Here is a 56,007-nt window from a genome sequence, read left to right as displayed (position 1 = left end):
AGATGCCGTCATAGGCCTTGCCGCTGCCGATCATGGGATAGGCTTCCGCGGACACGTTTGCGGGCAGCCGGGCCACCAATTGGGCGGCTATGGCATCCTCGCCGTGTCCGTTGGAGATGATCAGGAAGCGCTGACGCGACGCCGCCTCGATCACCCTTATTTGCCCCGGCCGAAGCGTTCGAGCGCCTCATTGGCGGCGACCGCGTCGACATAGGGCTCCTGCCGGTCGACGCTCCAGTAGAACAGTTCATCGAGCGGGATCGGCTTGCCGGTGATGGCGCAGCGCACAAACGTCCCCTGCTTGATCACGACATAGTCGCCATCAAGATAGCGCAGGGTGGCCTCTGCGGGGGCAAAACCCTTGTCGAAGATATTCATCGTCTCAACTCTCGCTTGTGCGCAGCCCTGCGACCCTATTGTGCCTTAAAACAGGCTTTCCTGTGAACCGTCATCCGGCCCGGTTCGACCCGGTTTGCGACGGGCTGGCGGGGCGCCGGCAACGACCACGCCGACCTCGCCATCGGCGAAGCTGAGCCTGAGTGCCTCGCCCGGCCGCGTGGCCGCCTGACTGGTGACGATCTGTCCGGCCTCGTCCTGCACCAGAGCATAGCCGCGTGCCAAGACGTTCCGGTAACTCAGGGTTTCCAGAAGCTTGCTCAATTGCTCCCATTGCAGGCGGCGCTGGCGCGTTGCCTGCAGCCCAGCCACGGTCAGCCGGGCATCAAGCGGTTCGAGCCTGCCCTTGGCGTGCCGCAGCTCTGCCCGCAGGGGCTTGTCGGAAAGACGCGGCACGACGCGGCCGAGGACTGTCTGCTTGCGTTCGAGGGCCGTTGCGACCGCCGCCGGCAGCTGGCGCGCAACCGGGGCCAGGCGCAGTCGGGACCGCTCGACGCTCGTCGTCAGCCCGGATTCTCCGCGACGCTGCAGCGTGTTCAATCGCTCGGCCAGTTCGGCATGGCGTTGCCGCACAAGGCGCGGCTGCACGGACGCGGCGAGATTGGAAAAGGCAATGCGCCGCGCCTGCACGAAATGGCGCAATGCACCCGAAAGCTTGCTGCTGAACAGGTCCAGGCTCTGCCTTTGTGTCGAGACCAGATCGGCGGGTCGGGGCAGGCCGGCACCGGCGGCACGGAGGCGGTCTTTCAGGCTCGCCAGACCCCGGCGCATGCTCTGCCGCTGGCGGGCGCCCTGATCCTCGACATAGGCGATGAGTTCGGCCCGCACCGGTACGGCGGCCTCGGCGGCCGCAGTCGGCGTGGGTGCCCGCATGTCGGAGGCGTAGTCGACCAGCGTCGTATCGGTCTCGTGCCCCACGGCGGTGATGACCGGGATATCCGATCCAGCGACGGCCCGCACCACTGCCTCTTCGTTGAACCCCCAGAGGTCCTCGATTGAGCCGCCGCCCCGCGCGACAATCAGCAGGTCCGGGCGGGGAGTGGCACCCCCCGGGAGCAGGGCGTTGAACCCTTCTATGGCGTTGACCACTTCGGGGGCACAGGTCTCGCCCTGGACGCGCACCGGCCAGACCAGCACATGGCTGGGAAAGCGATCGTCCAGGCGATGCAATATATCCCGGATGACCGCGCCCGTGGGCGAGGTGACAACGCCGATGACCCGGGGCAGATAGGGCAAGGGTCGCTTGCGCTCGCGCGCGAATAGCCCCTCGGCCAACAGCTTCTTGCGGCGCTCTTCGAGCAGCGCCATCAGCGCCCCGGCACCGGCCGGCTCGATATTCTCGATGACGATCTGGTATTTGGACGAGCGCGGAAAGGTGGTCAGCCGCCCGGTGGCGATAACTTCCAGGCCCTCTTCGGGCTTGAAGGCCAGGCGGGCATAATTGCCCTTCCAGACCACCGCGTCGATCGAGGCGGCATCGTCCTTGAGGGTGAAATAGCAGTGGCCGGACGAATGCTGCCCGCGAAAGCCCGAAATCTCGCCGCGCACCCGCACATGCCCGAATTCGTCCTCGACCGTGCGCTTGACCGCTTGGGCGATCTCGGAAACGGTGAATTCGGCGGCATTGGTCAGAACCTGAGACATGCGTCTCTGGTGCGCCAAAGCGGGGATCGGGTCAAGCCGCTACTCGGCGGCTTCAACCTGCGCTGCGTGCTCCAGATTGCCCATGGACTGCACGATGTGATTGGCCAGCGCATCATAGATGCCGCCATAGGCATGGCTGGCCCGCATGAGTGCAATCTGCGCATCGGCCAGGCGCGGCAGGCCATATTCGTCTCCCACCACGCGCATGCCCGGCTGCAGCGCGCTTTCCGGCAAAAAGCCGATCGCCAGGTCCGACAGGACGGCCGAGGTGATCGCCGTTGCATTGGACGAGGTGTAGGCCACCCGGTAGTCAAGGCCATTGCGATCGAGCTGCTCCATGGCGTCCTTGCGCCAGATGCAGCAATTGGGGCCGCAGGCGATGGCGAGCGGCTCGCTGGCCAGCGCCCGCCCGCCATGGCTCGCCACCCAGAACATCTTCTCGGTGCGGAACAGCTCGCCGAAATTGTGGTCCGTCCCTTGGGTAAAGACGATGAGATCGTATCGGCCCGCCTTCATCCCGTTCAGCAGTTCTTCCGAGGCCATGCAACTCACATCGACCGCGATCCTGGGATGGGTGCGCTGGAAGCTCGACAGAATCACCGGCAAGAGGCGCACCGCATAATCGTCCGGCACACCGAAGCGAATGGAACCGGCCAGGTCGCCATCATTGAAATGGTCCAGAATCTCAGCATTGGTGCGCAACATCTTGCGCGCCCGCTCATAAAGCACCTCGCCATGGTGGGTGAGGGTGACGCTGCGGCCATCGCGCGCCAAAAGCGTGTGCCCCAGCCGCTCTTCGAGGCGCTTGATCTGCATCGACACGGCCGATTGCGTCTTGTTCACCCGTCGCGCCGCCTCGGTAAAGCTGCCGCAATCGGCGATGGCGCAGAAACTTTGCAACTGATCCAGGTCAAGGGGGGCGGTCATGATCTTCCATCACCCAAATTGATCGACTGGATGAAATCTATTTGTTGGACTGATGGAAGTCCAGAGGGATATGGTTCTGAGTATCGATACACCGCCGTGTCGAACGCCGCCGACCTCCCCGGCGGCTTGCTCTGTCCATTGGAGAATGAAGATGGCTCTCTCGCTTTCCGGCGAGCGGTCAGTTGTGGCCGGCTCGCACGTCAATCCTGCTCGTGCCCTTTTCGCCTGGTTTGCCCAGGCCAAGCGTGACCGCGCCCGCCAGAAGGCTCTGCGTGAGCTGCTGTCACTTGATCCGGCCCTGCTCAAGGACATCGGCGTCAGCCGCTCTGATGTGGTCGATGCACTGACCCCGCAGGACGGCCGCACGGCCGGCATGATCCTCAACGCTGCCAGGGCGCGCAACGCGCAGCGCTGATCGCCTGGTCCAGAGCTGCCGTTCGTGCGGCCGCTTGTCAATCATGGTCGCGTGGCGTGTCCCGCCCCAGGACTGGATACGCTCGCAGCTTACGCTGGTCACGCGCCATCACCCCGTTGGGACGAACACTTTTGCCGGTGCGCGTCCCATCTCCCGGGCCGGTTTTGCCACCGGCTCCGTTTCCTGACGACTTGCCGGGCCATGCTGCGCATGCGCCCGGTCTTTTTATCCCAGGAAACGGACGCCGATCTCGCCTTCGGTGTGCCAGGCCATCTCACATTGGAACTTGCGGCCATCCGCCATGGCCAGTTCGAAACGCTGCGGAATGCCCAGCGTGCTGGTGACGATCAGCTTGGCCCCGGTGTCGGATAGGTTGCGGATAGTGCAATCAAAGGTCGAGCGACCGTCATTGATGACAATCTTGCCGCCCTTGAGGGTGCGGTGCCGCGGCGTCTGGCGTTCGTCCTGGCTCAATTCCTGGTGCTCCGGTCTCAGGGCAGGGCGGCAAAGCCTTCGGCAAATCCATTGAGGGAAACGGGGATGCCCACGCCTTCCTCCGGGGTCTTGAAGACGACGAAAATCGCGTTGGAGCCCTCTGACAGCACCTTGATGATGTCGTCGTCGAGTTCGACTTCGGCGATGCAGCCATTGGGCAGGCAGCGCACGAAGGCGACGCGCCCCATATCCGTGCCATCGACATTCAACCCAAGCCCGTTGGGCAGCAGCACGCCGAGCGGGGCAAGGACGCGCAGGAGACGGGCTTCGCGATCAGCGGTGCGCAGCACGATGACGGAGAGGCCCACATTGGGCTGATCTTCGGCCAGAACATTCTGGATGATGGCACATTGCTCAAAGCTGGCGCCTGGCGGGGTGTCGCAGCTCATTTGCCAGTCGCCATATTCGGCCTTGACCGTGCCTTGCGCTAGAACCGGCGCCGTCAGCAGGGTCATTGCACATGCACCGATCACACCAAGCCGCTTTGCCCAGACCATCACTTCTTTCAACTCTCCCGCCGAATCGGCGCTTCGCGCATGGGTTGGACCTGTTTCCGACACGCGCACCATGCTGTCAACCAAACCCCGGATTTCCGGCCGGTTTTCATCATAAACTGCGGCACGCATGAGGCGAGGTGGGCCATGGCAGGCACCAATTTGCCGCAGCGCGAGAGGCCAAGGGCGCAATAGACTCGGGTCGAGCAATGTGATTTAGGTCAAACACGAGTTTTGCGCTCCGAAGTTGAGTCGGGGCGGCGTTAGCTATGCCGCTATTGAACCCATCCTGCTTCGGTGCACGCCGCCAGAACGTGTCGATAGGGGGTATATGGTGACCGGGCAGTTCTTTAGGAAATTGGGTGCCGTTTCCGCGGCCGCGTTGGCGCTGTTGCCTGCTGTGGCATCGGCCCAGGACGTGGGGCGCGGACATCCCGAGCCGGGCCAGTTCCACCTTCAGGAATCGGTGACGCCGATCATGGACTCCATCGTGGCGTTCCACGACGGCATCCTGATGTGGACCATCAGCCTGATCGTGCTCTTTGTGCTGGCGCTGCTGGTGATCGTGGTGGTGCGGTTCAACGCCAAATCCAATCCGGTGCCGGCGCGGTTCACCCACAATACCCTGATCGAGGTGGTCTGGACGGTCGTGCCGATCCTGATCCTGGTGGTGATCGCCATCCCCTCCTTCGGCGTTCTGGCCGACCAGATGACGGTTCCCGATGGGGAGCGCAAATATCTGGGCTCGAACATCTTCTCGCTGGGCGAGGTCGAGGTTCCCGAGGCCACTGTCACCATCAAGGCCTCCGGTGAGCAGTGGTACTGGAACTACGAATATGTGGATCAGGGTGTCGCCTTCGACTCCAACATCCTGTCCGAAGCCGAGATCGCCGAGCTCAAGCCCGGTCAGCCGCGCCTGCTGGCTGTCAATAATGAGCTGGTCGTGCCGGTCGATACCACCGTTCGCCTTCAGGTAACGGCCAGCCCCACCGGCGTCATCCACGCGTTTGCGGTGCCGTCCTTCGGCATCAAGGTGGACGCTGTTCCGGGTCGTCTCAATGAAACCTGGTTCAATGCCCGCGAGACCGGCATCTATTACGGCCAGTGCTCGGAGCTTTGCGGCAAGGATCACGCCTTCATGCCCATCGCCGTGCGCGTCGTGACTGCCGATGAGTATGAGGCCTTCGTTGCCGCGCTGGCGGAAAGCCGCGACTACAATACCGCAGCTGCCCTGCTGCCGGCTCTGTAAGCAAAGGGTCAGAGGACAAGACAATGGCAAATACCGCTAACCTCGAAGCCCACGCCACCGGGCACGATCAGGCCAGCCACGACCACCACACCCCCACGGGCTGGCGGCGCTGGGTCTATTCGACCAACCACAAGGACATCGGGATCATGTATCTCGTGTTCTCGATCGTCGCTGGCGTGATCGGCGGCCTGCTCTCGGGTGCCATGCGCCTGGAACTGCAGGAACCCGGCATCCAGATCTTCCACGGCCTGGCCGCCATGTCCTATGGCCTGGAAGGTGATGCCGCGCTCGACGCCGGCAAGCACATGTTCAACGTGTTCGTCTCGGCGCACGCGCTGATCATGGTCTTCTTCACCGTCATGCCCGCCACCATGGGCGGCTTTGCCAACTACTTTGCCCCGCTGATGGTGGGCGCGCCGGATACGGCGTTCCCGCGCATCAACAACGTAGCCTTCTGGCTGCTGCCTCCCGCCCTGCTCCTGACCGTGCTCTCGATGTTCTTCGAAGGTCCCTCGGGTGCGCTCGGTTTCGGTGGCGGCTGGACCGCCTATCCGCCGCTGGCGACCAGTGGTCACCCCGGCCCGGCAACCGACTTCGTGATCTTCTCCCTGCACGTTGCCGGCGTGAGCTCCATTCTGGGTGCGATCAATCTGATCACCACTATCCTGAACATGCGCGCCCCGGGCATGACGCTGCACAAGATGCCGCTCTTTGCCTGGTCCGTGCTGGTGACCGCCTTCCTCCTGCTGCTGGCTCTGCCGGTGCTGGCTGGCGCCATCACCATGATGCTGACCGACCGCAATTTCGGCACGACCTTCTTCGCCCCCGATGGCGGTGGTGACCCCATCCTCTATCAGCACCTGTTCTGGTTCTTCGGCCACCCCGAAGTGTACATCATGATCCTGCCGGGCTTCGGCATCATCAGCCACATCGTGGCGACCTTCTCGCGCAAGCCCGTCTTCGGCTACATGGCCATGGCCTACGCCATGGTGGCCATCGGCTTTGTCGGCTTCGTGGTGTGGGCGCACCACATGTACACCACGGGCCTCAGCCTTGATGTGCAGCGCTACTTCGTGGCTGCCACCATGGTGATCGCAGTGCCTACGGGTGTGAAGATCTTCTCCTGGATCGCCACCATGTGGGGCGGTTCGATCACCTTCCGCATCCCCATGCTCTGGGCCATCGGCTTCATCTTCCTGTTCACCGTTGGCGGTGTGACCGGTGTGGTGCTGGCCAATGCCGGTGCGGACCGCGCCCTGCACGACACCTATTATGTGGTGGCGCACTTCCACTATGTGCTCTCGCTGGGCGCCGTGTTCTCGATCTTTGCCGGCTGGTACTACTGGTACCCCAAGATGTTCGGCTACATGTACAACGAGTTCCTGGGCAAGCTGCACTTCTGGGTCATGTTCGTCGGTGTGAACCTGATCTTCTTCCCGCAGCACTTCCTGGGTCTGGCCGGCATGCCGCGCCGCTACATCGACTATCCGGATGCCTTCGCGCTGTGGAACCGCGTCTCCTCGGTGGGTTACTACGTGACCTTCGTGGCCATGATCATCTTCTTCTACGCGACCTGGGAAGCCAGCCGTAAGAAGCGCCCGGCCGGCGACAATCCCTGGGGCGATGGCGCAACGACGCTGGAATGGACCCTTTCCTCGCCGCCGCCGTTCCACCAGTTCTCGACCCTGCCCAAGATCGAGAGCAAGGACGCGCACTAGGCGCTCAGAGCAAGAATAAGCGGATCGCGCTCCGGTGCGGTCCGTTCACCAAGGAAAGACCCGTGGCCTATATCGAGAACAGCAGAGATGTTTCCGCCCTTGCCGGCGGTGCACGCGTGGAGGATTACCTCGCGCTGCTGAAGCCACGCGTCATGTCCCTGGTGGTGTTCACCGCGCTGGTGGGCATGCTGGTGGCGCCGGGCGGCATCAATCCCTTTGTCGGTCTGGTCGCCATTGCCTGCATCGCCATCGGGGCAGGGGCCTCGGGCGCCCTCAATATGTGGTATGACGCCGATATCGATGCGGTCATGAGCCGTACGCAGAACCGGCCCATACCTGCAGGCCGCATGACCCGCGGCGAAGCGCTGGCCTTCGGCTTGATCCTCTCGGTGTTCTCGGTGACCCTTCTAGGCCTTGCTACCAATTGGGTCGCGGGCGGGTTCCTGGCCTTCACCATCTTCTTCTACGTTGTCGTCTATACGATGTGGCTCAAGCGCTCGACGCCGCAGAACATCGTCATTGGCGGCGCCGCCGGGGCCTTTCCGCCCATGGTGGGCTGGGCCGCTGTCACCGGCACGCTGAGTTGGGAGAGCTTTGCGCTCTTCCTGATCATCTTTCTCTGGACGCCGCCGCATTTCTGGGCCCTGGCCCTCTACAAGCAGGGTGACTATGGCGCCGCCGGCATCCCCATGATGCCCAATGTCGTCGGTGAGAAATCCACCCGGCAGCAAATTCTGGGCTATTCGGTCGTTCTGGCCGCCTCCAGTCTCCTGCCGGTCTGGCTGGGTTTTTCCGGCTGGCTCTATGGGGTCGTCGCCATTGTCTCAGGCGTGAGCTTTGTCTGGCTCTGCCTGCGCCTGCTGCGCGCGCCCGACAGTGTCTCCATGCGCCGCACCGCGCGAACCGTGTTCACCTTTTCTCTGAGCTATCTCTTCGTGTTGTTCCTGGCGCTGTTTGTCGACTTCATCGCCATGCATCTGGGAGTGATCTGAGATGGCTGAGCAGACTGGCGCCAAGCTCGCGCCCAATGGAATGACCCCGGAACAGGAAGCCGCCTTCCGCAAGCAGCGGCGACGCCGCTCGCTGGCCCTTGCCGGTGCCCTTGCCCTGTTCGCGCTGACCTTTTACGTGCTGACCATCGTCAAGATGGGCCCGGCACTGTTTGATCGGGCAATGTGATGGCCGATACCACCGCACCATTCCATGAGGTCGACCCGGGCAAGCGCAACAAGCGCCTGGCCGTTGTGCTCGCCGGCGTGGTGGCGGGCATGGTGGGCCTGGCCTTTGCCTCGGTGCCGCTCTACCAGCTCTTCTGCCAGGTGACGGGCTTTGGCGGTACGACCCAGGTCGCCACCGACAATCCCAAGGGCGTCATTGCCCGCGAAATGAAGGTGCGCTTCGACGTCAATATTGACCGCGCGCTGAATTGGACCGTCACGCCGGCGGCCCCGATCACCGACCAGATCGGCCGCGTGGATACGGTCAACTATGTTGCCACCAACAATTCCGACAAGCCGGTCACCGGCCAGGCGATCTTCAATGTGGTGCCGGAAAAAGCCGGCTACTACTTCAACAAGATCGAATGCTTCTGCTTCACCGAACAGACGCTGCAACCCGGTGAGACGGTGGAAATGCCCATCGTGTTTTTCGTCGACCCGGAAATCGACGAGAACCACGAACTCAATACGATCAAAGAGATCACTCTCTCTTATACCTTCTACGCTTCAGACAGTGAGGGAAGCTGAACATGGCCGCCATCGAAAAGAACCATGACTACCACATGGTCGAACCCAGCCCCTGGCCGTTCGTCATCTCGATTGCCGTTTTCGTGATGATGATCGGTGCCATTGCCTGGATGCAGGACTGGACGCCGTGGCTGTTCTTTATCGGTCTGGCCGGCGTGCTCTACACGTTCTACGCCTGGTGGTCCGACGTGGTGAAAGAAGCCAATAACGGCGTCGATCACACCCCGGTCGTGCAGATGCACCACCGCTATGGCATGATGCTGTTCATCGCCTCGGAAGTGATGTTCTTCGTGGCATGGTTCTGGGCCTATTTCGACGGCTTCTTCCGTCTCGATGATATCGAGCAGTACGCCCGTGTTGCCGCCACTGGCGGGCACTGGCCGCCGATGGGCGTCGAACTGTTCGACCCCTTCCACCTGCCGCTGTTCAACACGCTGATCCTGCTCACCTCGGGCACCACCGTTACCTGGGCGCACCATGCGCTGCTGGAGAACGACCGCCAGGGCCTGCGCTGGGGCCTGGTTCTGACCGTGGCGCTGGGCGCGCTCTTCACCTATGTGCAGTATCTCGAATACAGCCACGCGGCCTTCTCGTTCTCGGGCAATTATTACGGCGCCACCTTCTTCATGGCGACCGGCTTCCACGGCTTCCACGTGCTGATCGGCACCATCTTCCTGCTGGTCTGCCTGATCCGCGCCGAGATGGGGCACTTCACGCCGGAACGCCATCTGGGCTTCGAATTTGCCGCCTGGTACTGGCACTTCGTGGACGTGGTCTGGCTGTTCCTGTTTGCCTCGATCTATGTCTGGGGCGCCTGGGGCGTCGAGCTGGCGGCGCACTGACGCTGGCAAAAGCCTGAACAGGGGGCGCGGCAAGGCTGCGCCCTTTTTCTTTGGCCCGGGGAAAGTCAAGATGGACCAGCCCAATCCGATCATTGCCGGCCTGAAATGCCGCTGTCCGCGCTGCGGCAGGGGCAAGCTCTTCGCCGGATACCTGGCCCTGGCGCCGTCCTGCGCGGTCTGTGGCCTCGACTATGCCTTTGCCGATAGTGGTGATGGGCCCGCCGTGTTCGTCATCTTTCTCGTCGCCCCCCTGATCATCATCCTTGCCCTGGTGGTCGGATCGATCTGGACGCTGCAACCCTGGGTGCATCTGCTGCTCTGGCTTCCGGCGACGGTGATCCTGAGCCTCGTGCTGCTCCCGCCTTTCAAGGGCGTGCTCATCGATCTGCAATATTCCAACGACGCCCGCGAGGGCCGCCAATGACCGGGCCGAAGTCGGCAGGCCTGCGCTGGGGCGATTGGGTCTTTGCCGGGCTCATGATCCTGCTGGCGGTCATCTGCGTGCTGCTGGGCAATTGGCAGATGGCGCGACTGGCGGAGAAGGAAGCGCTGATCGTCGCGGTCGATGAGCGGCTGACATCAGAGCCCATTCCGGCGCCCGATCAGGCGCAATGGCCCGGGCTCGACCTCGAGCAGTGGAACTTTCAGCCCGTGACCCTGGCGGGCAGCTATCGCTACACCCAGACGGTGACGGTCTTTACCAGCCTTGCCAATGCCAGGGGACGCTTCTCTGGGCCAGGGTACTGGGTGGTGACACCCTTTGAGCTGGATGCTGGCGGTACCGTCTTCGTCAATCGCGGTTTCGTTCCCCAGGAGTATCAGGAGCAGGCGGCCCTCGGTGATCTGCATGGCGATGATCCGGGCAGCATCACGATTGTGGGGCTGTTCCGTCCTGGCGAGGCTGTCGGCTTCATGGCGCCCGAACCCAATATGTCGGACCGCATCGAATGGGTGCGCAATCCTGAGCGCCTGGCCGCCATGGTCGATCCGGCGCTGGCGCCAATCGCCCCCTTTTACGTGGATTTGCTCGCCGCCGGGGCAGGCGACCTGCCCCAGGGGGGAGAGACGGTGGTTGAGTTCACCAACAACCATCTCGGCTATGCGCTAACCTGGTATGGATTTGCCGTCGTGGCGGTGGTGATGGTCGGCTTCTGGCTCTGGCGGCAGCAACGGCGACCGTCCAGGATAGGTCAATGACGCCCCAAACCTTGCGGCCACGGCGCGCTTTGACTAGGTTGCACCAATTCTAAAAGGGCACTTCCCCCCGATGCAGTTTGTTTCCACGCGCGGCCAGGCGCCCGCGCTCGGCTTCTCCGACGCAGTTCTGGCCGGTCTAGCCTCCGATGGCGGTCTTTACGTTCCGGCCACCTGGCCCCAAATCAGCGCGGACGAAATCGCCAGCTTTGCCGGCAAGCCCTATGCCGATGTGGCCTACGCGATTATCTCGCGCTTTACAGACGGCGAGATTCCGGCACCAAAACTCAAGGCCATCATTGATGAGGCCTATGCCACCTTCCGCCACCCTTCGGTGACACCGCTGGTGGAACTGGAGCCGGGGCATTTCGTGCTGGAATTGTTTCACGGGCCGACCTTGGCGTTCAAGGACGTGGCCATGCAGTTCCTGAGCCGGGTGATGGACCACATCCTGGCAGAGCGCGGGCTGCGCGCGACCATTGTCGGCGCGACATCGGGCGACACCGGCTCGGCCGCCATCGAAGCCTTCCGCGGGCGGGATACCACCGACATATTCATCCTGCATCCCGAGGGCCGCACATCCGAAGTGCAGCGCCGGCAGATGACCACCGTGCTGGATCACAATGTCCACAACATCGCGCTCGAAGGCACGTTCGACGATTGCCAGGATGCGGTGAAGGCCATGTTCAACAATCATGCCTTCCGTGACCGGGTGCGTCTCAGTGGCGTCAACTCCATCAATTGGGGCCGCATAGTCGCGCAGATCGTCTACTACTTCACGGCGGCCGTGGCGCTGGGCGCGCCGCACCGCAAGGTGAGCTTCACCGTGCCGACCGGCAATTTCGGCGATATCTTTGCCGGCTATTGCGCCCGGCAAATGGGCCTGCCGATCGACAAGCTGGTGATTGCCACCAATGCCAATGACATTCTGAAGCGCACGCTCGATACCGGGCGCTACGAGATGGCAGGCGTCGCGCCGACCATCAGCCCCTCCATGGATATCCAGATCTCGTCCAATTTCGAGCGGCTGCTGTTCGAAAGTGCCGGGCGCGATGCCGATGCGGTCAACCGCATGATGGCGGGCCTGAAGCAGTCACGCGGCTTTGATCTGCCGGAAAAATCCATCTCCGCCATTCGCCGTGACTTCGCGGCGGGCACGACTGATGAAGCAGCGACCCGCTCGGTGATCGCCAAAACGCAGAAGGCCTCGGCCTATCTGCTCGATCCGCATACGGCCGTCGGCGTCGGGGTGGCCCGTCAGCAGCCCCATGGCGAAACGCCCATGATCACTCTTGCTACCGCCCATCCGGCCAAATTCCCGGCGGCGGTCGCCGAGGCCTCGGGCATCGAACCGAAATTGCCGGCCTGGCTGGCAGACCTTTATGATCGACCCGAACGGGTCACGGTGCTGGCCAATGACCAGCGCCAGATTGAAAATTTCATCGCGGCCCGCAGCCGCGCCTGAACGACATGTGAGGAGCCGCGGTCGCTCGGCCGCCGGATCAGGAGGATCAGTGTGAGCGTACGATCGACGACCCTGGAAAACGGCATGGTGGTACTCACCGATAATATGCCGCATCTGGAAAGCGCCTCTCTGGGCGTCTGGGTCAAGGCCGGAGCCCGTTCTGAGCGCAAGGCCGAGCACGGCATTTCGCATCTGCTCGAACACATGGCCTTCAAGGGCACGCAGACGCGAACCGCGCTCGAGATTGCCGAGACCATCGAGAATGTCGGCGGCGATCTCAATGCCGCGACCTCGATCGAACACACAGGCTATTTCGCCCGTGTTCTCAAGGATGACGTGGTGCTGGCGGCTGATATTCTGGCCGATATCCTGCAGAACTCGACCTTTGATGAGGGCGAACTGACCCGCGAAAAGCAGGTAATCGTGCAGGAAATTGGCGCGGCGCGCGACAATCCGGACGATCACGTGTTCGATCTGTTCCAGGAAGCCGCCTATCCCACCCAGCCGATTGGCCGCACCATTCTGGGCACGGTGGATTCGGTGCGGGCCTTCTCGCCCGAAACGGTGCGCAAGTATATGCGCCGCAACTATGTGGGTGACCATATGGTCATCGCGGCAGCAGGACATGTGGACCACGATGAGCTGGTCCATGTTGCCGAACAACGATTTGCCGACCTCGCGCCCAACGGTGCTCCCGATCCGCAGCGCGCTGAATATAAGGGCGGGCAGGAGCGCCTGATCTCCGATCACGAACAGGCCCATATCGTGCTCGGCTTTGAGGGACGTGCCTATAATTCGGATGGCTTCTATGCCGCCCAGGTGCTGGCCTCCATTCTTGGCGGCGGCATGAGCTCGCGCCTGTTCCAGGAGATCCGCGAGAGGCGTGGCCTGTGCTACTCGGTTTATTCCTTCCACTGGGCCTTCGCCGATAGCGGCGTCTTTGGCGTGGCGGCGGCGACCGGGGAGGAGGAGGTCGGCGAACTGGTGCCGGTGGTGCTCGATGAACTGCGCCGGGCGACCGAGACCATCACCGACGAAGAGGTGATCCGCGTGCGCAATCAGATCCGAGCGGGCCTGCTGATGTCGCTCGAAAGCCCTTCGGCCCGGGCCGGGCAGCTGGCGCGCCAGCAAATTTTGTGGGGCCGGCCCATCGCCATGCAGGAGACGGTGGAGCGCATCAACCGCATCACCGCCCAGCGCGTGCGCGACGTCGCCGAGCAAATATTCACCTCCGGCACGCCGACGCTGGCCGGAATTGGGCCGATCAGCCGCCTGGCCGATGTCGAAAGCATCGGCGAGACGCTCAAGCGCTGACCCAATGTTCTGGCCCTGGTCCTCGCCAGCACCCATGGTGACCCTGCGCGGGCCGAGAGTGCTGCTGCGCCTGCCGCAGATGCGCGACTATGAGGCCTGGCACCGCCTGCGTCGGGAGAGCCAGGACTTTCTGCGCCCCTATGAGCCGCGATGGACCGAACTGGATCTTGCGCGCCGCGTCTATGCCATGCGCGTCCGCCGCGCCCGGCAGGAGGTAGAAGAGGGGACCGACTACACCTTCTTCATCTTCCTCGGCGAGGATCGCTCAGAACATCTGGTCGGTGGCATCACGCTCTCCAATATCCGGCGCCGCGCGGCCCAGTTCGTCAATCTCGGCTATTGGATGGGGCAGCAATATGCCGGCAAGGGATTGATGACCGAAGCCGTCGGGGTGGTTGTGTCCTTCATCTTCGAATCACTCGACCTGCACCGCATTCACGCGGCCTTCCTGCCCCACAACACGGCGTCGCGCCGGGTCCTGGAGAAGAACGGCTTCGTTGAAGAGGGCTATGCCCAGCACTATCTGCAGATCAACGGACGCTGGGAGGATCACGTGCTCATGGGCCTCACCCGGGAACGCTGGGAAACTGCGCGTCTGGGGCAGCGGCACTGGGTAGCCTAACGGCACAGAGCGGATTATCACTTCCCCCATGTCACGGGCATCCGAAGATACGATCGCGGTCCGGATCAGCAAGGTGCTTGCCGAGCGAATCGTCGCCGGCACGCTGGAGCCGGGCACGCGTCTGCGCCAGGACCATATCGCGGCCGAGTTCGGTGCCAGCCATGTGCCTGTCCGCGAGGCCTTCCGGCGGCTCGAGGCGCAGGGCCTGGCTGTCAGTGAACCGCGCCGGGGTGTGCGGGTCGCGTCCTTCAGCAAGGAGGAGGTCCGTGAGGTCGCCGAAATGCGCGCCGCACTCGAAGAGCTCGCCTTGCGCCACGCGGCGCCCAACCTGACTTCTGCCATCCTTGATGCAGCGGAACGCGCGACGCGCGCAGGCGACAGGTCGGGTGACGTCCGCAGCTGGGAGGCCGCCAACCGCACCTTTCACCGCACTCTGCTGGCCCCCTGCGGCATGCACCGGCTGATGGCTGCCATCGATGATCTGCACGCCGCCAGCGCGCGGTTCCTGTTCGCGGCCTGGCGTTCCGACTGGGAAGCGCGCACTGATCACGATCACCTCGCTATCCTGGCCGCCCTGCGGCAAGGCGATATCGACCAGGCCTGCACCGTGCTGGTGCGCCACGTCCGCGCCGTCAATCAGCGCCCCTTGCCGATTGCAGGTGGCATGACCAGACGCCTGTTCGTCGTCGGCGGCTAATACATTCCTCCACAGTTCAGCCAATTCGCGCCTTGCCCCAAGGTGCTCAATCTGCATTATATATTACGTCTAAAAATTATCTATAATTCGCGGGAGTAGAATATGGATCAGCTTGATACCGTCGATCACGTCGGCAGCCCCCTGAAACTGGCCGACAGGTCCTTGACCTGGAAGGTGGGTGCCGTGGTCTTGGGAACACTCATTCTGGCACTGTCATCCTATGTCGAAGTGCCTATGGTGCCGGTTCCCATGACCATGCAGACATTCGCCGTCACCATGGTCGGCGCCCTTTATGGCTGGCGCCTGGGTGGCATAACCATCGTGGCCTGGTTGCTGGAGGGCGCCATGGGACTGCCCGTGCTGGCGGGTGGCGCGTCCGGCGCCCAGCACTTTCTGGGCTCCACTGGCGGCTATCTCTTTGCGTTTCCCGTATGCGGGATGCTTGTCGGGTGGCTGACGGAACGCGGATGGAATGGAACCCGCCCCGTCCTCGCCTTCTCCGCAGCGCTTTTGGGAAACATGGCCTGCCTGGTCCTGGGCGCTGCCTGGCTTGCGGTACTCATTGGCGTGGAGCCGGCCATTGTCCATGGCGTTCTGCCGTTCATCGTCGGTGGAGTGCTCAAGTCGGCCCTGGCCGCGGCCGTACTGGCTGGCGTGTGGCATTGGTCGGCCCGTTGACGGTCCGGCTGAGAGCGCACCATCTGTTGTGCCTCATGACCTATATTGGCAGGGGATATTCCCCTGCCTTTGTCGAGAACTATGATCGTATCGTTGCCCTGCTGGCGGCGGGCGAAGCGATCCAACTGGTCGAAGGCCCTGACGATATCTGCGGCCCCCTGCTGGGCACCCGGGATACGCACTGCCACAACGAGAGTGTCGTAGAACGCGATCGTTTGGCGAGACTGAAAATATCAAAGTCGCTCGGGCTGGCCGATCTGAGCGACCTTGAGCTGACAAAATCAACACTGTCCACGTTACGCACCGCTTTTCGGAGCGGCGCCGTTCGGGCCGCCTGTGCGGGTTGCGAGTGGTCTGGCCTCTGCGACAGCGTGGCCGAGCGGTCATTTGCCGGCGCTCGGCTGGTCTGAACGGACCTGATGTTGCAAGTGTGCAACAGGCGAGGACGCTTGTCGCAAGCGTCAATCTCCCGTACCAAGTGAACGTTCCGCTGGAGGATCAAGAAGACAAAGGCCTGTCCGGGTCGATCAAGCCGAAGCCGGACCAGTGCCACAAAGAAGCCTAGCGCCGGATTTAACTGCTCTTGATGCGTCATTTTCTAGCATTCGCGTTCTGCCTGGCGCTCGCGCTGATTGGCCTTGCACCCGCCAAGGGGTTCGAAGTCATTTCAGTCCCCGAGGACGTCAATGCCGTCAACCTGTCGGACGTGGTGGAGGTGGTGCCGGGGCAGGGGGGCCGCGTGCAATTGTCGACGGCGCCTGACGCGGACGGCATCATCCGCCGCATCGAGGTGCTGGCCACCGACACCGAGACCAATCCCTCCTTCGCGCTGATCGCGCTGCGCAATGACAGCGACCAGCAGATCCAGCGCCTGCTGGTGGCACCATTCTTCCGGCTGCCCGGCTCGGGTGTCTTTCAGCCCGATCTTGGGGAAAACCGCGTCACCGCGATTACCCCCAGCGCCGGAATCCGGCCCGAACGACTGCCGGACCCCGAAGCCGACGTCTTCGAGGTGACGCTCGATCCAGGCGCCACCATGACAGTGATCGCGGAACTGGCATCCGACGACCTCGCCGAGTTCTATCTCTGGGAACCCAACGCCTATCGCGACTATGTCAACGCCTTCACCTTATTCCGCGGTGTGGTGCTGGGTGTAGCGGCGCTGGCCTCGGTGTTCCTGACCATCATGTTCGTGGTCAAGGGGCGCGGGGTCTTTCCCGCCACGGCGGCTTTCGCCTGGGCAGTCCTGGCCTATCTGCTCATCGATTTCGGCCTGCTCGGGCGCATTCTGGGCCTTAGCGCCAGCGCCATGCAGCCCTGGCGCGCGGCGGCCGAAGCGGGCATCGCCACCACGCTGGCGGGCTTCCTCTTCATCTATCTCAATCTCCACCGCTGGCATCTGCGCTTCATCCACCTGGCCCTGGGGCTGGCAGCCCTGTTTCTGGCCTTGTTCCTCTTCGCCTTCTTCCAGCCGGCCATAGCGGCAACGATCGCCCGTCTTGTGCTTGCCCTGCTGGGCGTCTCGGGCTTCTTCCTCATTCTCCTATTGGCCTTGCGCGGCTATGACCGCGCGGTGCTGCTGGTGCCAACCTGGATCATCTTCATTGCCTGGCTGTTCTATGCCTGGCTGGTCATCTCGGGTCAGGTCACCAATGACGTCGCCCAGCCGGCCGTGGGCGGCGGCCTGGTGCTCATTGTCATGCTGCTCGGCTTCACCGCAGTTCAGCACGCCTTTTCCGAGGGGCAGGTCACGATCGGCACATTGAGCGAGGTCGAACGCCGTGCCCTGGCGCTGACAGGTTCGGGTGACTTCGTCTTTGACTGGAACATCGAGCGGGATCGCGTGACCGTCAGCGATGAGCTGGCGACACGCCTGGGCGAAAAGCGCGGCGCCCTGCGCGGCGCCATCAAGCGCTGGCTGGATCGCGTGCATCCCGATGATCGCGACCGCTTCCGCACCGCATTCGACACTCTGGTCGAGTTGCGGCGCGGCAAGGTGTCCGCCGACATGCGTATCGCCGGCCACGACGGCAATTTCCGCACCTTCCGCATGCGCGTGAAACCGGTTCTGGGCGGTGACGGTCAGGTCAACCGCATCGTGGGCACCCTGCAGGATGTCACCGAGGATCGTGCCGCGCGCGAACGCCTGCTGCACGATGCGGTGCATGACAGCTTGACCGGCCTGCCGAACCGCCAGCTGTTTCTGGACCGCCTGGAGCGGGCTCTGGTGCGGGCCCGCACGCCCGGGGGCACCAAGCCTGCGGTGTTCCTGATCGACATCGACCGCTTCATGGAACTCGAGGAGCGCATCGGCCATTCGGCAGCCGACTCCGTCTTGCTGGCGATCTCGCGGCGCATCGCCCGTATCATGCGCCCGCTCGATACTGTCGCCCGCATCGGTGGCGATCAGTTCGCGGTGATCCTGGCCTCCGAGCAGGCCGCGGCCAAGATCGCGGAAACCGCCGAGCAGATCCGCAAGGGCCTCAAGGCGCCCTTCAATTTCGGTGATCGCGACCTGGTGCTGACGGCCTCGATCGGTGTCACCATCTATGACAGCAATCCCTCGACGGCGGCCGATGTGCTGCGCGATGCGGAACTGGCCATGTATTACGCCAAGCGGCTGGGCGGCGACCGCATTGAGGCCTATCGGGCTTCGGCGCGCTCGATTGCTTCCTATAGCAAGGCCAGCGAGGAAGACCTCGAGCGCGGCCTGAAGCAGGGTGAGCTGCATGTGCAGTTCCAGCCGGTGATGGATATCCAGACCGGCCAGATTGCCGGCACCGAAGCCCTGATGCGGTGGAACCACCCCACGCGCGGCATGGTGACGCCCGATGAATTCGTCCCGCTGGCGGAACGGTCCGGTCAGATCGAAAAGCTCGGCCGTCTCGCCTTCGAACAATCCGCCGCGCAAGCCAAGGACTGGCTGACCACCATCGGACTGCCGGAAGGCTTCTTCATCTCGGTCAATCTTTCGCCGACCCAATTGGCGACCGAGACACTCTTGAGCGATATGCGCAATCTCGTTGCGCAGGACCGTGACCTGGCCAGCCATCTCAAGCTTGAGATTACCGAGAGCCAGGTGATGACCAATCCCGAGCATTCCGCCTATATGCTGGAAGCGCTGCGGAACATGGGGCTGGGCCTGGCACTGGATGATTTCGGCACCGGACATTCCTCGCTGAGCTATTTGCACCGCTTCCCGTTCGATACCATCAAGATCCCCGCGCCTTTCGTTCGCATGGGCACCGACAACGGCATTGCCCACACCCAGGGGCCGATCATCCGGTCGATCGTCGCCCTGGCCAACGATCTTGACCTGATGGTGATTGCAGAGGGTGTCGAAAGCCTCGACGAGATCGAGCGGCTGCGCCAGCTCAATTGCCGCTACGCACAAGGGTTTGCCTTTGGTCCGGCCATTGTCGGGGCCGAACTGGGCAAAAAACTCGCAGCGCAGATGGGCAAGTGAGGTCTGCCTGGGGCCGGAAGACAGCCGTTATCCGTGCCCGGCCTCCGAACTCAGCGTTGCCCGCGTGATATGCAGGCTGGCGAGCGCCTTGTCGTAGCGCTGCTCCACAGGCACATCAAACAATAGCTCACGGCTGAACGGGATGGTCAGCCAGCCATTGGCTCCGATCTCGTCTTCCAGCTGACCGGGCGACCAGCCACAGCAGCCCAGTGCGAATAGCGCTGCGCGTGGTGCAGGACCAAAAGCCATGGCTTTGAGGATATCGAGCGTCGCGGTCAGGCCGATGTCGTCTGTGACCTTGTAGGTATTGCCGCTGTGGTAATCGCCTGAATGCAGCACGAAGCCGCGGCCCCGCTCAACTGGCCCGCCACGCATGACGGCACGGTCGCGAATGCTGTCGGGCAGGCGGATCACTGCGTCGGGGTCGCCCAGATCGAGCTCATCCAGAATGTCGGCAAAGCGCAGATTGGCCAGCTCGTGATTGACCACGAGCCCCATGGCGCCCTCCGCGCCGTGACCCACGATCAGGATCACGCTCTCGGCGAAGCGTTCATCGGCCATGTCCGGCATGGCGACCAGGAATTGACCTTCGAGTGTGTTCATGGTGCCGATTGTAGGCGCCGGGTGCGGGCCTGCCAAGCGCAGGGCCTGTCACACCCATCACGAAGGCCTGATTAAGCGCTAGCTGGCTGTTCACCTTTTACTGCGCTAATTCCACCCCATGCGTATATTTGCTGCCCTTGTGATGCCCATCGTGATTGCCAGCGTTCCGGCCGTGGCAGGTGAAACCGCCTGGCAGGAAGTGGCGCCTGGCGTCCAAATCCGGCTGATCAGCGCCGGGCAACCCAAGGCGGACGGCAAGGCATTGTTTGCGCTGGAAATCGACATGCCGGAGGACACCAAGACCTATTGGCGCATCCCCGGCGAAACCGGCCTGCCGATGGACCTCGATTTCTCCTCCTCCAAAGGCGTTGCTCTTCATCAGCAGCATTGGCCCTTCCCCGAGCGGGAACAGAAGGGGGGCTATCTCGACTATGTTTATTTCGGGCACACCATCTTGCCCCTGGAACTCGCGGTGAGTGAACCCGGTGGTACGGTGGCCCTTGAGGCCACATTGGGCATTTGTTCGGAGATCTGCGTTCCGGCGCAGGCCCAGTTCACCATGCCGGCAAGCGAGCCTGACCCTGATTATGCCAATGGATTACGCATTGCCCAGGCGATGGCGGATGTGCCCATCGCCTGGCAGGGCGCAGGCGATCCGCTAGGCTCGGCAATGCTGGTCCCGGGACAGAGCGCAATCGCGGTCGAAATCGACCCTGCCGTTGTCGACCCGCAAAGCCTGATTGCTGCCGCCGAGGGGGAAGGGCCGCTGTTCGGCGCGCCGCAAAAAAGCCCGCAATCCAATCTAGTGCTGCTTCCCATCCTGAGCAAAACCGACAATAGTGCTCTGGATGACATGGAGGTGGAACTCTCCTTCATGACGCCGAGGGGTGCCTTCGAGGTCAGCCGGACAATAGAAGCCGGCGCCAAAGCGGATGTGGACGGACAGGACTGATGGGGTTGTCGGTCTTGTGCCCTGGTCCAAAGCCGCTTATCGCAGGGGCTTGAGTACTGGAGTAGGGCGGCTGCGCCGCCAAGCATGGGGCAATTTCCACCAATGATTGAACGCGGCGACAAGGTTCCCTCCGTCGGGACCAAGCTGGTGACTGCGGCTGGTATCGAAGACACCACAAGCGATGTGGCACTGGGGAGCGGCACTGTGGTGATGTTCGCCGTACCAGGCGCCTTCACCCCGACCTGCCACGTCAACCATTTGCCCGGCTTCGTGGCCAATGCCGCCAAGCTGCGTGCTGCCGGCGTCGACCGCATCGTTTGCGCGGCAACCAACGATCATCACGTCATGAAGGCCTGGGCCGAGGCCACCAACGCCCTGGACGATGTCGCCTTCCTCGCGGATGGTAACGCCGCCCTGGCCAGGGCCATGGGTCTGGACAAGGATTTCTCCGGCGGCGGCATGGGCACACGGTTCGCCCGGTGTGCCATGATCATCCGCAACGGCGTCGTGGACGCCGTTTTCACTGAAGACGCGCCCGGCGTGACGGCCAGCGGCGCACCCGCTATTCTGATGGCTCTCGAAGCCGCTGCCGCCTAGTCGCCAGGAGCCAAGTACGACAATGACCCTCATCCTGACGTCCGCTCTGCGTATCCCCGCTCTTGCCGGATTGGCCGTGCTGTTGGCCGGCTGTTCCATGGGTTCGATGTTTGGTGGCGGCACCTCGACCAATGCCAATCTGCAGAACGCCACCGCCACCCCCCAGGCCGTTGCCCAGGCCCAGACCAATGCGCTGCCGGTGATTGCCACCGAGTGCCCGCCGATCAAGGTGCGGCTGGGCGGCGAGGCCATGTATTATTATGGCGGCGGCCGGGTCGGAGACCCCAAGGCGCTGCAATATCAGGGCGTGATCGACGAGACGTCACGCAATTGCGTGGTGTCCAATGGCCAGATCACCGTAAATATGGGCGTGACCGGCCGCGTGCTGCTCGGTCCGGCTGGCAGCCAGTCGACCGTCAATGCACCGATCCGCTTTGCGGTGGAACGCGACGGCCAGGCCATCTTCTCGGAAAAATACACATTGGCCGTACCGATCGTGCCGCCGAGCCAGACAGCCGAATTCGTCAAGGTGGTGGAAAACGTGACCATTCCCTATCTGGGCGGCGAAACCATCACCATCTGGGTCGGCTTCGACACCAGGGGCTGAGAGCCGTACCGAAGGGCCAATCGCGCCGGTGGCGCGATTGGAGGCGCTTCGCAGGCGTTCCGCACAGCGGATGAATGGCTCCGGTGGAGCCATTCAAGCCAAGAAGGCCATGAGCGCTACGCGCGAATGGCGGGCAATCCAAGACGAGAATTGAAAAGGCCCGGAGTGTTCTCCGGGCCTCTTTCTATTCGGCTGCCTTGGGCAGATCGGCGGGGCGTTCCCATTTGAGAATGGGTTGCCGGGCCGCGCGGGTTTCGTCGAGGCGACGGCGCGGCGCCTTCATCGGTGCGCCGGTAAACCGCTCCTTGTTCCCCGCTTTGGCGTCATTGGCCAGCTCGGCCATCACCTCGCAGAAGTGGTCGAGCGTCTGCTTGCTTTCGCTTTCGGTCGGCTCGATCAGCATGGCGCCATGCACGACCAGCGGGAAATACATGGTCATGGGATGGAAGCCCTCATCGATCAGCGCCTTGGCGAAATCGAGGGTAGAGATGTCTGTGCCCTTGAGGAAGCTGTCATCGAACAGCGCTTCATGCATGGTCGGATAGTCCGGGAACGGCACCGAGAACAGGTGCTCGAGCTTCGCCTTGACGTAATTGGCATTGAGCACCGCATCTTCCGCCGCCTGTGCCAACCCGTCAGCCCCGTGGCTGAGCATATAGGTCAGCGCGCGCACATACATGCCCATCTGCCCGTGGAAGGCGGTTACGCGGCCCAGCGCCTCGCCTTCGATGTGCTCGACCATCTCCAGGCCGTCCTTGCCCTTGCGCACGAACGGGACCGGAGCGAAAGGGGCCAGTGCCTCGGAGAGCACGACAGGACCCGCACCCGGCCCGCCGCCACCATGCGGCGTCGAGAAGGTCTTGTGCAGGTTGATATGCATGGCGTCGATGCCGAGATCGCCCGGACGGACGACGCCCATGATGGCGTTGAAATTGGCACCATCACAGTAAAAAAACGCCCCCGCATCGTGGACGGCCTGGGCAATCTCGATCACCTGCGGCTCGAAAAGGCCACAGGTATTGGGATTGGTCAGCATGATGGCCGCGACGTCAGATGACAGCGCATTCTTGACCGCCTGCACATCGACCGTACCGTCATCGCGGGCCGGAATGGGCTTCACGCTATAGCCGAGGAAGGCGGCCGTGGCCGGATTGGTGCCATGGGCGCTTTCGGGCACGAGCACGATCTTGCGATGTGCCTCGCCCTTGGCCTCCTGGGCGGCCTTGATAGCCATCATGCCGAGCAATTCGCCATGGGCGCCCGCCTTGGGCGACAGGGCGACGGCCGCGGTATTGGTCAGCGTCATCAGCCAATGGGAAAGCTGGTTCATCAGCTCCAGTGCGCCCTGCACGGTCGAAACCGGCTGCAGGGGGTGGATATCGGCAAAGCCGGGCAGGCGCGCCATCTTCTCGTTGAGGCGCGGATTGTGCTTCATCGTGCACGAGCCCAGCGGATACATGCCACTGTCGATGGAGTGATTGAGGCGGGACAGGCGCACATAGTGGCGCATCGCCTCGGGCTCGGTGAGACCGGCCAGGTCCAGCTTGCTCTTGCGGGCAAAGCCGCCGAGGCGATCGGTTGCGAGATCGACGTCGGGCAGGTCGACGCCGGAATGCTCGTTGTCGCCGATTTCGAACAGCAGCGGTTCGTCGGGCAAGAGGGCCGAGCCGGAGGCCGAAGTGCCGGCCGTGCCCACGCCGGTGGGGCGGCCCTGGGTATTCATGCTCATGCCAGTTCCTCCGTCAGCGCGGCGCAGAGCGCGGCGATGTCGCCCTCGGTGGTCAACTCGGTCGCCGCCAAAATGATGAGGTTCTCGACCTCTGGATCACCCGGGAGGAGGCGGCTGGCCGGCACGCCGGCAAGAATGCCACGCTGGGCGAGCCGTTCGACGAGAGCCGTGGCCGGCTGGGTGACGCGGATGGTCATTTCGTTGAAGAAGGTCTTGTTGAGGACAGTGACGCCGGGCACGCCATCAAGCGCATTGGCCAGTCTGATGGCGTTGAAATGGTTGAGCCGCGCCAGCCGGACAAAGCCCGCTTCGCCCAGCAGGCCCATGTGGATCGAGAAGGCGAGCGCACAAAGACCTGAATTGGTACAGATGTTCGATGTGGCCTTTTCGCGGCGGATATGCTGCTCGCGCGTGGAGAGCGTCAGCACGAAGCCGCGATTGCCGTCCGCATCGACGGTCTCGCCGCAGAGCCGGCCCGGCATCTGGCGGATGAATTCCTTCTTCGTCGCCATCAGCCCCAGATACGGCCCGCCGAAATTGAGCGCATTGCCGATGGACTGGCCCTCGGCCACCACGATATCGGCGCCCAGCGCACCGGGAGCCTCCAGCAGCCCCAGCGACACCACTTCGGTGATGACCACGATCAGCAGCGCGCCCTGGTCGTGAGCGGCCTTCGCTGCAGCCTCAACATTGCGCAGATGGCCGTAGAAGTCCGGGGTCTGGATGACAATGGCCGCCGTGTCAGCGTCGATATGATCGAGAATGTCGCCCTGACCCTCGGGGGAGGGGGAGAGGCATTCGAGATGCGGGTCGTCCTTGAGATAGGCCCTGACCACATCGCGGTAGTGCGGGTGCAGCCCGCCCGAGAGCACAACCTTGTTGCGCCGGGTCAGACGGCGGGCCATCAGCACCGCTTCGGCCGTGCCTGTGGAGCCGTCATAGAGCGAGGCATTGGCCACGTCCATGCCGGTGATCTTGGCCACCTGCGTCTGGAATTCGAATAGCATCTGCAGGGTGCCCTGCGAGATTTCCGGCTGATAGGGCGTATAGGCCGTCAGCCACTCGGACCGCTGGATCAGGTGATCGACTGTGGCGGGCACATGGTGGCGATAAGCACCAGCGCCGACGAAGAACGGGCCATCGCCGGCCGCATGGTTCTGGTTTGCCAGCGCGCGCATATGCGCCTCGACCAGGAATTCGGGGCTGTGGTCCGGAAGGTCGAGTTCAAAGTTCTTCAACGCTGACTTCGGCACCGCTGAGAACAGCGCGTCAATGTCACTGGCGCCGATCACGCCGAGCATCTCGGCGCGTTCGTGGTCGGAATGGGGGAGATAGCGCATGATTATTTCGTCAGATCCGCATAGCCGGCATCATCGAGGAGCTTGTCGAGTTCGCCGGCGTCGTCGATGGCGATCTTGAACATCCAGCCGCCATTTTCCGGGTCGTTGTTCACGAGGCCCGGTTCGCCGGTCAGCGCGTCGTTGACCTCGGTAACCGTGCCCGAGACCGGGGCATAGATCTCGGAGGCAGCCTTGACGGATTCGACCACGGCGGCCTCGTCGCCCTTCTTGAGGACTTTGCCGACGGAAGGCAGTTCGACGAAGACGATGTCGCCCAACTGCTCCTGCGCGTAATTGGTGATGCCGACGACACCGGTCGTGCCTTCAATGCGGATATATTCGTGATCGGGAGTGAACTTGGTGGTCATGTGAGGGGCCTCAGGCTGACTTGCGGAAATAGCGGTGGGGAACGAACGGGGTGGGCACGATCTCGGCCGGCTGGGCGCGGCCGCGCACCGAGACCTGAAGCTTGTTGCCGATGGCAGCGTGATCCGGCGGGACGAAGCCCAGCGCAATGGCCTTGCCCAGCGAGGGGGCAAAGCCGCCGCTGGTGACGACGCCAATGGCCGCGCCGGATGCATCGAGGATTTCGGCGCCCTCTCGGGCCGGTGCGCCTCCGACGATCAGCCCGACGCGCCTGCGAGACAGCTTGCCATCGCGTTCGGCGAGAATGCGCGTTGCGCCTGGGAAGTCTGCGGCCTCGCGGCGGCGCTTGGAGACGGCAAAGCCAAGTTCGGCCTCGATCGGGGAGACGGTTTCGTCCAGGTCATGTCCATAGAGCGGCAGGCCGGCCTCAAGGCGGAGGCTGTCGCGGGCGCCCAGGCCAATCGGCTTGACGCGAGGATCGGCCAGCAGTTCGTCCCACAGGGCCACTGCCATGTGACCGGGCATGAGGATTTCGAATCCGTCTTCACCGGTATAGCCGGAACGGGAAATGGTGATGGGTACGCCGTTCCATTCGAACTCGCGCACCTGCATGAAGCCGAGCTGGGTGGCGTCGGGCACGAGCGCTGCCATGACGTCGACCGCTTCGGGCCCCTGCAACGCAAGAAGGCCGCCATCATCGGCACGCCTGAGGGTCGCCTTGTCACCGGCGCCTGCAGCGATCAGCGCAAAGTCGTTTTCCTTGGTGCCGGCATTGACCACCACATAGAGCGTGCCGGGGTCGTCGGGGAGGCGCCCGACCATGAGATCGTCAATGGTCCCACCCTTCTCATTGAGCAGCAGCGTGTAGCGCATCTGTCCCGGTTTGAGGCCGGCAATGTCGCCGCAGATCAGGGGCTCGATCACGGCGGCGATCGCGGCGTGGTCCGCCTCCGGATCGCCGCTGGGGGCGTTGAGGCTGAGAAAGCTCGGCCCCATATGGCTGACATCGAACAGGCCCGCCTGTTCGCGGGTCCATTTGTGTTCGGCCATGATGCCGGAGGGATATTGCACGGGCAGGGCATAGCCGCCGAACGGCACAATGCGGCCACCGGCCGTAACGTGGCGCTCGTAGAGCGGGGTCTGCTTGAGGTCTTCGGAATTGGCTTCGGCCATGGGCACCACTCGGGTTCAAAGGCGACACGACAAGGATCCGCCCTTGTGGCGGAAGATGCGTGCCCCCTCTGTCCTTGCCCTGAGAGATTTCCCGGCTGAGCGCCGGTTGCTCCTTCGGAGAGGCTGGTCCAGCCTGCTTTCCAGAGTGTTCGACCTGACTGCGGTCCTTTGGCCTGAGAGTTTCCGGGGCGGTTGCTCCTTCGGCGCTGGCAAAGCCAGTCTCTCCCGCAGTCGGGCGCACCATGGTGGAGATTCCCCGTGGCGTCAATCGCGAGAAACGCATGTACAGGAAAACTGCGACGTTATCGCAGTAGGAGTGGGACGCGGCGGCGCCTTGCGGCCTTCGGCGCAACAAAAAGGCGGGCATCGCTGCCCGCCCTTGTCATTCGGTTTTGAGCCGGATCAGTTCAGCTTGCTGCTGACATCGGCAATGGCGGCGTCGATGACCTTGCCGCCATTCTTGTTCATCTCGTCTGCCAGCACGGTGCGGGCGGCTTCGATGGCGATGTCCGCAGAACGGGCGCGCACTTCGGCGATGGCCTGGGCTTCGGCCTGGGCGATCTTGTCTTCCACTGCTGCGGTGCGGCGGGCGACGAGGTCGGCCAGAGAGGCCTGGGCTTCCACGGTCAGGCGCTCGGCTTCTTCCTTGGCAGCGGCGACGATGCCCTCGGCTTCCTTTTCGGCAGCGACACGCTTCTGCTCATATTCAACGAGCAGGGCGGCGGCCTCTTCGCGCAGGCGCCGCGCCTCGGCGATATCAGTTTCGATCTGCTTGATCTTCCCATCGAGCATCTTGGCGATGATCCCCGGCACGCCGAAAAACACCATCAGCCCGAGGAAGATCACCAGGCCGACCATGGCAAAGAAGCTGTTATCCAACCATTCTGGCATGGCGCTTACCCCTTAACCTTGGCCACGGCAGCGCGAACGCTGTCAGGTGCGACATCACCGACGAGCTGGCTGACCACGGCCTGGGCCGTCTCGGCAGCAATCTCGTCGACATGGGTGAGGGCCTCGGCCTTGGTCTGGGCAATGCGGGCTTCCGCGGCACTGACCTTGGCGCTGAGATCGGCTTCGGCAGCAGACCGCTTGGCGGCGATATCTGCCTGAATGGCCTCACGGTTCTTGTTGGCGATGCCCTGGGCATTGGCCTTGGCTTCGGCCAGTGCCTTTTCATAGGCGGCAATGGCCGCATCGGTCTTCTGGCGATCCGCATCGGCTGCCGCCAGATCGGTGTCGATCAGCGTCTTGCGGTTTTCCAGAATGCCGCCAATGCGGGGCAGGGCCAGCTTGCTCATCAACAGATAAAGCGCGCCAAAGGTGATGGCGAGCCAGAGCAGCTGGCTGGGGAAAGTGGCCGGGTCGAAGGGCGGGAACACGTCCGAATGGCCGGCATCACCGTGCGCTTCGGTCGTGGCATGCGTATCATGGGTCGGATCGGCGTGAACGCCTTCCTCAACATGCATGGCATCGGCGGCGCCAGCGGCTTCTGTGCCGTGGTCGTCTGCCGGGAGTTCCGCTTCTTGAGCGTAGGCTTGCGTTACCATCTGGTGGAGGTCCCGTTAAATCCGGTCATCCGGCCGATGGGCCGGAGAAGGGAACGCAGCCGAACAGAAGCGTCCGGCTGCGACAATCTTGGTGCGGTCGCTTTATTAGGCGACGAACAGCAGGATCAGGGCAACCAGGAACGAGAAGATGCCCAGAGCTTCGGTCACGGCGAAGCCGAAGATCAGGTTACCGAACTGGCTCGGAGCAGCCGACGGGTTGCGCAGGGCACCCGAGAGGAAGTTGCCGAAGATGTTGGCCACGCCCAGGGCGGCACCAGCCATACCGAAGGTGGCAATACCGGCACCGATGAACTTTGCGGCTTCAGCTTCCATTTTAATGTCCTTTCAAGCGACTTTTTGGGTTCCGGCGGGTCATCCGCCGGGAAGGGGTGGTTAGTGGGACGGGTGGATCGCGTCGTTCAGATACATGCTGGTCAGGACCGCGAAGACATAGGCCTGAACCGCACCGACGAGAAACTCGAGACCGGTGAGGGCGATTGCCATCAGGACCGGCAGGGTGGCGCCGAGCCAGCCCAGAGCACCCAGACCGCCGATCATCATGACCGCAAAGCCGGTGAAGACCTTGAGCGTGATGTGGCCGGCAAGAATGTTGCCGAACAGACGGACCGAGAGGCTGATGGGACGCGAGAGGAAGGAAATGACCTCGATCGGCGTCACGATAGGAAGGATGTAGCCCGGCACACCGGCGGGAACGAACAGCTTGAGGAACTTGGGACCGTTCTTGACGAAGCCGTAGATGATGACGGTGAGGAACACCAGCATCGAAAGGGCGAAGGTGACGATGATGTGGCTGGTGACGGTGAAGAAATACGGCACCATGCCAAACATGTTGGCCACGAAGATGAAGGTGAAGAGGCTGAAGACCAGCGGGAAGAATTTCATGCCGGCCGTGCCGGCAGAGCTTCGGACCATGCCGGCCACGAACTCGTAGAGGAGCTCCGCCGTCAATTGCGCCCGGGTCGGGATCAGCTTCTTGCCCGAGGTCGAGAGCAGCAGGAACACCGCAATGGTGGCCACCGTCAGCACCATGAACAGGGCCGAATTGGTGAAGGCGAAGGTGGTGCCCGTCCCCTCAGTGCCGTCGCCGCCGACGGTGAAGAGCTCGAAAATGTCATAGATGACAAACTGGTGGATCGGGTCAGTACCGGCCATGGAGCCCTCTAAGCGTCATCAATTCTCATTCCGCTCTTCGTCTTCCGCCTCGGGTCCGAGATCGGCACCCTTGGGGGCAGGCGAGGCGGCATTCATTTCCGCCACCACACGGATGACGTTCAGGATTCCAGCGGCAAAGCCCATCAACAGCAGGATGAGCAAGCCCCAGGGGCTGGTTCCCAGGCCAAGGTCGATGAGATAGCCGAGACCGGCGCCCACCAGAACCGCGGCGATGAACTCGGTGCCGATGCGCAAACCGCGCGCCAGACCGCTCATCTCCGGGGAAGCATCCCGGGCGGATCTGTTGTCCTCCCGCTCGCGCTCCCGCTTGGCAGAGGCGATGCGCGATGCAAGATCGTGCGTCACCCCGCGGGCGCTGTCCGGCTGGCCATGGTCGTCCTGCGAACTGGTCATCCGCTACTCCCCTCTGGCCGGCCTTTTTCCGGTTGAACCGGACGCCCTTTTAAGTCGCGCGCAACATAGTGGTGGCCCCAATTGGTGTCAAGGCGCGGGGCGTAGCTGTAACTTATTGTTTTGTATTGGATATTTCCCTCGTCACGGGGGTGCGGCATGCTGTCCACACTTCGATAGTGGCAGAGTCAGGGCAGGGGGAGGGATTCTACAGGTCAGCGGCCATGCCGTCCTCAGCCGGCTTCCCGATAGCTCTCGGCCGTCGTCAGGTCCACCGACACCAGTTGCGACACCCCGCGCTCGGCCATGGTCACACCAAACAGGCGATCCACCCGGCTCATGGTGATCGGGTTATGCGTGATGACCATGAAGCGCGTATTGGTGCGCTGGCGCATGGAGTCGAGCAGGTTGCAGAACCGTTCGACATTGGCATCGTCGAGCGGCGCATCGACTTCGTCGAGAACGCAGATCGGCGCCGGATTGGTGAGAAACACGGCAAAGATCAGGCTCATGGCGGTCAGCGCCTGCTCACCACCGGAGAGCAGGGTCATGGTCTGCGGCTTTTTGCCGGGCGGGCGGGCAATGATTTCAAGCCCGGCTTCCAGCGGATCGTCGCTTTCAACGAAGGTCAGCTCGGCCGTGCCGCCGCCGAACAGGGTGATGAACAGCTCCTGGAAATGCGCGTTGACCTTGCCGAAGGCCTCGTTGAGGCGGGCGCGGCCCTCGCGATTGAGGGCGGCGATGCCGCCGCGCAGCTTGGCTATGGCCTCGATGATGTCGTCGCGATCGCGCACCATGGTATCCAGTTTTTCCTGGACCTCCTCGGCCTCCTTCTCTGCCGATAGATTGACCCCGCCGAGCCGTTCGCGTTCGGATTTGAGCCGCTCCAGCTTTTGTTCGGTGGCATGCTCATTGGGCAGGGCTTCCTCGGGACGGATGCCTGAGGCCTCGAGCGTCTTGCTGGCGGGTATGCCCAGCGATTCCTCAACCTGCCGTTCAATCTGCTGGCGCTGGGCGATGGCGCCCTTGAGGCGTTCATCAATGCGGGTCAACTCGATGCGCACGGCATTGAGGGCGTCGCCAGCGGCCTTGAGCGCCTTTTCGGCGTCGCGCCACGCGGTCTGGGCCGTACTGAGGCGGTCGCCGGCGAGCTTGTGATCAGTCTGGGCGGTTTCGATCTGGTCGTCCAATTGCGCCTTGCGGCTCTCGAAGCCCTCCGGCGCTTCGGCCAGATTGTCGAGTTGGCTCTGTACCTCGGCCATGCGCGCATCAAGCGTGGCCAATTGCGCCAGCGCTCCATCGCGGCGGCGTTGCCAGGCGGCGCTGTCCCGACCGAGCTGATCCAGGCGCGCCGCCCGCATGCGGGCCGCCGATTCGACCGTGCTCAACTTGAGGCGCGCCTGATCCGCCTTGTCCCGCAGGGCAGTCAGACGCTGCTGGCCCTGCTCGACTGCGGCCGCCAGCTCGGCCTCATCGCCCGTTCCTGACAGGGTGGCCTCGGCTTCGGCCAGGGCCGACTCGGCCTCGGCAACGCTGGCGGCCAGGCGTGCAGACGCATCTTCCAGGGTTGAGCGACGCGTTTGCAGATCGCCCAGGGCGCGCTGCGCCCGGTCCAGTTCTGCCTGCGCCGTTCCAATGGCATGCTGGGCCTTGCGCCAGTCTTCGCGCCGATCCTTTTCGGCCTGCCGGGCCGCGTCCAGGGCGGCGGTCAGCTGATCGACATCGCGGCGCCAGCTATTGCGCTCGCCCTTGGCGCGCAGGATTTCCTCGTCCAGTTCGGCGAGGCGATTGCGCTGGGCGAGGCGGAGGGCCGCAGCGCTCGGCGCGTCGGCGGCGGCAACAAAACCATCCCAGCGCCAGAGCGCGCCTTCCAGCGTGACCAGCCGTTGGCCGGGTTTGAGCGCCTTCATCAGCGCCGGGCCATCGACAGCATCGACAAGGCCGATCTGGTCGAGTCGGCGCTTCAGCAATTCGGTGCCGGTCACATGGCGGGACAGGGGTTCGGCGCCCTGTGGCAAAGCCGGATCATCATAACCATCAATGGCGATGGACCAGTGCATTGGCGCTCCGCCGTCCGAAGAGGCCTCAAGATCATCACCCAGCGCGGCGCCCAGAGCGGTTTCATAGCCGGGCTCGACTGAGAGCTCATCGACCACGGCGGGCCAGAGGCTCGCGCCGGTATTGAGCATCTTGCCCAGTGTCGAGGCCTCGGCTTCGAGCCGGGTGACTAGCGCGTCGAGTTCGGACAGGCGCGGCCGGGCCGCGTCGAGCCTGGCCTGCGCAGCGCCCGATGCCTCCTCGGCGGCGAGGGCGGCTGTCTCTGCCGTTGCCGTGGCAGCCTGCACCGCTTCGAGCGCAGCACGCCGGGCGGCAAGCGTTTCATCTGCCTCGAGCGCCGCGATAACGCGGGCCTGATCGGCCTCGACATCCGCCAATTGCTGGGCCAATCGGGCGCGGCGGCTGCGGGCTTCACTAAGATTGCGTTCGGCCTGCACGCGGTGGGCGCGCATCTGCGCCAGGGTATTGGCGGTCTCGCGCGTGGCAGCGTCCGCTTCGGCAACGGCGACTTTGGCCGCCTCGGTCTCTGTCCGAGCCGCCTCGAACTCGGTCTGTGCGGCCTGCTGCTCGGCGGTAAGCTGGGTCTGTTCCTCGGCATAGGCGGTCAGGGTTGTCTCGGCCTCACCGACCAGCTCGCGCTCGCGGGTACCGTCCGCCGCAATCTGGCGCAGCCGGTCCTCGAGTTCGGTCCGGCGCTGGCCCATCCGCCGCGCTTCCTCGGCCAATTGCTCGCGCAGAATGGTATAGCGCTGTAGCACCGCGCCGGTGACCGCCTCGCGCTCGCGCAACGGTGTCAGTGCCGCCTCGGCGGTTTCAACGGCCTTCTGCGCTTCACGCTCGGCATGGGTGGCGTCGGCCAATTGCCGCACGAGCACGGCCTGGGCCGCTTCGGTTTCTTTTTCTGCGGCGCGCGTGGCCACCCAGCGAATGTGAAACAGGGTCGCTTCGGCGCGGCGAATATCGCCCGACAGGCCGCGATAGCGATTGGCCAGCCGCGCCTGGCGCTTGAGCGTTTCAAGCTGGCTCTCGACCTGGGCGATGACATCATCGACCCGTTCGAGATTGCCTTCGGCCGCGCGCAGCCTGAGCTCGGCCTCGTGTCGGCGGGAATGCAGGCCGGAAATGCCGGCGGCCTCTTCGAGCAGGGCACGGCGGGCAGTGGGCTTGGCGGCAATCAGCTCGCCGATCTGGCCCTGCCGTACCATGGCGGGAGAATGGGCGCCGGTGGATGCATCAGCGAACAGCAATTGCACGTCGCGGGCGCGCACTTCCTTGCCGTTGACGCGATAGACCGAACCGGCCTCGCGCTCGATGCGACGGGTCACCTCGAGCACATCGGCATTGTTGAGGGCAGCCGGGGCGGTGCGGTCCGAATTATCGAGGACCAGGGTGACTTCGGCGCTGTTGCGCGCCGGGCGGTTCCCCGATCCGGAAAAGATGACGTCGTCCATGCCCGAGGCGCGCATGGCCTTGTACGAGCTTTCGCCCATGACCCAGCGCATGGCCTCGACCAGATTGGACTTGCCGCAGCCATTGGGCCCGACAATGCCAGTCAGGCCCGGCTCCATGACGAGCACGGTCTCATCGCAGAAACTTTTGAAGCCGTGGAGCTTGAGGCGGGAGAACTTCATGCGTTCGCCCGCCTCAAAGCAATGTTAGTTGGCAGGTGCCATCTCGTTGGCCGGGGCCATTGCATCTGCAGCGGGAGCCATTGCATCGGATGCAGGGGCCATTGCGTCCGCGGCGGGTGCCATGGCATCGGCCGCCGGTTCCTCGGCTGCAACCGGTGAGACAAAATCGGCAGGCACGAGCGGATCGATCTCGGCAGCGAGCTGCTCAAGCGTCTTGCCCCCCGAAAGCGTCTTGCCATTGACATAGAAGGTCGGCGTCCCCGTCAGCCCGAACTCGTCCAGAGCCTGTTCGCGCTGGGCTTCAATCCCGGTGAAGGCCTCCTGATTCGTCAAGGCGGCCGAGAAGCTTTCCTCTGTAAAACCGAGCTGCTGGGCCACCGCATAGATGGCGTCGCGCGGCTTTTCGGACATGCCCCACTCGTTCTGGGTACGGAAATAGGTGGCGATGACGTTGTGGTAGTTTTCCTCGCCGGCGGCTTCGGCCAGCAGGAAAATGGCAGCGTCCAGCGCGTTGCGGGCGAAGGGCCGCACGATGAACTTGACCTTGCCGGTGTCGATATATTGTTCCTTGAACGGCTCGTAGACCGTGTTGTGGAAGGCAGCACAATGCGGACAGGTGGGCGAAGCATATTCAATCACGGTGACCGGGGCATCAGCATGGCCCTCCACCTTGTCGGTCAAGCCGCCGACTGGCGCCATCAGGGCCGCCTGATCAATCATGTCGCCTTCGGCGGCCTGTGAAGCTGAAATGCCCGAAAGGCTGACCGCCGAAGCGGCAGCAGCCAGAATGATGGTTTCGCGGCGATTAAGTTTCACGTCTCAGGCTCCTGAATTTATTGGCTGCGCGACACTACACACAGCGAAGGTGTCGGCAAGTGGGCACCGACATCACTTGGGGGTGAACGGGCTATTGCCTCTTCTGCTTTGACCTGCTGGAGAGCGCCAGGCCCAGGGTCCTCAACGCTTCCCGCAGATCTTCATTTTCGACCATTTCGGTCGCCTTGCCGACCTTTGCGATTTCGCTCTGGCTCGGTTGTTGAGGTTTTTGCACCCGCTGGCCTGAACCGGGGGTGAATGGTTCTGCCGACAATCTGACATCATTGACAAGGACATACCCAAAATAGCGGTTGACGGCCGCGGCAATGGCCGGCGCCTCGTGCTGGGCAAACAGGGCCTGGCCCGGTGCACAGCGGAGATAGAGCGTTGCGCCATCCGCGCCATGATTGCCGCGGGGCCAGCTCAGTTTGTCGGGCAGGGTGGTCTGGTCGAAGGGAGGCGGGGCGATGTGGCGCCATTGGGCGAGAATGTCCCGCCCGGCAAATCCGCGCTTTTTCAGGACCGGATCGAGCGCGCCCGAGAGCGCGTCGGAAACCGACAGCGTCTTGTTGCGGCGTTTGGGTTCGGGCAGCTCATCCTTGGGCATTTGAGTGCAATACCCCTGCACAAGGGTTCTGGACAAGCGTGGCGTTCATGTTGATGCCTCGACATGCGTGGCGCACCCCACCCTCAATCCCTCCCCATCAAGGGGAAGGAGGGTGGGGGTATTCTTCTTGAAGCGGCCGGCGCGATCGCGCTATCCCCCACGCATGCCCCTTGCCCATCCGCATCCCATTGATTCCACGGCCGTGCTCGCCTGGTATGACAGCCATGCCCGCGATCTGCCCTGGCGCGTTTCTCCGGCGGACCGGAAGTCCGGCAAACGGCCCGATCCCTATCGGGTCTGGCTGAGTGAGGTGATGTTGCAGCAGACCACCGTGGCCGCGGTGAAGGCCTATTTCATTCGATTCACCACGCTCTGGCCCACGGTTTACGACCTTGCCAAGGCGCCGCTTGACGCGGTGCTGCGCGAATGGGCGGGGCTGGGCTATTACGCAAGGGCGCGAAACCTGCACGCCTGCGCGCAGGCAGTGGTGCGCGACCATGCCGGCATCTTCCCCGATACTGCCGCCGGTCTTCAGGTCCTGCCCGGCATCGGCGCCTATACCAGCGCCGCGATTGCCGCCATCTGTTTCGATGAGCGTGTGGCCGTGCTCGATGGCAATCTCGACCGGGTATTGGCGCGCTACTATGCGCTGGAGGTGCCGGTGCGCGAGGCCAAGGAGCAATTGCGTGGCGCCTTGCAACTGGCGGTGCCTGAACGGGCCGGCGATTTTGCCCAGGCCATGATGGACCTGGGCGCCACCATCTGCGCGCCCCGCGCGGCCATGTGTCTTGTCTGTCCGCTCCATGACGGGTGCGAGGCCCGGCGGTCAGGTGAGCCGACGCGCTATCCTATAAAGCCGCAAAAGGCCGAGCGGCCGGTGCGTCGCGGTCACGCCTATGTGATGCAGGATGGGGCGGGGGACGTCTATCTGCAGACGCGCCCCGCCAGGGGTTTGCTGGCCGGGATGACCGAGGTGCCGACCTCGGAATGGAGTGATGCGCCGGGAGAACCGGCCTATCCGGTGGCGGCCCAATGGCACCACCGCGGACAGGTGGTGCATGTGTTCACCCATTTCCGCCTGGAGCTTGAGGTGTGGTCGGCCGCGGTATCGCCCGAGGGGCTGGGCGACGGCTGGTGGGCGCCGCCAGCGGCGCTCAAGGGCGAGGCCCTGCCGACCCTGTTCAGGAAGGTATTGGCTGCGGCAGGCTTTGACTGAACAGCAGGCCCATGATGATGATGTCGTCAAACCGGCCATCGCGCTGGATGGCGCGCCGACGCCGCCCCTCATGGGTGAAGCCGGATTTCTCATAGAGGGATATGGCAGGCGTGTTTGACGCATAGACGTCCAGTTCAACGCGGTCGAACCGGCTCTGCGCCGCGTCGAGCGTCGCCGCAAGCATGTCGCGACCGATCCCCTTGCCGCGATGGCTCAGGACCAGGCCCATGCCGAGCGCGCCGCAATGCTCCGAGCCCGGCTCATCGCAGCGGCAGATATCGCACCAGCCCACCAGCACGCCCGTATCAACCGCCACATATTGCGGATTACCCTTGGCGATATTGTCGGCAATGAAGGCCTGTGACCGCTCAAGCGGCGGGGCGCTGGTCAGCCGCAGGAAGCGCCTCTCGCGCGCCACGCTGTCCAGGGCATCGTGAAAACCTGGAGCATCGGCGGGGGTAATGTGTCGGATGGTGATCGCCATTGTCATCGTCATGAGCTGGATTTCAGCCAATCTAGACGCGTCTGTCTTGACCGCAAACAAAAAGGCCGCCGGATTGCCCGGCGGCCAGTTTTAGAGCCTGAGATTTGATTGGAGGTCAGGATCAGGCAGAAAGCAAATCAAGTTTTTGACGAATGTCGGCGCGAAGCACATCGATCGGCTCCATTCGTCCCGATTGTTCGTGATGCCAGAAGGTCCACCCGTTGCATGACTCGGCACCCTGGACTAATGCGCCGACCTTGTGGATCGACCCCTGGTGCGGACCCGAGACGAGTGAGCCGTCTGCACGAACCATGGCCGAATAACGCCGCCCTGCGTCAAACAGTTGCGTACCCACATCGAGCACGCCCTGCTCGACCAGCGAGCCGAAGGGAATGCGCGCTTCCTTGCGCTTGGGCGTGACCGATTGCAGCGCCTCGAACACGCCCGGGCGGATGGTCGCAATGCGCTGGCGTGCACCGGCGATATAGTCGGGCTCACGCTCGATGCCGATGAAGTGCCGGCCCAGCTTGCGGGCCACCGCGCCAGTGGTGCCGGTGCCGAAGAACGGGTCGAGCACGATATCGCCCGGCTTGGTCGTGGCATTGAGAATGCGGAACAGCAGCGCTTCGGGCTTCTGCGTGGGATGCAGCTTGCCGTCGTCTTCGTCCTTGAGGCGCTCCGAGCCGGTGCAGATGGGAAAGAGCCAGTCCGAACGCATCTGCGTGTCGTCATTGGCCAGCTTCATGGCCTCATAATTGAAGGTGACGCGGCTTTTCTGGCTCTTGGCGGCCCAGATCAGCGTCTCATGCGCGTTGGTGAAGCGGGTGCCGCGGAAATTGGGCATCGGGTTGGCTTTGCGCCAGACGATGTCGTTGAGCATCCAGAAGCCCAGATCCTGCAGCACCGTGCCGACCCGGAAGATGTTGTGATACGAGCCGATCACCCACATCGCCCCATCGGGCTTGAGCAGGCGGCGCGCCGCCGCCATCCAGGCGCGGGTGAATTCGTCGTAATGGGCGAAGCTGTCGAACTTGTCCCAATCGTCATCCACCGCATCGACCTTGGATTGGTCGGGGCGGGTGAGACCCTGTTCCAGCTGCAGATTATAGGGGGGATCTGCGAAAATGAGATCGATGGAGCCGGCCGGCAAACTATTCATGTGGTCGATGCAATCGCCCACAAGGATAGTATCGATCGGAAGGCGCGTGGCCTCCCTTTCCGCATCGGCCTTCTTGGCCGTACGCGCGGTACGCAACATGCACTTAACCCTAACGCAGTACTAACAAGACCGTTATAGGGCCACGAGGTTAATGGAGCGTTCGCAAGGGGTTAGCGAGGGGTTAACCCACCACCTCAATGCTCGTCCGGGCGAGTAAAAGGGCGGCGACGGGGCCGAATTCGGCGCGGTGGTGGCGGCAGGGCCCATGCAGGTCGAGCGCCGCAAGATGCGCCGCGGTGCCATAGCCCTTGTGGCCGGCAAAGCCGAAATGCGGCGCGTCGCAATCCATGATTTCGCACATGCGGTCGCGCATCACCTTGGCCACGATCGAAGCCGCTGCGATCGAGACGCTGCGGCCGTCGCCACCGATGAGGGCAATGCCCGGGCAGGGCAGCTCCGGCGGCACGTCGCGCCCATCCACCAGCACCCGGTCCACCCGGTGCGGCAAAGCCCGGACGGCGCGCGCCATGGCTGCGAGGGTAGCGCCACGAATGTTGAGCGAGACGATGTCGCTGGGCGGCGCCGAAACGATGGCGACATCCGCCGTGGACAGGATCTGCTCGAACAAGGCCTCCCGGCGCTCGGCCGTCAGCTTCTTGGAATCGTTGAGGCCATCCGGGATGCGGGCAGGATCGAGCCGGACCGCGGCCACGACAACGGGTCCGGCCAGGGGACCGCGGCCGGCTTCATCTACCCCGGCGACCAGTCGTGCGCCGCGCGCGATCAGCATTTCCTCATGGCTGAAATCGGGAAAGCCCGCTTCCGGTGCAAAGAGTTCCGCGTTTGCGGCCGTTACCTTGCCCTTGCGTGCCATCCCTATCGCCCCCGCATGAGGACGATCTCGAGCGCCGCCCGGTCTGGCGCGAAGAGGTGATGGCCAACCCTGTTGGTCTCGCCGACAAAATCACGCAAAGCTTTGCTCGCTGCCATGTGCTGCGAGATGTCGCCGAGGATGGCGAGCCGCATCTGGTAATTCTGCAGCTTCTGGAAAAAGTGACCGGCCGTGCGGGTGCTGAGATCGAAAAAACCCGGCGCAAAGCGCTGCGCCGGTACCACGATCATTTCGGTCCCGGTTCCATAGGTCTCTCCGATAAGATCCAGGGCGTCCTGTTCGGCGCTGAGCGGCGCGCCGGTGGCGGCGACGAAATAGACCGTGATGCCATTGATGGATTGCGTCGTCATTTCGATCTGCCATTTCGTTAGGCCCAGGCATTGGGCGACGCCTGATTGGCGCCCGACCGTGTCGGAAAGATGGAATGCCCTATTCCTGTCCGCGAATGTGCTGATACAAGAGTCTCCGCCGGGGGGCAAAGGCGAGAGAGACTTTGATGCGCAAAGCAAGCGGCCTTATGGCCTTCCTGCTGCTGACCGGCCCGAGTACGGCCGAGCCCTTCCACCATCCCTTTGGCGAGTGGCGCGAATACAACCGGGACTGGCTGGCAGCCTGTCCCGATGTCATCAATGAAGATGCGGACGGCTACTACTTTCATTCCTGCTTTGCCAGCACCGGCAGCCAGGAACTGAACGGAGCCGGACTGCCAGCCTACAAGCTGACCCTGATCCGCAATCGGCTCAACGGTGTCCTCGATCTGGCAATCACCGTGTCACCCGAAGAGGGGGAATACGACCCGGCGCGACCGATGACACTGCAATTTGGCGGCGAGCCGCCGATCGCCCTCACGATGGGCACCGGCATCGAGACGCGGTTCAACACAATCAACCAGTTCTTCATCGCAGACCCGGACCAGCGCGACGCCATCATCGAGACAATGAAGGACCGGAATGCGGTGACCCTGTCAGTGCCGCTTCTGGGCCAGGCGGAGCCGGTTCGCACTTGGCTGTCGCTACGCGGCGTGCTGGCCTCGCTCGACTTCATGGCCACCTATGCCCGCAGGGTCGCGCAATACTAGCCTGCCTAGAACAGGCTCATTTGCGGGCTTTCCACCTTCGGGGCCTCGAAAAGATCGGCCCGCAGCGGCGGCAGCTTGGCGTCCAGTCCAAAACGCTCGCGCGCCTTTTCGAAGCGCTGGCGCAATAGGGTCGCATAGGGGCCTTCGCCCACCATGCGCGAGCCAAAGCGCGGGTCGTTGTCGCGCCCGCCGCGCGTGTCACGGACCAGCGAGAGCACATGGCGCACCCGGTCCGGGAAGTGTCGCAGCAGCCATTCGCGAAACACGTCGCGCACTTCTCCCGGCAAGCGCAGCAGGATCATCTGCGCGCTGACAGCACCCTGCGCCTTGCCGGCGTCGAGAATGCGCTCAAGCTCCATGTCGTTGATGGCCGGAATCATCGGCGAGGCGAAGATAGCCGTCGGGATACCAGCCTCTGAAAGCAGGCGGATGGCTTCCAGCCGCCGCACTGGCGAGGAGGCACGCGGTTCCATCTTGCGGCTCAGCTTGTGATCCATCGAGGTCACCGAAATGGCGACCTTGACCAGTCCCAGCTTTGCCAGTTCCGTCAGGATATCCAGATCCCGCACGATCAGGGCAGACTTGGTGGTGATCATCACCGGATGGCGGGTCTCCAGCATGACCTCGAGAATGCCGCGGGTCAGCTTATGTGTCCGTTCGGCCGGCTGGTATGGGTCGGTATTGGTGCCCATGGCAATGGGCTTGGGCCTGTAGTTCTTGGCCGAAAGTTCGGCGCGCAGGGCCTCTACCGCATTGGCTTTGACATAGATGTCACGCTCGAAGTCCACGCCCGCCGAATGCCCGAGATAGGCGTGGGTGGGGCGCGCAAAGCAATAAGAACAGCCATGCTCGCAGCCGCGATAGGGATTGATCGAACGCTCAAAGCCGATGTCCGGGCTGTCATTGGTGGTGATGATGGTCTTGGCGCGCTCGATATGTTCGATCGTCTCGAACAGGGGGAGCGGCTCGACACTGCCCCAACCATCGTCAAATCCATCGCGCTGATGTGTCTCGAAACGCCCCGAGCGATTGGTCTGGGCGCCACGACCGCGAATGCGATCGGGCTGCATCAATTCGCGCCGTGCCAGATCGGCATCGCGGCTGCGGCTCAAACGCTCAAGGGCTTCAAAAGAGGGGGCCTGGTAGAGGGCCATGGTTCTGTCTCCTGCCTCGACGCGGGAGGGAATCGCCTTTCCTCCAACGCATGGGAATGCTATCAGGTTGATGAGAACAGAACAAGAACATCAATGGCGACGCAGTGGCCGCCGCAACAGATATCGGCATGCCGCCCATGCATTACAAGACTTTACGGCACCGCCTCGCGGGCGTAGGAAAGCGCGCCCGCCGGCCAATCAGTTTTCGCCATTCCGCGTCCAACCCGCCTGCGCGGTTGACGCCTAGCCGTCCCGATCTGCTGACAAAGGCTGTCGCGCGTTTTTTGCAAATCCCGTGTCGAAAGTTGACGGCTTCTGCCGTCGCATGGGCGACACATTTTTTGTGATGAGGGACAGGAAGATGACAATGCAAGCCACCATGGATGAAACGGCGGAGATCGCGCCGCATCATCCCGACAATGCCGCCCGCAATAGGCTGGTCATTGCCATCCTCCTGGTTTCGACCTTCGTGGTGTTTCTCAACGAAACCATCATGAGCGTCGCCATCCCGCACCTGATGGGTGATCTTGGTGTCACCGCCAGCGCGGCCCAGTGGCTGACGACGGCCTTTCTGCTGACGATGGCGGTGGTGATCCCGATCACCGGCTTCCTGCTGCAACGCCTCAATACGCGTCCGATCTTCCTCTTGGCCATCTCCATCTTCACGGCTGGCACGCTGGTCTGCGCGCTGTCTCCGGGCCTGGAACTGCTCGTCGCCGGCCGGGTGATCCAGGCGGTGGGCACTGCCATCATGATGCCGCTGCTGATGACCACGGTGATGACCCTGGTGCCTCCTGAGGCACGCGGCAAGACCATGGGCAACATCTCCATCGTCATGTCCGTGGCCCCGGCCATCGGTCCGACCATTGGCGGGTTCATCCTCAACAATTTCGACTGGCGCTTCATGTTCTATTTCACCCTGCCCATCGCCATTCTGGCTCTGGTGCTGGGCGCCGCCCGCATCCGCAATGTCTCGACCCCGCGTTATGCGCCGCTCGACTATCTTTCGGTGGTGCTGTCGGCACTGGCCTTTGGCGGGTTGGTCTATGGCCTGTCCGGTTTTGGCGAAAGCTTTGCCCGTCCCGACGAGGCCACCGCCATCCCGCTCTGGCTGCCCATCGCTATCGGCGTTGTGGCCATGGCCCTGTTCGTATGGCGCCAACTGGGCCTGCAGGCCGAGAACAAGGCCCTCCTGGACCTGCGCGTCTTCCAGTCACGCAACTATACGGTGTCGGTCTCGATGATGCTTGTCGCCATGATGACCCTGTTCGGCTCGGTCATCCTGCTGCCGATCTACACCCAGAACGTGGTGGGTCTGGATACGCTGCAGACCGGCCTGCTGTTGCTGCCCGGTGGCCTGATCATGGGCCTGCTGGGCCCGGTGGTCGGCCGCCTCTATGACCGGGTCGGGCCGACCGTGCTGGCTGTGCCCGGCGCCATCCTGGTCTCCGCCGTCCTCTGGGCCCTGACCATGGTAGGGCAGGATACCTCGCCCTGGGCACTGCTGGCCGGACATATGGTGCTGAGCGTCGGCCTGGCCCTGATCTTTACGCCGGTCTTCACCTCGTCCATGGGTTCGGTGCGCATGGAGCTCTACTCGCACGCCTCGGCCGTACTGGGCTCTATCCAGCAATTGGCAGGCGCGGCGGGCATTGCTCTGTTCATCGCGCTGATGACCATCCGCACCGCGGCATTGGCGGCCGAGGGTGTCGACCCTGTCGAGGCCCTTGCCGGGGGTATCCGCGCAGCCTTCCTCGTCGGCGCGATCATCTCGCTCTTTGCGATCCTGGCGGCCTTCTTCATCCGCAAGCCCGAAGGTGGCATGCCCGGGCATGGCGGGCACTAGGTGCCGAAGCGCTGAAGAGCCTCAATCGAGCGGCAGTTCGGTTCGGGCGCTGGAGCAATCCGGCGCCCGAAATCTATGCGGGCTGTAATTCCTCGCGCAGGAAGTCGATGAGCGCACGGACCCGGCGCGGCAGATAGGGTCGGGAAGCGTAAACCAGCCAGGCCGCGTTCTCTGCAGGCCCCGGCGACAAGTCATCCTGATCCAGAAGCGACACGAGGGCGCCCGTGGCCAGGTCCGCTTCGACCAGCCAGTCGGCCAGAAGCGCCAGGCCCGCACCGCCCAGGCAGGCGCCGCGCAGCGCCAGCGGCGAACTCAGACTGAGACTGGTAGATATGGGCACGGGGCTATATCCGGCTTCGTGCCGGCAATACCATTGGTTCTCCAGTCCTGGCAGCGCATAGCCAAGGCACGGAAGGCTGACGAGAGCCTCCAGATGCTCGGGCCTGCCGTTCCGATCAAGAAAGTCTGGCGTGGCACAGACCCGGTATCGGGTGCTGTGCAGGCGCGACACTACGAGATCCCCAGTAACGCCCGGGCCGTGCCGGACGACCAGGTCGATTGCCTCGGCCACCAGGTCCTGATTGGCATCGGACAGGATCATCTCAAGGGTCAGGCGCGGATATCTTGCCTGGAAACGCCCCAACAGGGGGGCAATGCGGCGCTCTCCATAGGCCACCGACGCGGAGAGCCGCACGCGCCCCACCAGCTCGGTAGTCCCCCTCATTGTGGCGTCCCGCAGCGCCTCGACCTCGGAAAGGACCTGGCGGGCATGGGCCAGGGCATGCGTGCCAATCTCGGTCAGCGCCACCTGGCGGGTGCTGCGCTGGAACAGGCGCGCACCCAGTTCACGCTCGAGCGCCGCAATATGGCGCGACATGGTTGAGGGATCGATGTCGCAGGCAACGGCAGCGTTGGCGAAGCTGCCTTGCTCTGCAACCGCTACGAAATATTTCAGGGCCGAAAGATTCATTGCTGCAAATTATGCACGAATATGCTTTGCTTGAGATCATTTATCGCGATAACGGCAGGAAATATCAAGGCGTGGTCACAGCCACAGGAGACACGCCATGCCGCAACCAACCCCCATCCCTGGTCGCCCGCTTCCCGACTTCGCGCTCACCCTGGCCGATGGCGGCACGCTGCCGCTTGTCGCGCCGGGCTGGCGGTTGCTGGTCATTTTCCGAGGCGCCCACTGCCCGATGTGCGAGGCCTTTCTGAGCAAGGCTGAAGAGCAGCGCCAGAGCTATGACGAGGCCGGCATCGCGCTTGTTCTGGCGACCGCGGACCCGGCGGATCGGGCCGCAGCGTTTCTGTCCCGGACCGGATACAGGGGCCGGGTGGCCGCAGGGCTGACGCTTGAGCAAATGACCCAATTGGGTCTTCATATCACCCAGCCCGACGGCACGGGCGCCAGCCAGCCCTTCGCGGAACCAGCGGCTTTCGCGACCGACGATCATGGGCGCCTGCATCTGGTCCAGATTGGCAACGCCCCCTATGCCCGACCAGACCTGGCTGCATTGCTGGCCGGGCTGGTCTATGATCGGAGCAATGCCATCCCGGCACGGGGAGGTGGGGCATGAGCACCTCGCCAACACCCGACCTGACCGGCAAGGTGGTGCTGATCACTGGCACGAGGCGCGGCATCGGCGCGGCAGCGGCAGGTCATTTGGCGGCTCTGGGCGCCGACATTGTCGCGCTGAACCGCTCCGTGGCCGATCGGTCCACCCCCGGGATGGCGCTCGAATGCGATGTGTCTGACCTAGACGCAGTGGCGCGCGCCATGGACAGGGTTGCCCGGAGCAAGGGCCGCGTCGATGTGCTTATCAACAATGCGGGCACCATCGAACCGATCGCCCGCATCATCGACAGTGACCCGGCTGACTGGAGCCACGCCATTGCCACCAACCTTACAGGGGCCTATGCGGTCGCCCGGCTGGCGCTGCCGCTCCTGCTGAAAGCCGGTGGGGGGACCATTATCAATATCAGCTCCGGCGCCGCCACCAGCGCGCTGGAAGGCTGGAGCCACTACTGTGCCAGCAAGGCCGGCCTGCGAGCGCTAACGGCCTGCATGGATGTCGAACTGCGAGGTCGCGGTATCCGTGTGATTGGTCTTAGCCCAGGTACAGTGGCGACAGACATGCAGACGGCAATCCGCGCCTCGGCAATCAATGCCGTCAGCCGGCTCTCGCCCTCGGTACATCTCTCGCCCGATTGGGTCGCCAAGGCGATAGCGTTTCTTTGCACGGCAGAAGCGGACCCTTATCTGGGGACCGATTTCTCGCTCAAGACCGAGGAGGGCAGGCGGCTTTCCGGCCTGCCACCCTTGGGGCCAAGTGCCTAGCGCTCGTCGAGCCGCGGCATCAGCTCGACGAAATTGCAAGGCTTGTGCCGGTAGTCGAGCTGGTGCGTCAGTATGCCTTCCCAGGCGTCCCGGCAGGCACCGCGGGAGCCGGGGAGGCAGAACACGAAGGTGGTGCCGATCAGGCCCGCCGTGGCCCGCGATTGCAGGGAGGAGGTGCCCACCGTGGTCGCCGAATATTGGTGGAACAGCACCGAAAAGCCTTCCATGCGCTTGTCGAACAGCGGCTCGATCGCTTCTGGGGTGATGTCCCGGCCAGAAAATCCCGTGCCGCCGGTGGTGAGGATCACGTCCACCTCCGGATTGGCGACATAGGCCTGCACGGCGGCCCGCACCAATTGGATCTCGTCGCGCACCACCTGCCGTTCGAAGCAGCGATGGCCATCGGCTTCGAGCAGCGACTTGAGCAGAGCGCCGCCCGTATCGGTCTCAAGCGTCCTGGTGTCGGACACCGCGATCACGGCAATGGAAAGCGGCTTGAACGCGCGGTCCTCAAATTTTTCCGTCTTGAACATCGCCCTCTGCCTCCGCGGTCTCGATCAATTCCTCCGGCACCGCTGCTTCGCGCTGCACCGGAATCTCGTCGGCATCACTATCAGCGCGCGGGTCGAGAACAAAGGTCTCGGGCGTAACCTGCTTGTCGCTCATGGGCTGGAATGGTGCCCGTTCGGCCGCGTCCAAGCCCTTGCGCACCCGCATGCGCAGATAGGCCGTGCCGGCCAGTGCGCCGTGGAAGGTTGCTGTCACCACGAACAGGCCTACCGGATGCCAAATACCCATGATGATGGAGGCGACGGCCGGCCCGATGGCCAGGCCAAGGCCCAGGATCAACAGCATGCCCCCGGCGATCTTGGCGAAATCGCCATCGCGGGCGAAGTCATTGGCATGGGCTACGGCTACCGCATAGATCGGATTGGCGGCAAAGCCATAGGCGGCGAACAACACATACATCCCCCATCCGGCGCCCGGATTGATCAGTGCCGTCAGCGCCCCGACCAGGGCGGCAAATCCGGAAAGACCGATCAGCACGAGCCGCCGGTCAATGCGGTCGGACAACCGTCCGAACGGCACCTGTGCCACCGCGCCCAGAATGGCAGCCACGGCGAAGAGCAGGGCGATGCCGCTGGCATCCAGGCCTTGCTCATAGCCATAGACCGGCGCCAGTGTGCCGAAGGCGCCATTGGCCATGCCACAGGAGAAGGCGGCAATCGCGGCGACGGGTGAAGTGCGATAGAGCAGCCCCAGATCCAGCTTGGCCGATTGCAGGGGCTTGGGCTGGGGGCTGGAGGTCAGCGCGGTCGGCAGCACAGCACAGATGAAGCTGATGGCGCCGATGACAAATGGCAGATAGCCCGCTGTACCAGTGACCGACATGGCGATCTGTCCCAAGGTCGAGGCCGCCATGTTGATGGTCACATAGATCGAGAAGATCGTGCCGCGGCTGCGATTGTCCGCCACTTCGTTGAGCCAGCTTTCCACGATCATCGCTGCGCCGGCAAAGCAGAAGCCGGAAAGGGCCCTGAGCACGATCCAGCCGATGTCGTTGATCCACAGCAGGTTGAGCAGGATGGTGATGGTGCCGATGGCGGCCATGACCGAAAAGGCGCGGATATGGCCCACCTTACGCACCACCATGGGCACGAAAAGCGAGCCGGCAACGAATCCGACGGACCAGCCGGTACCGATCAAACCCAGCGCCAGCAGCGAGAAATCTTCTTCCGCGCCACGAACGGAGAGCAGCAGGCCTTGCAGCCCGCCACCGAACATGAGCAGTGCCGAGCCCAGGAACAGGGCGTAAATTTTGATAACGGAAGCCATGACGCTATTTGGCCTTCAGGACTGGTCCAGGAACGTTGCAAATCACTCGAACGCGACCATAGCGTCTGCGGTTGCCGTGCCTAGCCCCCCAAAGGCGGATTAACCGAGACCGAGACTGTCCAGCCGCGCCCGGAAGCTCAGCAGATCCCGCCAGGCTTGCTGCTTGGCTGGCGGATTGCGCAACAGATAGGCCGGATGCAGCGTCGGCAGGGCCGGCACGGTATGGGTGCCGATGGACACATCCTGCCACTTACCGCGCATCTTGATGATGCCGTTGGTGGTCTTGAACACGGTCTGCATGGCCGGTCCGCCCAGCGTCATCACCAATTGGGGCGCGACAAGCTCCACCTGCCGGTTGAGAAAGGGCAGGCACAGTTCCATTTCCTCGGGCGTCGGCGTGCGATTGCCCGGCGGCCGCCAAGGGACGGTATTGACGATATAGACCTGGGTTCGGTCGAGCCCGATCGCCGCGAGCATGCGGTCGAGCAATTGGCCGGAACGTCCGACAAAGGGCTTGCCCTGCCTGTCTTCCTCGGCGCCCGGCGCCTCGCCAATCAGCATGATTTTGGCTTCAGGGTTGCCGTCGGCAAAGACCAGCTGCGTCGCGCGGAATTTCAGTCCGCACCCGTCATAGCGCTCGAGGACGTCGCGCAAGGCCTCGAGCGACTGGGCCGAGGCTGCCAATTGCCTGGCCTCGCTCGGATCGCCCCCAAGAGGCAGTGGCGCTTGCGGAACGGCAGCGGGAGCGGCCGGTGCGGCGCGCGGCGGCATGGTGCTGGCCGCCGGCGGCTTTTGCGCGAAGCGATCGACGGGCTCGTCAACCACGGCCATATCCACCCCGGCGGCCCGATACCAGTCGAGCACCGAGAGCAGTTCGGCATTGTTGAGCGGTCGATCTTGAGACATCGGGCCCGTTATGTCACACCGCGTCCCAGGCGACCAGTCGCACACCAAGCCCCAAAGGTGCATTTCCAATGGCAGAAGCCGGCAACCGCGAAACGCTCCCCACCGACGTCCTGATCGTCGGCGCCGGTCCTTCGGGCCTGGCCGCAGCCATCCGCCTCAAGCAACGTCATCCGGACATTGCCGTTACCGTCGTCGAAAAAGCCGCCGAAATCGGTGGTCACATCCTCTCGGGCGCCGTCATGGACCCTGTCGGCCTCGACGCGCTGATCCCGGACTGGCGGCTCAAGGGCGCGCCGGTCGGACCGGATGTGACCCGCGATACCTATCACTACCTCACCCAATCCGGCGATTTCGCTTTCCCGCACGCTTTGGTGCCGCCGCAGATGCGGACCCGGGGTGGCATCATCGTCAGCCTGGGCGATCTGGTGCGCTGGCTGGGCGAGCAGGCGGCGGAACTGGGCGTCGATATTTTCCCCATGACCGCGGCTGTCGATGTGCTGCGCAGCGGCGATGGACCCGTGCGCGGCATCATCACCGGCGATCTGGGACTGGATGCGAGCGGCAATCCCAAGCCCGGCCATGCGGCAGGCATTGCTTTGGAAGCCAAATATACGCTGATTGCCGAAGGCGCCCGCGGTTCGCTTGCCAAACAGATCATTGGCGATTTCGCGCTGGACAGCACGGCCAGCCCGCAGAAATTCGGCCTGGGCATCAAGGAAGTCTGGGAAATCCCTGCCGAGCGCCACGAGCTTGGCCGGGTCGACCATTATCTCGGCTTTCCGCTCGACAACCAGACCGGGGGCGGCGGCTTCGCCTATCATGCGCAGGACAACAAGCTCTATCTAGGGTTGGTTGTGCATCTCGATTATGCCGATCCGACGCTCTCGCCCTTTGGCGAGTTCCAGCGTTTCAAGACCCACCCTTCCATCGCCCGCTTGCTCGATGGGGCCACGCGCATCAGTTATGGCGCCCGGTCCCTGACGGCCGGCGGGTTGCAGGCCATCCCGGACCTGGCTTTTGAGGGGGGTGGGCTGATTGGTTGCGCAGCCGGCTTCATGAACGCGCCGCGGCTCAAGGCCATTCACAACGCCATCCTGTCCGGCATCGGGGCTGCCGACGCGGTGGGCGATGCCATTTCCGCCGGGCGCATGCACGACCGCATCGCTGATCTGGGCCATCACATCCTTTCGACCGGTATCGAAAAGGAGCTGCTCGGGGTGCGGAACCTCAAGCCGCTCTGGGGTCGTTTCGGTACGCTGGCCGGTGCCTTCCTTGGCGGCATCGACATGTGGTGCCAGAGCATATTGCGCGTCTCGCCCTTCGGCACATTGCGCTGGACGACAACTGATTCTGCCAAGCTCAAGCCGCTCAGCGCCGTGACGCCCCGGCAATATCCGCGCCCCGATGGCAAGACCACGTTCGATCGGTCGGCCTCGGTTTTCCTCGCCAACCTCGCCCATGACGAGGACCAGCCTGTCCATCTCAGGCTCAAGGACCCGACCATTCCGGTGAAGGAAAACCTGCCGCGATATGGCGAGCCGGCGCCGCTCTATTGCCCTGCAGGCGTTTATGAAATGACTGAGGAGGGCGGTGCACCGGTCTTCCGTATCCACGCGGCCAATTGCGTCCACTGCAAGACGTGCGACATCAAGGACCCGGCACGGAACATCACCTGGGTGCCGCCCGAGGGTGGCAGTGGTCCCAACTACAGCGGAATGTGACAGCATCATATGGGCGCTGACCTTGCGGCGCAGTCGCAAAACGGACAATCTTTGCGCCCAGATGCTGCCGGTATCGGCATAGGGAGAATTTGAGCACGTGACCCTGCTATCCAATCGACGGGCATGGCGCCTGACCATGGCCGCCCTACTTGCCCTGATGGCCACCCCGCTTGCGGCCCAGGAAGCAACCCTGGGGCTGCGCCAGGCGGCGCAGGACATGCTCAAGCTGTTCCGTCCGAGCGTGACGGGCGCCTATATGGCCGGACAGCAGGCGCTCAAGGACCTGCGCACCGACGAGGCCGCGCGCTATTTCTCCGATGCCGCCCAGGCCGATTGGGACAATCCTGTGCTGGTCGAGCGCGCCTTCGTGGCCCTGGCGACCGACGGTCAGATCGGCAAGGCCTCCTCGACCGCCCGCCGCATGCTTGAACTCGATCCTGCCAATGAACTTGCCGAACTCGTTGTGGCCGCCGAGGCGCTCAAGGAGCGCCGCTATGGTGCTGCTGCCCGGCAATTGGCCAAGATTTCGCAGGACAGTTTCAGCGGCATCACCGCAGGCATCCTGCGCGCCTGGGCGCTGGTTGGCGACAATCGTGCGGATGATGCGCAAGCGCTGATGAAGGAGCTTGGCGCCAATGGGCTCGACGAGTTCCTGGTCTTCCATCGCGCCTTGATGGCCGAGGCGGCAGGCGACACGGAATTGGCCATCGAATTGGCCGGGCGCGCCTTCGAGGCCGAACCCTATGTCGCCCGCATGGCCGAGGTCTATGCTCGCATGCTGGCCAATGCCGGGCGTTTCGATGAGGCAGAGGACGTCCTGAATGCTTTCGAATCCGAGGGGCTCACCCATCCGATCATCGATATCGTGCGCGAGGCAGTGGACGCCAAGCGGCGTCCGGGGCTGTTCGCGGCCAATGTTCAGGTTGGCGCCGCCGAGATGTTCCACGGCATCGGCGTGGCGCTGTCCCGCGATGGCAGCTCGGACCTGGCCCTGGTGTTCCTGCGGCTCGGGGTCTATCTCGATCCGGGCGCCGACGTCATCTCCCTGGCGCTTGGTCAATTGCTCGATCAGGCCGGCCAGCACGAAGCGGCCAACCAGATTTACGACGCCATCCCGGCCAATTCGCCGATGAAGCCGACCGCCGTGGTGCGTATCGCCCAGAACCTGGATTCGATGGGCGACCGCGCCGAGGCCATTCGGCGTCTGCGCAACATCATCGCCACCCGACCAGACGACCTTGATGCGGTTTCGGCGCTGGGCGATCTGCTGCGCTACGACGAGGATTATCTCGGGGCGGCCGAGGCCTATACCAAGGCCCTGGAAATCACCGGGGGAGAGTCGCCACCGGATTGGCGGTTCTACTATGTGCGCGGTATTGCCTATGAGCGCGCCAAGCAATGGCCCGATGCCGAGACGGATTTTCTCAAGGCACTGGAGCTCAATCCGGACCAGCCTCAGGTGCTCAACTATCTCGGCTATAGCTGGATCGATCAGGACATGCACCTGGAGCGGGCGCTGGAAATGATCGAGACAGCCGTGGCCGCGCAGCCGCAGGACGGCTACATCGTCGATTCGCTCGGCTGGGCCTTTTACAAGCTTGATCGTGTGGACGAAGCCGTCGAAACGCTCGAGCGCGCCGTCATGCTGCTGCCCAACGACCCCGAGATCAACGATCACCTGGGCGACGCCTATTGGAAAGCCGGGCGCAAGCTCGAGGCGCGCTTCCAGTGGAATATTGCGCGCTCGGTCGACGAAACCGGCAATGTTGCCGAACGGGTCGGGCCCAAGCTGGCCGAGGGGCTGACACCAGCCACAGAGACGAAATAGCCCCGGCGATGGTCGAGGCCATTGTTCAGACGGCGCCAGCCAAGATCAATCTGGCGCTGCATGTCACGCGTCGGCGCGAGGATGGCTACCACGACCTGGAAAGCCTGATCGTCTTTGCCGATATCTTCGATGACCTCGAAGCGAGTGTGGCCGCCCAGGACAGTCTCGACATTTCCGGGCCGTTTTCAGCCGGCCTGGGCGCCGGGCCGGCCAATCTGGTGCTGCGGGCGGTCGCCGCCTTCCGGGCGCGCTGGCCCAAGCTGTCGCCGCCCGGCCTTAGCCTTCATCTGGTCAAGAACCTGCCGGTCGCCGCCGGCATCGGTGGTGGCTCGGCCGATGCCGCTGCCGCGCTGCGCATCATGGCCGGCATGGCCCCCGAACCCGTGCCGGTGAACGAGCTGACCGATCTCGCGGCAACCCTGGGCGCCGACGTGCCCGCCTGTCTGCTGTCGCGTCCTCTGGTGGCCCGCGGCGTGGGCGAAATTCTTTCACCGCTGCCGGAATTCCCTCAGCTCCATATCACCCTGGTCAATCCTGGCGTCGCGGTGGCGACGGCAGACGTGTTCCGCCGTCTTCGGGCGCATGACAACTATCCTCTGCCCGCCCTGCCGCAGCCGCTGACCCGGCCCGCCCAGCTCGGGCTCTGGCTCAGCGAAACGCGCAATGACCTGCAGCCGCCGGCAATCAAGCTGGTTCCGGAAATCGGGGTGTTGATCGACGAGCTGGCCGAGAGCCCCGGCTGCGTGCTGGCCCGGATGTCGGGGTCCGGCGCCACCGTGTTCGGGCTCTATGGCTCGGAGGGGCAGGCGCACGATGCGGCCAGCGAACTGCGGCGCATGCATCCGGACTATTGGGTGGGGACGGCGCCGCTGCTGGGTGTGTCCCCTTAGCAACGCCGACCGTGCTTCGATTGTCTCGGGACTGAATCGTGATTTGCCAGCCCGCGGGCGGATGGTAATAGGTTCCAGGGGCGCATGAATGAGACGCACGGGCTATGCCTTGTGTCACCATACCACTATCTGGGCCCGCAACACGTGAACTTCGTGAACACTTTCAAAGGCCTGGCGATATTCGGTATCGCCATTGCGCTTGCCGCCTGTTCCGGTGGCGGTTCGTCTTCGGGCGGCGGAAGCTCGGGTAGCAGCGCTTCTGGCACCGGGCCAATCACGGTCTTTTCCCCGGCACCAAGCGCCGGCTGGGCCACGCGTAGCGTCACATTCAATGCCGCACAGGCGGCGGCCCTTGCGGCCTCTGGCGAGTTCCGCGCCAGCGACGCCAGCTGCGGCACCGTCGGCTGCGGGGTAACGCCCACGGGTACACAATCCTCGCCTTTCATCTTGCACGGGGTGAATTGGGCGCACTCGGCAGGCCTCGCCGGGACCGGCAAGACCATTGCCATCGTGGACGACGGCTTTCGGACCTCGCACCAGGAATTGGCCGGCAAGACGATCTCGACCACCGGCACAATCCCCACAGAGGGCCACGGTACCTTTGTGGCCTCGCTGGCGGCCGGGCTCAAGAACGGGGTCGGGATGCACGGCGTGGCCCCCGGCGCCAATCTGCATCTGACTTCCATCCAGCCTTCGGGCGGGTTCGATATTGCCAATGTCACCAATGGCACGCTCGCCGCGGCCGGCCTCAATGCCGTGGCGCAGAACAATTCCTGGGGTTTTGAGGTCTCCTCGACAAACCTTCAGAACTATCTGAACAGCAACCCCGGCGCCTCGACGGCGCAGGGATTGAACGCGGTTCTGGGTTATGGTTCGGCCAATTGGCAGGGCTATATCAATGCCCTCGACAGCTTCCAGGCCAGGGGGGTGGTGGTCTGGGCCCTCTCGAACAACAACGCCCTGACTTCAGGCGATGTCATGGCCACCTTGCCCTATTACGAGTCACGGCTGGCCGAAGCGTGGATTGCGGCAGCCAATGGCTATTTCGAGGTGAATGGCAGCGGCGACATCACCCGCGCCGTGCGTCTCTCGGCGGCCTGTGGTCTGGCAGCCAAGTTCTGCCTGGCGGGGGACGGCATCACCACCGGTGCTTGGCACGTCGATGGGGGCAACAATGCCAGCGACACCAGCTATCGCAGCGGCCTCGGCACCTCCTTTGTCGCGCCGCAGGTGTCGGGCGCCGTGGCGCTGCTGGCCGAAGCCTTCCCCGATATGACGCCGTCCGAATGGGCACAGCGCCTGTTGGCCAGCGCCGACAATTCCTGGTTCGCGGCCCAGGGCGTGCCGGTGGCCGGCACCATCGACTATGGCAATGGCGTTTCTCACGCCTATTCCACCGAATGGGGGCATGGGGTGATGGATATCAGGGCGGCCCTCAGCCCCATCGGATCGGTTTCGGTCTTGAGCGGAGCAAGCGTTGCCACCGCTGAGCGCCACACCCTCGCTGACAGCACCGTCGTCGCGCCGTCCAGCTTCGGTGACTCGCTGACCCTTGCCCTGCAGCCCCAGCAACTGGCGGTTTTCGATGCGCTCAATCGCGCCTATTCGGTTTCTGCCGCCTCGGCCGTCGTGGCCGGGCCGGTTGCCGTCATGCCCCACCTGCCTGGACAGGCCAGTCTCGATCAGGCGGGGAGTGGGCTGAATCTCGCTCACACGGGCGACCTGGCCGGCGCCGTCGGTGGATTTTCCGGCGCTGGAGGACAGGCCTCGGTCCTGTCCATGGCTGGCGAGAGTCTGCTAATGGCCTCCACCGCCCCGGTCGGGTCTGTCGGTGAACTGACCGCATACGGGTTTGCAGCCGAGCACGGCGCGCTCGAGCACGGCAGTCTGGCGGGCGCAGGACTGACCCTGTCGCTTCCGGCCGGTTCCGGGCAGTTTCGGTTGGGTGCGACCCTGGCAGGCGAAGAGGGTGGCGTCATGGGTCTGGATGGCGGCTCGGCCTTCGATTTCGGCTCCGGCAGCACCATCGGCGCTGTCAGTCTGGGATTGGAACAGCCCGTCGCGGCCGGGGTTTCGCTATTTGGCCGGCTAGAATATGGCGCAGTGGCCCGTCAGGGTGGGGGCACCGGCCTGGTGTCAGACTTTTCGGGGCTGACCTTCTCGGGCATGGAGATCGGCGCCAGTTTTTCCGACGCGCTGATGGCTGGAGATCGCCTGACCCTGTCAGTGGCTCAGCCGCTGCGCATCGAGACGGGAACCATCGAGGTGACCCGGCCGGTCGGGCGCATGGCCGATGGTAGCATCGTCAATCAGACCGCCAGCGCCGATCTGGCGTCTTCGGGCCGGCAGATCGATCTCAACCTGTCCTATCAGGCGGAACTGCCCAATGCGGCGTCGCTGACCTTTGGGGTCAAGCAGGCCTTCAATGCCGGCCATGTGGCCGGGCAGGGTGGGGCCGGGCTGATGCTCGGATACCGCCAGGGGTTCTGAGGCTAGTTGGCGCGGCTGACGCTGTGGACCACGACATCGGCGAGGATGGTTTTCATCTCGCTGTCGGGCAGGTCGGCCAAGGCATCGATTGCCGCGCGGGCATGGTCCCGTGCCTTATCGAGCGTCTTGCCCAGTGTGTCATAGCGATTGAAGATCGCCACCACCTGATGCACTTCAAGGTCCGTGGCCTCGGCATTGCCCAATGCGGAGGCGATCAAGGTCCGCTCGCTGTCACTGGCCGATTGCAGGGCCAGGATGACCGGCAGGGTCATCTTGCCCTCGCGCAGGTCGTCACCGACATTCTTGCCCAGCGTGCCCGACTGCCCGCCATAGTCGAGCGCATCATCCACCAGCTGAAAGGCATTGCCCAGTTCGAGCCCGTAAAGCGCCAGCGCCTTGCGGCCCGCAGCGTCCGCCCCGCCGGACATGGCTCCGACCTCGCAGGCGGCCTCGAACAGGATGGCCGTCTTGGCGCGGATGACTTCGGCATAGTCCGCGGCGGTGGTGTCGAGATCGCCGGTCTTGGCGAGCTGGAACACCTCGCCTTCGGCCATCACCGCCGAAGCGGCCGACAGCACGCCCAATGCGTCGACATCGCGGGTCTCCACCATCATCATGAAAGCCTGGCCGAGCAGAAAGTCGCCGACCAGGATGGAGGCCTTGTTGCCCCAGACCATGCGGGCCGCCGGCTTGCCGCGGCGCATGTCGCTTTCGTCCACCACATCGTCATGCAGCAGGGTGGCGTTATGCATGAATTCAACGGCGGCAGCGAAATTGACGGCATGGCCCTTGCCCTTGCCGAAGAGGGTGGCAGCCGCCACCGTGAGCATTGGCCTCAGGCGCTTGCCGCCACTGTCGATCAGGTAGCGGGCCAGTTCGGGCACCATGTCCACATGGCTCTTGGCGCGATCCAGTATCAGAGCGTTGACGCGCGCCATGTCGTCGGCCGTAGCAGCCATCAGCCTCTCGACCGGGTTCATTTCTGGCGTTTGATTGATCTGGGGCAGAACTGACACCGCCATAAGGTCCTTGATGCCTTGAGGGCAAATCGGGTTGAGACTGTCCTGTGCAGCACTATATGGTCGCGCACCAGACCAGCCATCCGGGTGCGATGTCCCTAGACCAGCCGAGCGATTTTGTAAAACACCAAACCGTCACGCGCGACGCCTTTTTGGGCGGGCGGCTCACTGTGTCA

At 63.6% G+C, this 56,007-nt stretch carries 57 protein-coding genes and 1 riboswitch (1 of these 58 only partly in view); of the genes, 28 read left to right on the top strand and 29 right to left on the bottom strand.

All coding sequences use genetic code 11. From position 1 onward, the window contains the following. The 4 genes in view from QZ564_RS02175 to QZ564_RS02160 are tightly spaced (at most 45 nt apart) and all read right to left on the bottom strand, a layout consistent with a single transcriptional unit that may run on beyond the window. On the bottom strand, positions 1-154 hold the start of the coding sequence (locus QZ564_RS02175) for a hypothetical protein (protein WP_297103957.1). Its footprint begins 1,001 nt before the window's first position; 154 of the gene's 1,155 nt are visible here — the first part of the coding sequence; its start codon is at positions 152-154; its stop codon lies off the left edge, out of view. Between the two features lie 2 nt (positions 155-156). After that, positions 157-378 carry a DUF2093 domain-containing protein gene (locus QZ564_RS02170; RefSeq protein ID WP_297103955.1) on the bottom strand — a complete coding sequence of 74 codons (222 nt, stop codon included), beginning with the start codon at positions 376-378 and terminating at the stop codon, positions 157-159. Positions 379-423: 45 nt separating this feature from the next. Continuing rightward, complete coding sequence (gene xseA / locus QZ564_RS02165; protein ID WP_297103953.1) at positions 424-2,040, bottom strand: exodeoxyribonuclease VII large subunit; 1,617 nt, start codon at positions 2,038-2,040, stop codon at positions 424-426. Between the two features lie 39 nt (positions 2,041-2,079). Beyond that, entirely contained in the window at positions 2,080-2,967 is an 888-nt protein-coding gene (locus QZ564_RS02160) for a LysR family transcriptional regulator (RefSeq protein WP_297103949.1), read from the bottom strand. A gap of 151 nt (positions 2,968-3,118) precedes the next feature. Between QZ564_RS02160 and QZ564_RS02155 the strand changes: the two genes are divergently transcribed. Then, positions 3,119-3,382 (top strand): DUF1127 domain-containing protein, encoded by a 264-nt coding sequence (locus QZ564_RS02155; RefSeq protein WP_297103947.1) that lies wholly within the window; start codon positions 3,119-3,121, stop codon positions 3,380-3,382. A 225-nt stretch (positions 3,383-3,607) separates the two neighbouring features. Here QZ564_RS02155 and QZ564_RS02150 read toward each other — a convergent pair whose 3' ends face one another. Both QZ564_RS02150 and QZ564_RS02145 read right to left on the bottom strand, forming a co-directional pair. Then, complete coding sequence (locus QZ564_RS02150) at positions 3,608-3,856, bottom strand: PilZ domain-containing protein (RefSeq protein ID WP_297103946.1); 249 nt, start codon at positions 3,854-3,856, stop codon at positions 3,608-3,610. Between the two features lie 17 nt (positions 3,857-3,873). Then, positions 3,874-4,332 (bottom strand): invasion associated locus B family protein, encoded by a 459-nt coding sequence (locus QZ564_RS02145; RefSeq protein ID WP_297103944.1) that lies wholly within the window; start codon positions 4,330-4,332, stop codon positions 3,874-3,876. 373 nt (positions 4,333-4,705) lie between these two features. On the opposite strand from QZ564_RS02145, the gene coxB reads away from it, so the two are divergent. From coxB to QZ564_RS02070, 15 genes are all read left to right on the top strand, one after another. Further along, the gene (gene coxB / locus QZ564_RS02140) at positions 4,706-5,620 is read left to right on the top strand and encodes a cytochrome c oxidase subunit II (RefSeq protein ID WP_297103942.1); all 915 of its coding nucleotides are present in this window, start codon (positions 4,706-4,708) and stop codon (positions 5,618-5,620) included. Between the two features lie 23 nt (positions 5,621-5,643). Further along, a complete protein-coding gene (gene ctaD, locus QZ564_RS02135) occupies positions 5,644-7,338 on the top strand; it encodes a cytochrome c oxidase subunit I (protein ID WP_297103936.1) in 1,695 nt (564 codons plus the stop codon). 62 nt (positions 7,339-7,400) lie between these two features. Continuing rightward, on the top strand, positions 7,401-8,330 hold the full coding sequence (locus QZ564_RS02130; protein WP_297103934.1) for a heme o synthase: 930 nt from the start codon (positions 7,401-7,403) through the stop codon (positions 8,328-8,330). Between the two features lies 1 nt (position 8,331). Then, the gene (locus QZ564_RS02125) at positions 8,332-8,517 is read left to right on the top strand and encodes a hypothetical protein (protein ID WP_297103932.1); all 186 of its coding nucleotides are present in this window, start codon (positions 8,332-8,334) and stop codon (positions 8,515-8,517) included. Beyond that, positions 8,517-9,083 (top strand): cytochrome c oxidase assembly protein, encoded by a 567-nt coding sequence (locus QZ564_RS02120; RefSeq protein WP_297103930.1) that lies wholly within the window; start codon positions 8,517-8,519, stop codon positions 9,081-9,083. Before QZ564_RS02125 ends, QZ564_RS02120 begins: the two co-directional genes overlap by 1 nt. A gap of 2 nt (positions 9,084-9,085) precedes the next feature. Continuing rightward, positions 9,086-9,925 (top strand): cytochrome c oxidase subunit 3, encoded by an 840-nt coding sequence (locus QZ564_RS02115; protein WP_297103928.1) that lies wholly within the window; start codon positions 9,086-9,088, stop codon positions 9,923-9,925. A 70-nt stretch (positions 9,926-9,995) separates the two neighbouring features. After that, complete coding sequence (locus QZ564_RS02110; protein ID WP_297103927.1) at positions 9,996-10,349, top strand: DUF983 domain-containing protein; 354 nt, start codon at positions 9,996-9,998, stop codon at positions 10,347-10,349. Next, complete coding sequence (locus QZ564_RS02105; protein ID WP_297103925.1) at positions 10,346-11,122, top strand: SURF1 family cytochrome oxidase biogenesis protein; 777 nt, start codon at positions 10,346-10,348, stop codon at positions 11,120-11,122. Before QZ564_RS02110 ends, QZ564_RS02105 begins: the two co-directional genes overlap by 4 nt. Before the next feature lie 70 nt (positions 11,123-11,192). Further along, positions 11,193-12,584 carry a threonine synthase gene (gene thrC, locus QZ564_RS02100; RefSeq protein ID WP_297103923.1) on the top strand — a complete coding sequence of 464 codons (1,392 nt, stop codon included), beginning with the start codon at positions 11,193-11,195 and terminating at the stop codon, positions 12,582-12,584. 51 nt (positions 12,585-12,635) lie between these two features. Next, positions 12,636-13,898: a pitrilysin family protein gene (locus QZ564_RS02095; protein ID WP_297103921.1), complete on the top strand. Its 1,263-nt coding sequence runs from the start codon at positions 12,636-12,638 to the stop codon at positions 13,896-13,898. Positions 13,899-13,902: 4 nt separating this feature from the next. Next, positions 13,903-14,520, top strand: coding sequence for a GNAT family protein (locus QZ564_RS02090; RefSeq protein ID WP_297103919.1), 618 nt, complete (start codon positions 13,903-13,905; stop codon positions 14,518-14,520). A gap of 28 nt (positions 14,521-14,548) precedes the next feature. After that, positions 14,549-15,217 (top strand): GntR family transcriptional regulator, encoded by a 669-nt coding sequence (locus tag QZ564_RS02085; RefSeq protein ID WP_297103917.1) that lies wholly within the window; start codon positions 14,549-14,551, stop codon positions 15,215-15,217. A gap of 102 nt (positions 15,218-15,319) precedes the next feature. After that, positions 15,320-15,895 carry a biotin transporter BioY gene (locus QZ564_RS02080; protein ID WP_297103915.1) on the top strand — a complete coding sequence of 192 codons (576 nt, stop codon included), beginning with the start codon at positions 15,320-15,322 and terminating at the stop codon, positions 15,893-15,895. Positions 15,896-15,930: 35 nt separating this feature from the next. After that, on the top strand, positions 15,931-16,305 hold the full coding sequence (locus QZ564_RS02075; RefSeq protein ID WP_363311377.1) for a DUF1284 domain-containing protein: 375 nt from the start codon (positions 15,931-15,933) through the stop codon (positions 16,303-16,305). 176 nt (positions 16,306-16,481) lie between these two features. Beyond that, a complete protein-coding gene (locus QZ564_RS02070; RefSeq protein WP_297103913.1) occupies positions 16,482-19,361 on the top strand; it encodes an EAL domain-containing protein in 2,880 nt (959 codons plus the stop codon). A gap of 27 nt (positions 19,362-19,388) precedes the next feature. On the opposite strand, the gene QZ564_RS02065 is transcribed toward QZ564_RS02070, so the two are convergent. Beyond that, the gene (locus QZ564_RS02065; protein ID WP_297103911.1) at positions 19,389-19,964 is read right to left on the bottom strand and encodes a YqgE/AlgH family protein; all 576 of its coding nucleotides are present in this window, start codon (positions 19,962-19,964) and stop codon (positions 19,389-19,391) included. A gap of 118 nt (positions 19,965-20,082) precedes the next feature. Here QZ564_RS02065 and QZ564_RS02060 point away from each other — a divergent pair, with 118 nt between their 5' ends. The 3 genes from QZ564_RS02060 (at position 20,083) to QZ564_RS02050 (ending at position 22,120) form a co-directional block, all read left to right on the top strand. Then, complete coding sequence (locus QZ564_RS02060; RefSeq protein WP_297103909.1) at positions 20,083-20,916, top strand: protein-disulfide reductase DsbD domain-containing protein; 834 nt, start codon at positions 20,083-20,085, stop codon at positions 20,914-20,916. 102 nt (positions 20,917-21,018) lie between these two features. After that, positions 21,019-21,513: a peroxiredoxin gene (locus QZ564_RS02055; RefSeq protein ID WP_297103907.1), complete on the top strand. Its 495-nt coding sequence runs from the start codon at positions 21,019-21,021 to the stop codon at positions 21,511-21,513. A gap of 22 nt (positions 21,514-21,535) precedes the next feature. Then, a complete protein-coding gene (locus tag QZ564_RS02050) occupies positions 21,536-22,120 on the top strand; it encodes a hypothetical protein (RefSeq protein ID WP_297103904.1) in 585 nt (194 codons plus the stop codon). A 184-nt stretch (positions 22,121-22,304) separates the two neighbouring features. Here QZ564_RS02050 and gcvPB read toward each other — a convergent pair whose 3' ends face one another. From gcvPB to QZ564_RS01990, 12 genes are all read right to left on the bottom strand, one after another. After that, a complete protein-coding gene (gene gcvPB / locus QZ564_RS02045; RefSeq protein WP_297103901.1) occupies positions 22,305-23,849 on the bottom strand; it encodes an aminomethyl-transferring glycine dehydrogenase subunit GcvPB in 1,545 nt (514 codons plus the stop codon). After that, positions 23,846-25,189 (bottom strand): aminomethyl-transferring glycine dehydrogenase subunit GcvPA, encoded by a 1,344-nt coding sequence (gene gcvPA / locus QZ564_RS02040; protein WP_297103899.1) that lies wholly within the window; start codon positions 25,187-25,189, stop codon positions 23,846-23,848. Before gcvPA ends, gcvPB begins: the two co-directional genes overlap by 4 nt. A gap of 2 nt (positions 25,190-25,191) precedes the next feature. Then, complete coding sequence (gcvH, locus tag QZ564_RS02035; RefSeq protein ID WP_297103897.1) at positions 25,192-25,557, bottom strand: glycine cleavage system protein GcvH; 366 nt, start codon at positions 25,555-25,557, stop codon at positions 25,192-25,194. A gap of 10 nt (positions 25,558-25,567) precedes the next feature. Then, positions 25,568-26,728: a glycine cleavage system aminomethyltransferase GcvT gene (gcvT, locus tag QZ564_RS02030; protein ID WP_297103895.1), complete on the bottom strand. Its 1,161-nt coding sequence runs from the start codon at positions 26,726-26,728 to the stop codon at positions 25,568-25,570. Between the two features lie 151 nt (positions 26,729-26,879). Further along, positions 26,880-26,966: riboswitch (glycine riboswitch) on the bottom strand. A 164-nt stretch (positions 26,967-27,130) separates the two neighbouring features. Further along, the gene (locus QZ564_RS02025; protein WP_297103893.1) at positions 27,131-27,619 is read right to left on the bottom strand and encodes an ATP F0F1 synthase subunit B; all 489 of its coding nucleotides are present in this window, start codon (positions 27,617-27,619) and stop codon (positions 27,131-27,133) included. Between the two features lie 5 nt (positions 27,620-27,624). Beyond that, on the bottom strand, positions 27,625-28,275 hold the full coding sequence (locus tag QZ564_RS02020; RefSeq protein WP_297103891.1) for a F0F1 ATP synthase subunit B: 651 nt from the start codon (positions 28,273-28,275) through the stop codon (positions 27,625-27,627). Between the two features lie 105 nt (positions 28,276-28,380). Continuing rightward, positions 28,381-28,608 (bottom strand): F0F1 ATP synthase subunit C, encoded by a 228-nt coding sequence (locus QZ564_RS02015; protein ID WP_067459640.1) that lies wholly within the window; start codon positions 28,606-28,608, stop codon positions 28,381-28,383. 60 nt (positions 28,609-28,668) lie between these two features. After that, the gene (locus tag QZ564_RS02010) at positions 28,669-29,448 is read right to left on the bottom strand and encodes a F0F1 ATP synthase subunit A (RefSeq protein WP_297103882.1); all 780 of its coding nucleotides are present in this window, start codon (positions 29,446-29,448) and stop codon (positions 28,669-28,671) included. An 18-nt stretch (positions 29,449-29,466) separates the two neighbouring features. Then, on the bottom strand, positions 29,467-29,862 hold the full coding sequence (locus QZ564_RS02005; protein WP_297103880.1) for an AtpZ/AtpI family protein: 396 nt from the start codon (positions 29,860-29,862) through the stop codon (positions 29,467-29,469). A gap of 230 nt (positions 29,863-30,092) precedes the next feature. Next, positions 30,093-33,548 carry an AAA family ATPase gene (locus tag QZ564_RS02000; RefSeq protein WP_297103879.1) on the bottom strand — a complete coding sequence of 1,152 codons (3,456 nt, stop codon included), beginning with the start codon at positions 33,546-33,548 and terminating at the stop codon, positions 30,093-30,095. 24 nt (positions 33,549-33,572) lie between these two features. After that, complete coding sequence (locus QZ564_RS01995) at positions 33,573-34,364, bottom strand: thioredoxin domain-containing protein (RefSeq protein ID WP_297103878.1); 792 nt, start codon at positions 34,362-34,364, stop codon at positions 33,573-33,575. Between the two features lie 91 nt (positions 34,365-34,455). Then, positions 34,456-34,971 carry a DciA family protein gene (locus QZ564_RS01990; protein ID WP_297103876.1) on the bottom strand — a complete coding sequence of 172 codons (516 nt, stop codon included), beginning with the start codon at positions 34,969-34,971 and terminating at the stop codon, positions 34,456-34,458. A 187-nt stretch (positions 34,972-35,158) separates the two neighbouring features. Between QZ564_RS01990 and QZ564_RS01985 the strand changes: the two genes are divergently transcribed. Beyond that, positions 35,159-36,187, top strand: coding sequence for an A/G-specific adenine glycosylase (locus QZ564_RS01985; RefSeq protein WP_297104080.1), 1,029 nt, complete (start codon positions 35,159-35,161; stop codon positions 36,185-36,187). Here the strand turns inward: QZ564_RS01985 and QZ564_RS01980 are convergent. From QZ564_RS01980 to QZ564_RS01965, 4 genes are all read right to left on the bottom strand, one after another. After that, entirely contained in the window at positions 36,153-36,671 is a 519-nt protein-coding gene (locus tag QZ564_RS01980; RefSeq protein ID WP_297103874.1) for a GNAT family protein, read from the bottom strand. The two genes, QZ564_RS01985 and QZ564_RS01980, sit on opposite strands and share 35 nt — an antisense overlap. A 121-nt stretch (positions 36,672-36,792) precedes the next feature. Further along, on the bottom strand, positions 36,793-37,929 hold the full coding sequence (locus QZ564_RS01975) for a site-specific DNA-methyltransferase (protein WP_297103872.1): 1,137 nt from the start codon (positions 37,927-37,929) through the stop codon (positions 36,793-36,795). A gap of 82 nt (positions 37,930-38,011) precedes the next feature. Next, a complete protein-coding gene (locus tag QZ564_RS01970; protein ID WP_297104078.1) occupies positions 38,012-38,620 on the bottom strand; it encodes a ribonuclease HII in 609 nt (202 codons plus the stop codon). Between the two features lie 86 nt (positions 38,621-38,706). Next, complete coding sequence (locus QZ564_RS01965; protein ID WP_297103870.1) at positions 38,707-39,072, bottom strand: DUF4180 domain-containing protein; 366 nt, start codon at positions 39,070-39,072, stop codon at positions 38,707-38,709. A gap of 146 nt (positions 39,073-39,218) precedes the next feature. Here QZ564_RS01965 and QZ564_RS01960 point away from each other — a divergent pair, with 146 nt between their 5' ends. Continuing rightward, complete coding sequence (locus tag QZ564_RS01960; protein WP_297103868.1) at positions 39,219-39,800, top strand: hypothetical protein; 582 nt, start codon at positions 39,219-39,221, stop codon at positions 39,798-39,800. Positions 39,801-39,805: 5 nt separating this feature from the next. Here QZ564_RS01960 and QZ564_RS01955 read toward each other — a convergent pair whose 3' ends face one another. Continuing rightward, positions 39,806-40,954 carry a PA0069 family radical SAM protein gene (locus QZ564_RS01955; RefSeq protein ID WP_297103866.1) on the bottom strand — a complete coding sequence of 383 codons (1,149 nt, stop codon included), beginning with the start codon at positions 40,952-40,954 and terminating at the stop codon, positions 39,806-39,808. Between the two features lie 361 nt (positions 40,955-41,315). Here QZ564_RS01955 and QZ564_RS01950 point away from each other — a divergent pair, with 361 nt between their 5' ends. Next, positions 41,316-42,800 carry an MDR family MFS transporter gene (locus tag QZ564_RS01950; protein ID WP_297103864.1) on the top strand — a complete coding sequence of 495 codons (1,485 nt, stop codon included), beginning with the start codon at positions 41,316-41,318 and terminating at the stop codon, positions 42,798-42,800. Between the two features lie 73 nt (positions 42,801-42,873). Here QZ564_RS01950 and QZ564_RS01945 read toward each other — a convergent pair whose 3' ends face one another. Continuing rightward, entirely contained in the window at positions 42,874-43,770 is an 897-nt protein-coding gene (locus QZ564_RS01945; protein ID WP_297103862.1) for a LysR family transcriptional regulator, read from the bottom strand. Between the two features lie 97 nt (positions 43,771-43,867). On the opposite strand from QZ564_RS01945, the gene QZ564_RS01940 reads away from it, so the two are divergent. Together QZ564_RS01940 and QZ564_RS01935 are read left to right on the top strand one after the other, a co-directional pair. Beyond that, entirely contained in the window at positions 43,868-44,380 is a 513-nt protein-coding gene (locus tag QZ564_RS01940) for a redoxin family protein (protein ID WP_297103860.1), read from the top strand. Continuing rightward, positions 44,377-45,141, top strand: coding sequence for an SDR family oxidoreductase (locus QZ564_RS01935; protein WP_297103857.1), 765 nt, complete (start codon positions 44,377-44,379; stop codon positions 45,139-45,141). The genes QZ564_RS01940 and QZ564_RS01935 overlap by 4 nt, the downstream gene beginning before the upstream one ends. Here QZ564_RS01935 and moaB read toward each other — a convergent pair. The 3 genes from moaB to QZ564_RS01920 all read right to left on the bottom strand — a co-directional run bounded on the left by moaB (position 45,138) and on the right by QZ564_RS01920 (position 47,883). Continuing rightward, positions 45,138-45,674, bottom strand: coding sequence for a molybdenum cofactor biosynthesis protein B (moaB, locus tag QZ564_RS01930; RefSeq protein ID WP_297103855.1), 537 nt, complete (start codon positions 45,672-45,674; stop codon positions 45,138-45,140). The genes QZ564_RS01935 and moaB overlap by 4 nt on opposite strands. Next, a complete protein-coding gene (locus tag QZ564_RS01925) occupies positions 45,652-46,977 on the bottom strand; it encodes an MFS transporter (RefSeq protein ID WP_297103853.1) in 1,326 nt (441 codons plus the stop codon). The genes moaB and QZ564_RS01925 overlap by 23 nt, the downstream gene beginning before the upstream one ends. A 99-nt stretch (positions 46,978-47,076) precedes the next feature. Continuing rightward, entirely contained in the window at positions 47,077-47,883 is an 807-nt protein-coding gene (locus QZ564_RS01920) for a uracil-DNA glycosylase (protein ID WP_297103851.1), read from the bottom strand. 68 nt (positions 47,884-47,951) lie between these two features. Here QZ564_RS01920 and QZ564_RS01915 point away from each other — a divergent pair, with 68 nt between their 5' ends. The 4 genes from QZ564_RS01915 (at position 47,952) to QZ564_RS01900 (ending at position 54,812) form a co-directional block, all read left to right on the top strand. After that, positions 47,952-49,604, top strand: coding sequence for an electron transfer flavoprotein-ubiquinone oxidoreductase (locus tag QZ564_RS01915; protein WP_297103849.1), 1,653 nt, complete (start codon positions 47,952-47,954; stop codon positions 49,602-49,604). A gap of 97 nt (positions 49,605-49,701) precedes the next feature. Continuing rightward, positions 49,702-51,432 carry a tetratricopeptide repeat protein gene (locus QZ564_RS01910; protein ID WP_297103847.1) on the top strand — a complete coding sequence of 577 codons (1,731 nt, stop codon included), beginning with the start codon at positions 49,702-49,704 and terminating at the stop codon, positions 51,430-51,432. Between the two features lie 8 nt (positions 51,433-51,440). Further along, positions 51,441-52,322, top strand: coding sequence for a 4-(cytidine 5'-diphospho)-2-C-methyl-D-erythritol kinase (locus tag QZ564_RS01905; protein ID WP_297103846.1), 882 nt, complete (start codon positions 51,441-51,443; stop codon positions 52,320-52,322). Between the two features lie 153 nt (positions 52,323-52,475). After that, positions 52,476-54,812 (top strand): S8 family peptidase, encoded by a 2,337-nt coding sequence (locus QZ564_RS01900; protein WP_297103844.1) that lies wholly within the window; start codon positions 52,476-52,478, stop codon positions 54,810-54,812. A 2-nt stretch (positions 54,813-54,814) separates the two neighbouring features. Here QZ564_RS01900 and QZ564_RS01895 read toward each other — a convergent pair whose 3' ends face one another. Further along, the gene (locus QZ564_RS01895; protein WP_297104076.1) at positions 54,815-55,792 is read right to left on the bottom strand and encodes a polyprenyl synthetase family protein; all 978 of its coding nucleotides are present in this window, start codon (positions 55,790-55,792) and stop codon (positions 54,815-54,817) included. Between the last annotated feature and the right edge of the window lie 215 nt (positions 55,793-56,007).

It is taken from the genome of uncultured Devosia sp., from assembly GCF_913055165.1.
Taxonomy (GTDB): Bacteria; Pseudomonadota; Alphaproteobacteria; order Rhizobiales; family Devosiaceae; genus Devosia.
Note: the sequence above shows the minus strand (reverse complement) of the source record. Positions and strands in the feature narration are given on the sequence as shown.

Excerpts from the sequence above, each read along its gene's own strand:
- QZ564_RS02170 (WP_297103955.1), bottom strand. The coding sequence starts at position 378 with ATGAATATCTTCGACAAGGGTTTTGCCCCCGCAGAGGCCACCCTGCGC.
- xseA (WP_297103953.1), bottom strand. The coding sequence starts at position 2,040 with ATGTCTCAGGTTCTGACCAATGCCGCCGAATTCACCGTTTCCGAGATC.
- QZ564_RS02160 (WP_297103949.1), bottom strand. The coding sequence starts at position 2,967 with ATGACCGCCCCCCTTGACCTGGATCAGTTGCAAAGTTTCTGCGCCATC.
- QZ564_RS02155 (WP_297103947.1), top strand. The coding sequence starts at position 3,119 with ATGGCTCTCTCGCTTTCCGGCGAGCGGTCAGTTGTGGCCGGCTCGCAC.
- QZ564_RS02145 (WP_297103944.1), bottom strand. The coding sequence starts at position 4,332 with ATGACCCTGCTGACGGCGCCGGTTCTAGCGCAAGGCACGGTCAAGGCC.
- ctaD (WP_297103936.1), top strand. The coding sequence starts at position 5,644 with ATGGCAAATACCGCTAACCTCGAAGCCCACGCCACCGGGCACGATCAG.
- QZ564_RS02125 (WP_297103932.1), top strand. The coding sequence starts at position 8,332 with ATGGCTGAGCAGACTGGCGCCAAGCTCGCGCCCAATGGAATGACCCCG.
- QZ564_RS02120 (WP_297103930.1), top strand. The coding sequence starts at position 8,517 with ATGGCCGATACCACCGCACCATTCCATGAGGTCGACCCGGGCAAGCGC.
- QZ564_RS02115 (WP_297103928.1), top strand. The coding sequence starts at position 9,086 with ATGGCCGCCATCGAAAAGAACCATGACTACCACATGGTCGAACCCAGC.
- QZ564_RS02110 (WP_297103927.1), top strand. The coding sequence starts at position 9,996 with ATGGACCAGCCCAATCCGATCATTGCCGGCCTGAAATGCCGCTGTCCG.
- QZ564_RS02105 (WP_297103925.1), top strand. The coding sequence starts at position 10,346 with ATGACCGGGCCGAAGTCGGCAGGCCTGCGCTGGGGCGATTGGGTCTTT.
- thrC (WP_297103923.1), top strand. The coding sequence starts at position 11,193 with ATGCAGTTTGTTTCCACGCGCGGCCAGGCGCCCGCGCTCGGCTTCTCC.
- QZ564_RS02090 (WP_297103919.1), top strand. The coding sequence starts at position 13,903 with ATGTTCTGGCCCTGGTCCTCGCCAGCACCCATGGTGACCCTGCGCGGG.
- QZ564_RS02085 (WP_297103917.1), top strand. The coding sequence starts at position 14,549 with ATGTCACGGGCATCCGAAGATACGATCGCGGTCCGGATCAGCAAGGTG.
- QZ564_RS02080 (WP_297103915.1), top strand. The coding sequence starts at position 15,320 with ATGGATCAGCTTGATACCGTCGATCACGTCGGCAGCCCCCTGAAACTG.
- QZ564_RS02075 (WP_363311377.1), top strand. The coding sequence starts at position 15,931 with ATGACCTATATTGGCAGGGGATATTCCCCTGCCTTTGTCGAGAACTAT.
- QZ564_RS02070 (WP_297103913.1), top strand. The coding sequence starts at position 16,482 with ATGCGTCATTTTCTAGCATTCGCGTTCTGCCTGGCGCTCGCGCTGATT.
- QZ564_RS02065 (WP_297103911.1), bottom strand. The coding sequence starts at position 19,964 with ATGAACACACTCGAAGGTCAATTCCTGGTCGCCATGCCGGACATGGCC.
- QZ564_RS02060 (WP_297103909.1), top strand. The coding sequence starts at position 20,083 with ATGCGTATATTTGCTGCCCTTGTGATGCCCATCGTGATTGCCAGCGTT.
- QZ564_RS02055 (WP_297103907.1), top strand. The coding sequence starts at position 21,019 with ATGATTGAACGCGGCGACAAGGTTCCCTCCGTCGGGACCAAGCTGGTG.
- QZ564_RS02050 (WP_297103904.1), top strand. The coding sequence starts at position 21,536 with ATGACCCTCATCCTGACGTCCGCTCTGCGTATCCCCGCTCTTGCCGGA.
- gcvPB (WP_297103901.1), bottom strand. The coding sequence starts at position 23,849 with ATGAGCATGAATACCCAGGGCCGCCCCACCGGCGTGGGCACGGCCGGC.
- gcvPA (WP_297103899.1), bottom strand. The coding sequence starts at position 25,189 with ATGCGCTATCTCCCCCATTCCGACCACGAACGCGCCGAGATGCTCGGC.
- gcvH (WP_297103897.1), bottom strand. The coding sequence starts at position 25,557 with ATGACCACCAAGTTCACTCCCGATCACGAATATATCCGCATTGAAGGC.
- gcvT (WP_297103895.1), bottom strand. The coding sequence starts at position 26,728 with ATGGCCGAAGCCAATTCCGAAGACCTCAAGCAGACCCCGCTCTACGAG.
- QZ564_RS02025 (WP_297103893.1), bottom strand. The coding sequence starts at position 27,619 with ATGCCAGAATGGTTGGATAACAGCTTCTTTGCCATGGTCGGCCTGGTG.
- QZ564_RS02020 (WP_297103891.1), bottom strand. The coding sequence starts at position 28,275 with ATGGTAACGCAAGCCTACGCTCAAGAAGCGGAACTCCCGGCAGACGAC.
- QZ564_RS02015 (WP_067459640.1), bottom strand. The coding sequence starts at position 28,608 with ATGGAAGCTGAAGCCGCAAAGTTCATCGGTGCCGGTATTGCCACCTTC.
- QZ564_RS02010 (WP_297103882.1), bottom strand. The coding sequence starts at position 29,448 with ATGGCCGGTACTGACCCGATCCACCAGTTTGTCATCTATGACATTTTC.
- QZ564_RS02005 (WP_297103880.1), bottom strand. The coding sequence starts at position 29,862 with ATGACCAGTTCGCAGGACGACCATGGCCAGCCGGACAGCGCCCGCGGG.
- QZ564_RS02000 (WP_297103879.1), bottom strand. The coding sequence starts at position 33,548 with ATGAAGTTCTCCCGCCTCAAGCTCCACGGCTTCAAAAGTTTCTGCGAT.
- QZ564_RS01990 (WP_297103876.1), bottom strand. The coding sequence starts at position 34,971 with ATGCCCAAGGATGAGCTGCCCGAACCCAAACGCCGCAACAAGACGCTG.
- QZ564_RS01980 (WP_297103874.1), bottom strand. The coding sequence starts at position 36,671 with ATGGCGATCACCATCCGACACATTACCCCCGCCGATGCTCCAGGTTTT.
- QZ564_RS01975 (WP_297103872.1), bottom strand. The coding sequence starts at position 37,929 with ATGTTGCGTACCGCGCGTACGGCCAAGAAGGCCGATGCGGAAAGGGAG.
- QZ564_RS01970 (WP_297104078.1), bottom strand. The coding sequence starts at position 38,620 with ATGCTGATCGCGCGCGGCGCACGACTGGTCGCCGGGGTAGATGAAGCC.
- QZ564_RS01965 (WP_297103870.1), bottom strand. The coding sequence starts at position 39,072 with ATGACGACGCAATCCATCAATGGCATCACGGTCTATTTCGTCGCCGCC.
- QZ564_RS01960 (WP_297103868.1), top strand. The coding sequence starts at position 39,219 with ATGCGCAAAGCAAGCGGCCTTATGGCCTTCCTGCTGCTGACCGGCCCG.
- QZ564_RS01955 (WP_297103866.1), bottom strand. The coding sequence starts at position 40,954 with ATGGCCCTCTACCAGGCCCCCTCTTTTGAAGCCCTTGAGCGTTTGAGC.
- QZ564_RS01950 (WP_297103864.1), top strand. The coding sequence starts at position 41,316 with ATGACAATGCAAGCCACCATGGATGAAACGGCGGAGATCGCGCCGCAT.
- QZ564_RS01945 (WP_297103862.1), bottom strand. The coding sequence starts at position 43,770 with ATGAATCTTTCGGCCCTGAAATATTTCGTAGCGGTTGCAGAGCAAGGC.
- QZ564_RS01940 (WP_297103860.1), top strand. The coding sequence starts at position 43,868 with ATGCCGCAACCAACCCCCATCCCTGGTCGCCCGCTTCCCGACTTCGCG.
- QZ564_RS01935 (WP_297103857.1), top strand. The coding sequence starts at position 44,377 with ATGAGCACCTCGCCAACACCCGACCTGACCGGCAAGGTGGTGCTGATC.
- moaB (WP_297103855.1), bottom strand. The coding sequence starts at position 45,674 with ATGTTCAAGACGGAAAAATTTGAGGACCGCGCGTTCAAGCCGCTTTCC.
- QZ564_RS01925 (WP_297103853.1), bottom strand. The coding sequence starts at position 46,977 with ATGGCTTCCGTTATCAAAATTTACGCCCTGTTCCTGGGCTCGGCACTG.
- QZ564_RS01920 (WP_297103851.1), bottom strand. The coding sequence starts at position 47,883 with ATGTCTCAAGATCGACCGCTCAACAATGCCGAACTGCTCTCGGTGCTC.
- QZ564_RS01915 (WP_297103849.1), top strand. The coding sequence starts at position 47,952 with ATGGCAGAAGCCGGCAACCGCGAAACGCTCCCCACCGACGTCCTGATC.
- QZ564_RS01905 (WP_297103846.1), top strand. The coding sequence starts at position 51,441 with ATGGTCGAGGCCATTGTTCAGACGGCGCCAGCCAAGATCAATCTGGCG.
- QZ564_RS01895 (WP_297104076.1), bottom strand. The coding sequence starts at position 55,792 with ATGAACCCGGTCGAGAGGCTGATGGCTGCTACGGCCGACGACATGGCG.